The sequence below is a fragment of the Streptomyces sp. NPDC001744 genome (genome assembly GCF_042892575.1).
In the GTDB taxonomy this organism is placed as follows: domain Bacteria; phylum Actinomycetota; class Actinomycetes; order Streptomycetales; family Streptomycetaceae; genus Streptomyces.
Genome location: NZ_JBIAUG010000024.1, coordinates 57,672 through 112,111 on the forward strand (window position 1 = coordinate 57,672; position 54,440 = coordinate 112,111).

A 54,440-nucleotide genomic window follows, 5' to 3' on the forward strand; every position below is an offset into this window, starting at 1 on the left:
CCTGCCGCCCACCCCCTGGCAGCGGGTCCGTGCGAACCTGACCACCTTCAAGCGATCGGCGGTGACCGGATGACCGGCGAGCCCATGGTCAAGGCCGAAGGCGTCCACAAGTCCTACGGCGCCGCCCACATCCTCCGCGGCATCGACCTGGAGGTGCGCAACGGCGAGGTGTTCTGCCTCGTCGGCCCCTCGGGATCCGGCAAGTCGACCTTCCTGCGCTGCATCAACCACCTGGAGCGGATCGACGCCGGGCGGCTCTCGGTCGACGGGCAGCTGGTGGGCTACCGCCAGAAGGGCGACAGGCTCCACGAGCTGAAGGACGGCGAGGTCGCGCTCCAGCGCCGCGACATCGGCATGGTCTTCCAGCGCTTCAACCTCTTCCCGCACATGACGGCCCTGGCCAACGTCATGGAGGCGCCCATCCAGGTGAAGAACGAGTCGAAGGCGGTGGCGCGCGAACGCGCCGAGCGCCTGCTCGACCGGGTCGGCCTGCGGGACAAGACGGGCAACTACCCCTCGCAGCTCTCCGGCGGCCAGCAGCAGCGCGTGGCCATCGCCCGCGCGCTGGCGATGGAGCCGAAGCTGATGCTCTTCGACGAGCCGACCTCGGCGCTCGACCCGGAGCTGGTGGGCGACGTCCTCGACGTCATGCGGGACCTGGCCAATTCGGGCATGACGATGATCGTCGTCACGCACGAGATGGGCTTCGCCCGCGAGGTCGGCGACTCGCTGGTCTTCATGGACGGCGGCGTGGTGGTCGAGTCGGGCGACCCGCGCGAGGTCCTGGGCAACCCGCAGCACGACCGGACGAAGGCGTTCCTGTCCAAGGTGCTGTAGGGCGCGTGGGAAGGGGCGGTACGGGAATCCCGTACCGCCCCTTCCCCGTTCCCGTCCCCGGCTACTTCACGGCGAGGAGCAGGGTGTCGGAGGGCGAGGCCCAGACGGCCCGGGCCTCGCCGAAGCCGGCGGCGCGAAGGGCGTCGGCGTGCCAGCGCGGGGAGGGCGTGTCGCCGTCGGCGTGCTCGCCGTAGATCTCGAAACGGCGGGCGGTGGGCCCGGCCAGGACGGGGTCCTTCGCGGCGAGGGCCCACCAGTCGGCCCAGTCGAGGACCCCGGCGGCCTTCTCGCGGTCCATCCGGGCGTGCCGCCACGCGCGCTCGGCGGCGTTGATCCGGGGCGTGGTCCCGTCGATCATGTGGTCGGCGTTCATGAAGACGCCACCGTCGCGGACGAGACCGGCGATCCGCCCGTAGAGGGCCGCGAGGGGTTCGCTGTGGAGCCAGTGCAGGGCGGTGGCGGTGAGGACCGCGTCGTACGAGTCGTACGGCAGGGCCGCGGCCCACTCCGGGTCCTTGAGATCGGCGGTCACGAAGGTGACGCGCCGGTCGTCCGCGAAGTACCCCTCGGCGATGGCGAGGAGGGCGGGATCGAGATCGACACCCGTGGCGGTCGCCTCCGGGAACCGCCGGAGGAGCCGATCCGTGATACTTCCCGTACCGCACGCGAGGTCGAGGACGCGGGGCTCCGGCCCCACCAGCGCCTCGGTCATGTCGAGCATCACGCGGAACCGCTCCTCGCGGTCCGGCATGTACCACTCCTGCTGACGGTCCCAGCTCTGCTGCCAGGCCGCCCAGTCGGTTCCGGTCATCGCCGTACCCTCCCCTCTTCGTAATACCCTCGAAGGGGAAACAGCCGTTACCCCTTCCGCCCGTGACCCTAGCCCGCCGAAGTAAGGACTACAAGTGGAACTGGCCCATTACTCGGATTTCGCCGTGCGCCTGGTCAACACCGAGGAGCCGACCCGGGGCAAGGACTCCCTCACCTCCGTGGAGGCGGTCCGGGACCTCTTCGGCGCGGCCTCCCAGATGGCCCGCCGGGTCACCGAGGCGGACCTGCCCCGCTTCCGGACGGTACGGTCCCGGCTGCGGGCGGTCTTCACCGCGGCCGACGAGGGCGACCACACGGGCGCCGTCGACCTGCTCAACTCGCTCCTCCTGGAGTTCCCGGTCAGCCCCCAGATCTCGGGCCACGACTTCCTCGACGAGGAGGGCCGCCCCCGGTGGCACATGCACCTCGCCGATCACTCCTCGAACGCGACCACGGGGTACGCGGCCATCTGCGCGATGGGGCTCGCCTTCCACCTGACCGAGTTCGGCGCGGACCGGCTCGGCCTGTGCCAGGCGGCGCCCTGCCGCAACGCGTACCTGGACACCTCCACCAACCGCTCCCGGCGCTACTGTTCGGACCGCTGCGCGACCCGCGCCAACGTGGCCGCCTACCGGGCCCGCAAACGCCGGGAGGCCGAACTCGCGGACCCCACCGGCCTGACCGCCGAGACCAGCCAGGAGAGCACCGTCCCGGCCGAACGCTGACGCCCCGGCGTCACCGGCCGGTACCGCGCCCGCACCCTCCCGAGCACCAGTTCGGGCGGTACGGCTCCGAAGACCCGGCTGTCCCCCTCCGCGTCCGGGTTGTCGCCCAGCACCCACCAGCCGCCGTCGCGTCGCTCGATCAGCCGTTTCACGATGAGCAGATCCTGCTGGAGCGGATGGCGCAGCACGGCGACGCTCCCGGGCCGCAGCCGCCCCCCGTAGTGCACGAGCAGCCGGTCGCCGTGGAGCAGCGTGGGCACCATCGACACCCCCGTCACCTCGGCGACCCCGAACGGAGCCCCGGCTTCGCCCGCCGGTTCCCGCCCCGTTTCCCTCATCACGACACCTCCCGGCCGGACCGCGCGCACCCGCGCGTCCGCTCGTACACTCGCCCACGAGTCCCGCGGCGCCCCCGGACTTTTGACCTAAGCCCCAGGGGCGCCCGCGAAAACGCCCTTCTCACCGAGTAATGTCCCACCTGAGAAGACGATCACGAGGAAGGACGGCTCAATGCTCTCCCGCCTGTTTGCCCCCAAGGTGAAGGTCAGCGCCCACTGCGACCTCCCGTGCGGCGTGTACGACCCGGCCCAGGCCCGCATCGAGGCCGAGTCCGTCAAGGCTGTCCAGGAGAAGTACCAGGCCAACGAGGACCCGCACTTCCGGGCCCGCGCCACGGTCATCAAGGAGCAGCGCGCGGAGCTCGCCAAGCACCACGTCTCGGTGCTCTGGAGCGACTACTTCAAGGCCCCGCACTTCGAGAAGTACCCCGAGCTCAACCAGCTGGTCAACGACACCCTGAAGGCCCTCTCGGCCGCCAAGGCGTCGACGGACCCGAAGACGGGCGAGAAGGCGCTGGAGCTCATCGCCGAGATCGACCGCATCTTCTGGGAGACCAAGAAGGCCTGACCTTCCGTCCCCGCTCCGAAGGGGTGCGACCGCTCGCCGGTCGCACCCCTTCGGGCTTTCTGGGAGGCGGATGGGACGCCGGTGACCCGGTAGACCACCATCCCGTCGTCGGGGCCGGGCTCCGGGGTGACCTCGGCGAGGTGGGCGACGCGCCTGGCGAAGACGACCATGGCGGTGACGGAACCGACGACGCCGACGGCGAGGTTGTGGGTGGCGATCACGCAGGCGACGGTCACGAGCATGACCACGGTCTCGCCGACGGGCACGCGCCTGAGGGTCTTCGGGGCGATGGAGTGCCAGTCTAAGGTCGCGAACGACACCATCCCCATGACGGCGACGAGGGCCTCCATGGGGATGTTCGAGACGACCTGCCCGAAGGCGACGCACAGCACCATCAGGAACGCGCCCGCGAGGAACGTGGACAGCCGGGTGCGGGCGCCGGAGACCTTCACGTTGATCATCGTCCGGCCGATCATGGCGCAGCCGCCCATGCCTCCGAAGAAGCCGGTCACGATGTTGGCGATGCCCTGGCCGACGGATACGCGGGTCTTGTTCGAGCGGGTGTCGGTGATGTCGTCGCCCAGTTTGGCGGTCATCAGCGACTCCATCAGGCCGACCAGCGCCATGGCGAACGCGTACGGGACGACGGTGGTCAGCGTGTCGAGGGTGAACGGCACGTCCGGCAGTGGTCGCGCGCCCCGGCGCCGTACGGACCCCCGGCCCCGCCCGTGAAGACCACCGGGTGTCCCCCTGTCCCCGTCCGCACCCGGTCCGCGGGGCGGTGGGGGCGTCAGCTGTTCGGGGCGGCGAGGAGGTGTCCGGACGAGCCGCCCGCCCCGGCCCCGCTCACACCGCCGTCATGCACGGCCCCACCGACAGCCCCGCCGCCGTCCCCTGCCCCCGCAGCCACTCGCGGTACGGGGCCGCGCGGAGGGCCACCTCGCGGTAGGCGGCGGCGAGTTCCGCGTACAGCGCGTCCAGGGGCGCGCCGGGGCGCCCGTACAGCAGGAGACGGACGGCCAGGGGGTCGCCGCGCAGCGGGCGGACGGCCATGTCCTCGCGCGGGCCCGAGGTGGGCTGGCAGGGGGCGACGGCCTCGCCGAGGACGATGAGCGAGGCGGCCGTGTGGTAGTCGCCGTGCAGCAGCGGAGGGTCGATCCCGGCGGCGTCCAGGACCCGGCGGAGGCCGTCCCATTCGCCGTCGACGGTCGGGTCGACCATCCAGTGGTCGTCCGCGAGGTCGGCGAGGTCCACGACGGACCGGGCGGCGGCCGGGTGGTCGCGGGCCATGGAGACGAACTGCGGTTCGCGGGCGACCAGGACCCGCTCCGTAAGGCCCTCGGGGACCCGTAACGGGCAGCCCTCCACCTCGTGCACGAAGGCCACGTCGAGCCGGCCCGCGGCGACCGTGCGCAGCAGGGCGTTGGCGGAGACGTCCACCCGCAGGCCGACCTCGGTGCCCGGCAGCCGCTGGCGGAGCCGGCGCAGCCAGCCCGGCAGCGCCCGGCTCGCGGTGGAGCCGACGCGGAGCCCGGGGCCTTCGGTGCGGGCGGCGGCGGCCCGGGTCTCGGTGACGAGCGCGGCCATGTCCGCGACGAGGGGGCGGGCCCGGCTGAGGAGGGAACGGCCGAGCGGGGTGGGGCGGCAGCCGGTGCGGCCCCTGGAGAACAGTTCGGCCCCCAGGGAGTTCTCGATCCGGCGCAGCTGGGTGGTCAACGACGGCTGACTCATGCCCAGTTGGCGCGCCGCCTTGTGCAGGCTGCCCGTGTCCGCGATGGCGCAGAGCGCGCGCAGATGTCTCACCTCCAGCTCCATGCCCCGAGGGTAGGGCGGCCCCACGAGACGCACCAGACAGCCGGAACCCTTCGATCTCCTTTCGCTCCGGGGCCGTGGAGGGGGCGGGGAGGTGATGTGACGGGGCTATCGGCGGTTGACATCATCCCCGCGCGGGCCGGTTCCCTCCAGACTCTCCCCGACCCCTACAGGAGGAGCCCCCCATGCGACACTCCAAGGTCCTCACCTCCGCGCTGACCGCCGCCCTCGGCCTCGGCCTCTTCACCTCCCTCGGCGCGGCCCCGGCCGTCGCCGCGCCCGACGACCGGGCCGTGTCCGCCGGCAACGCCGCCGTCGCGTACGCCGGTTCGGCCGAGGAGGCCAAGGCCAACCGGGCCTTCTTCGACGCCGTCCTGAAGTCGGTGGCGAAGAAGCGGGCCGCCGTCCCCGGCGCGGAGGCCGTCACCGTCGTCTACAGCGCCGCCAACGCGCCGAGCTTCCGCACCCAGATCGCCCGCTCGGCCCAGATATGGAACAGCTCGGTGGTGAACGTCCGGCTCGTGGAGGGCAGCAACCCCGACTTCCGCTACTACGAGGGCAACGACTCCCGCGGTTCGTACGCCAGCACCGACGGGCACGGCGGCGGCTACATCTTCCTCGACTACCGGCAGAACCAGCAGTACAACTCGACCCGGGTCACGGCCCACGAGACCGGGCACGTCCTCGGCCTCCCGGACCACTACAGCGGTCCGTGCAGCGAGTTGATGTCGGGCGGCGGTCCCGGCACGTCCTGCCAGAACGCCCAGCCGAACGCGCAGGAGCGGTCCCGCGTCGACCAGCTGTGGCGCTACGGCCTCGCCTCCGCCTTCAAGGGCTGACGGGCGGGGTTACGAGGACGGCGGCGCCCCTCCCCGGGTGCCGCCGTCCCGTGCGCGTTCCCGTCCGGGCCGCGCGGTCGCGGGCCGCGCGCGAGTCGTGAGGTTGTGGGACGTGGGTCGTGGGGTCGCGGAGCGCGAGGACGCCGGCGCCCCGCCCCGGGCCGCGGGCCTCGGTCTACGGGCCCCGGGCCGCCGGCCCCAGGCCTCAGGCCGCCGGGAGGAGCCGCCGGCCGAAGTCCGCGCCGGGCGGAAGCTGGCGGCGGACCCGCTCCAGCGCCCCCTCGAAATCGCCTCCCGCGACGCACGCCTCGAAGGCGGCACCGCCGCAGTGCAGCGTCAGGCTGAGGTCGGGGCGCTCGCCGAGCGTCAGGAGGCAGCTGAGCGTGGCCTGTTGGGTGGCCCCGTCCAGGACGACGGGAAGCGGGAGGTCCCACTCCAGGACGCAGCCGGTGAGGGTCTGCCCGTCGGCCGTGCCGAGCGAGGCGAAGCTCTCGCCCGTGTACTCGGTCCCCCTGACCCGGACGGCGACGCGCCGTCCGTCGGCCGTGATGACGATCGCTTCCGCGCCGCTGCGGTCCCGGTACCAGCCGGTCCAGACTTCCGTCGACTCCGATGACATGCGCGGACTGTAGCGGTACGACCGGCTCCCCCGCGCATCCGGTCACCCCGGGGCCGGACTTCTCCCGGTCTCGCCGTTCTTGCCGGTCACGTGCGGAGTCGCGGCTTCCGCACCCGCGGAATCCCCGTGCTTCCCACTCCCCCCGTGCTCCTCGCGCTCCCCGCGCTCTCCGCGTTCCTCGTGGAGCGGACACTCCGGGTCGCGGCAGGGCTCCACCTCCCATTCCGGCACCCAGGCCCCGAGGACCTTGTGCCGGGTGACCCGCGCGGCGCGCGGACCGCCGCAGGCGGGGCAGGGATGCTCGGCCCGCGGGTCCCGGGTCGTACGGAACGCCTCGTCAGCCATGTCTCCAGCGTAGGACGCCCGGCGCGGAGGCGCTTCCCGTCGCCTCCGCCCGCCCGGACCCGTACGCGCTACCGCTTCCTGGAGTACGTGCGGACGATCACGCCGTTGTCGAAGGCGCGCACGTCGCCCAGCTCGAAGTCCCGGGCTTCGAAACCGGCGCCGAACATCGGCATGCCGGTGCCGTACACCTGCGGATAGGTCTTGATGACCAGCTCGTCGATCTCCTCGATGAGCTCCCCCGCGACGGTGGAGCCGCCGCAGAGCCAGATGTCCAGGGGGCCGTCCTCGGCCTTGAGTTCCCGGACGCGGCCGACGAGGTCGTCGGAGATCAGCTCGACGTCGGGGTGGGGCGCCTCGGCGAGCGAACGGGTGGCGACGAACTCGCGCAGGTGGCCGTAGGGGCTGGTGAGGCCGACGTCCAGGGCGAGCCGGTACGACGCCATCCCCTGCACGACGGTGTCGAAGTGCTTGTGGGGGCCGTCGATGCCGAGGGCCTCCCGGCCGGGCGCGGAGATCGTCTCCGGGTACTCCGCCCCCATCCATTCCAGGTACGAGTCCTCGGCGTACTTGTACATGGAGGTGGCGTCGCCCTCGGGGTCGCCGATGAAACCGTCGATGGTGCAGGCGATGTAGTAGGTGAGCTTGCGCAAGCCGGTCCTCTTCTTCGGGTTCGGATCACGGCCGCTGCCGCAACCACGACAGTTATAGTGCTTCACCTGTAGTGGTTGCGCAAGCCCCATCGCGAAGAGAACACACCCGACACCGAGGGAGCCCCCATGGCGAGAAACCCGGAACGCCGTACGACCCTGCTCGACGCGGCGATCGAGGTACTGGCGGACGAAGGCGCCCGCGGTCTGACGTTCCGCGCGGTCGACGCCCGGGCGGGGGTCCCGACGGGCACGTCGTCCAACTACTTCGACCACCGGGACCAGTTGCTCTCCCAGGTGGGCGACCGGATCTTCGCGCGGCTCACCCCGCCCCCCGGTGCCATCGACACCGCCATGCGGCCCGCGCCCGGCCGGGAGCTGCTGGTGGAACTGATGCGCCGGGCCGCCGGGCGCCTGGCGGCGGAGCGCACCTGCTACCTGGGGCTCTTCGAGCTGCGCCTGGAGGCCGTGCGCCGTCCGGAGCTGCGGACCCAGCTCACCAAGGTGCTCCGCTCCGACCTGGACGAGAACATCCGGCTGCACCTCGATTCCGGCATGCCGGGTGACGCGGACACGGTACGGGTCCTCTACTTCGCCCTCACCGGGCTACTGCTCGACCACTTCACGGTCCCGGAACTCCACGGCGACCGGGACCTGGACTCCCTGATCGAGACCGTGGTCACCCGCATCGCCCCGGCGGACTGAGCGCCCCGGGGCTCCGGGCTCCGGCGGCCTCAGCGCACGCGTCGGGTGACGTACTCCGCGAGGGCGAGCAGGTCCCCCGCGGCCGCCACGTCCGGGACCGCCTGTGCCAGGTGCTCGACGGCACGGCCCATGCGCTCGGCGGCCTGGGCCTGCGCCCAGTCGCGCCCACCGGCCCGCTCCACCGCGTCCGCCGCGGCCCGGACCGCCTCCGCGTCGAGGACGCGGCGGGAGTACAGCTCGGCCAGCTCGTCCCCCGCCGGTGTCCCGGAGGTGAGCGCCGCCACCACGGGCAGCGACTTCTTGCGGGCGACCAGATCGGCCCCGGCCGGCTTGCCCGTACGGTCCGGGTCCCCCCAGATGCCGATGAGGTCGTCGATCAGCTGGAAGGCGAGCCCCGCCTCCCGGCCGAAGGCGTCCATCGCCGCGACCTCCTCCTCGCCCGCGCCGGCGTAGAGCGCGCCGAGGGCGCACGCGCAGCCGAGCAGGGCGCCGGTCTTGGCGGTGGCCATGGCGGTGCACTCGTCGAGGGAGACCTCGTGCGGACCGCGCTGCTCGAAGGCGCAGTCCGCCTGCTGCCCCGCGCAGAGTTCGATGACGCAGGCGGCGAGACGCGCGGAGGCGGCGGCCGAGGAGGGGTGCGGGTCCTCGGCGAGCAGGCGCAGGGCGAGCGCGCACATCGCGTCCCCGGTGATCAGCGCGTCCGGCACGCCGAAGACCGTCCAGGCGGTGGGCCGGTGGCGCCGGGTCGGGTCCCCGTCGACGATGTCGTCGTGGAGCAGGGTGAAGTTGTGCGCGAGCTCCACCGCGGCGGCGGCCTTCACGGCCCGGGTCTCCTCGGCCCCGAGCGCACGGGCCGCGGCGAGGACGAGGGCGGGCCGGATGGCCTTGCCCGCCTGCTCCGCGGCCGGGGAGCCGTCGGCGTGCTCCCAGCCGAGGTGGTACATCGCCACTCGCCGTACGGAACCGGGCAGGGTCTCGACGGTCGAGCGGAGCTGGGGATGGACGGCCGCCCGCGTCCGGTCCAGGAGCGCCACGGCTCCCTGACCGTCGGTGACGGCGTTCGCGCTGGTCATGGTCACGCTTGCTTCCTTCACGTTCTTCGCGGCGACCGTTCGCCGTGACGAGCCGGGAGGGCGCCGGGACGGGAGGGCGCCGGGGCAGGAGTGCCGGCTCTCCCGCCCCGGGCGCCGCCGCCTCAGCTCCAGCGGCCGATCTCGACGTTCTCCAGGACGCCGAGTGCGTCCGGGACGAGGACCGCCGCCGAGTAGTAGGCCGTGACCAGGTAGGAGATGATCGCCTGCTCGTCGATGCCCATGAAGCGGACGGAGAGGCTGGGCTCGATCTCGTCGGGGAGGCCGGTCTGGTGCAGGCCGATCACGCCCTGGTCGGCCTCGCCCGTACGCATGCAGATGATCGAGGTGGTCCGGGCGTCCGAGACCGGGATCTTGTTGCACGGGTAGATCGGCACACCGCGCCAGGTCGGGATGCGGTTGCCGTTGATGTCGATGGTCTCGGGCACCAGACCGCGCTTGTTGAGCTCGCGGCCGAAGGCGGCGATGGCGCGCGGGTGGGCGAGGAACATCTTCGAGCCCCGGCGGCGGGAGAGCAGCTCGTCCATGTCGTCGGGGCTCGGGACGCCGTCGTGGGGCTGGATGCGCTGCCCGTAGTCGCAGTTGGAGAGGAGGCCGAACTCCTTGTTGTTGACGATCTCGTGCTCCTGGCGCTCGCGGAGCGCCTCGACCGTGAGCCGCAACTGCTGCTCGGTCTGGTTCATCGGCTGGTTGTAGAGGTCGGCGACGCGGCTGTGGACCTTCAGCACGGTCTGGGCGACGCTCAGTTCGTACTCGCGGGGCGAGGCGTCGTAGTCGACGTACGTGTGGGGGACCACGGCCTCGCCGACGTGGCCGGCGGAGAGGTCGATGGCGGCCTCGCCGTACTTGTTGGTGCGCTGCTCGGACAGCGTGGCGACGGCCGCGAGGTGCGTGGCGAGCGAGTCGACCCGGTCCGCCAGGTTCCGCACGTCGTCCCGGGTGAGCTCCAGGACCGTACAGGCGGTGGCGGCCCGGGCGGTCCACTCCCAGGTGGCGTCGTCGCGGATCAGGGAGGAGTCGCCGAGGTGGGCGCCGTCGGCGAGGACGCCGAGGACGGCCTCGGCACCGTACGGCCCCTCGCCGATCTGCTCGATCCGGCCGTGGGCGAGGAGGTACACGCGGTCGCTGGGGGCGCCCGCGACGGCGATGACCTCGCCCGCCGCGTACTCCCGCTGGGTGCAGCGGGAGGCGAGTTCGGCCAGCGCGCCCTCGTCCTCGTAGCCCCGCAGGGCGGGGATCTCGCCGAGCTCGGCGGGGATCACCGCGACGTGCTCGCCGGTCTGGACAAAGGTGACGCGGCCGTCTCCCACGGAGTAGCTGAGCCTCCGGTTGACCCGGTACGTACCGCCCTGCACCTGGACCCACGGCAGCGTCCTCAGCAGCCACCGCGAGGTGATCTCCTGCATCTGCGGTGCCGACTTGGTGGTCGTGGCGAGGTTCCGCGCGGCGGCGGTACCGAGACTCTGCTGCGGCGCCTGCTGTTCCGCGCGGATCTCGTCGCCAACCGAACCTACGGACATGGGACTCCCTCTCATATGCCTGAGTTGCGGCATCAGCCTTTCACTACTCAGCGTGTCGGCGCCATTACACGATCGAGTGGGGCTGTTCGACGATTTCCGGGGCATGCCGCCGTTTTCCCCTCCGGACGGCCGAGGTCAGGCGCCCCCGTCCGGCGCACTGTCCGGATCGGCTCGCACACGGCCCGAACGGATGGCGGCGGTTCGGCGGACTCCGGTACTCCGGAAGTTCGTTCCCGTCCTTCGGAAGGAGTCGGTCATGGCTTCACCCATGTCCGCGAACAGGTTCCTCACCGCGCTGCGCGACGAGGGCCTCGCGGTCGTCCAGGTCGGCGACTGGGCCACCCACAACCGCAACCACAAGGGCCCCTGGGGTCCGGTGCACGGCGTGATGATCCACCACACCGTGACCCGGGGCACCGCCGGCACCGTCCGCATCTGCCGCGACGGCTACGCGAGCCTGCCGGGGCCGCTCTGCCACGGCGTGATCGCCAAGGACGGCGGGGTCCACCTCGTCGGCTACGGCCGCGCCAACCACGCCGGGCTCGGCGACGACGAAGTGCTCCGGGCGGTCATCGCCGAGCGGCGTCTGCCGAGGGACGACGAGGCCACCACGGACGGCAACCGGCACTTCTACGGCTTCGAGTGCGAGAACCTCGGGGACGGCAAGGACCCGTGGCCGAAGGTCCAGCTGGAGGCCATCGCGAAGGCGGCCGCCGCCGTGTGCCGGGTGCACGGCTGGACGCACCGGTCGGTCATCGGCCACCTGGAGTGGCAGCCGGGGAAGTCGGACCCGCGCGGCTTCACCATGGGCTCCATGCGGGAGCGGATCGCCGACCTGCTGCGGTAGGCGGTGACCGGCGCCGGGCCCGGTGCCGGACAGGACCCGGTGCCGGACGGACCCGCCCGGCCGCGACGCGGACCGCCGGCCCCGGCGGCGCGGGCCCCGGCGGCGCGGGCCCCGGCCCCGTCCGGGGCGGGCGGTCCTGTCCGCGTCCGGTTCCCGTCCGGCGCGTCCGTCCGCCGCCGGCCGCGTCCCGGGCGGGCGGCACAATGACCCGGTGAACGCGTTCGCCCTCCCGCCGCTGCGCCCCCGGCTGCCCTCTCCCCTGGAGCCGGTGGAGGACGAGCGCTTCGCCCGGCGCGGCCTCGCGCTGTTCCTGAAGCGCGAGGACCTCATCCACCCGGACCTGCCGGGCAACAAGTGGCGCAAGCTCGCGCCCAACCTGCGCGCGGCGGACGGGCGCCCCCTGCTCACCTTCGGCGGGGCGTACTCCAACCACCTGCGGGCGGTGGCCGCCGCCGGCCGGCTGCTCGGTTTCCCCACGGTCGGGGTGGTCCGCGGCGACGAGCTGGCCGGGCGGCCGCTCAACCCCTCCCTCGCGCGGTGCGCGGCGGACGGGATGCGCCTGGAGTTCGTGGACCGGGCCACGTACCGGGCGAAGAACGACCCCGCCGTCCTCGCGGCGCTCCTGGAGCGGACCCGCGCGGACGCGTACGTGGTTCCCGAGGGCGGCAGCAACGCACTCGCCGCGCGCGGCTGCGCGGAGCTGGGCCGGGAGCTGGCCGGGGCGGCGGACACGGTCGCCGTCGCCTGCGGCACGGGCGGCACCCTCGCGGGCCTCGCGGCCGGTCTCGCCCCGGGGCAGCGGGCCCTCGGCGTCCCGGTGCTCAAGGGGGGCTTCCTGGGCGGGGAGGTCCGCGCCCTCCAGGAGGAGGCGTTCGGGGGCCCGCGCGGCGACTGGTCCCTGGACGAGCGTTTCCACGGCGGGGGCTACGCGCGCGTGTCCCCGGTCCTGGAGGAGTTCACACGCGATTTCGAAGAACGGCATGAACTCGCCATCGAGCGACTATATGTGGCCAAAATGCTTCACGCTCTCGTGACGCTGGCGGAGGAGGGCGCCTTCCCCGAGGGCACCCGGATCGCGGCGGTGGTCACCGGCGCTCCGGACGGCGGTCAGCCGTCCGCCTCCTCCCGGTAGGCGGCCGCCTCCTCCAGGTCGAGCCGGCGGAGCAGGGTCCGCATCATCTCGTCGTCGATCCGGCGCGCGTCGCGCAGCTGTACGAAGACCTTCCGTTCGGCGTCGATCATCTCGCGCGCGAGGCGCCGGTAGGTGTCGTCCGCCGTCTCCCCGGTGACCTCGTCGACCGTCCCGAGCCGTTCCCAGACCGCGTTGCGGCGTCGTTCGAGGACGGTGCGCAGCCGGTCGGCGAGGGGCTGCGGCAGGGCGTTGCGCTCGTCCGCGAGGAGCGCGTCGAGACGTTCCTCGGCGGCCCGCGACGCCTCGCTCTGCGCCTGGGCCTCGGCCAGCGTCTCGGCGTGCCGGTCGCGGCCGGGCAGTTTCAGGAGCCGGATGAGGGGCGGGAGGGTGAGGCCCTGCACCACCAGGGTGCCGATCACGGTGGTGAAGGTGAGGAAGAGGACGAGGTTGCGGGCCGGGAACTCCTCGCCGGCGACGGCGACGGGGATGGAGAAGGCGACGGCGAGCGAGACCACCCCGCGCATGCCGGCCCAGCCGACGACGAGCGGCGCCCGCCAGTCCACCCCCGGCTCCCGCTCCCGGACGCGGGCGGAGAGCAGGCGGGGCAGGAAGGTCGACGGGTAGACCCAGACGAAGCGGACGAGGACGACGGCGACGAAGACGCCGGCCGCGTACCCGGCGGCCTCGCCGACCCCGTACGGGCCGAGGCCGCGGACGACGTACGGGAGCTGGAGTCCGATCAGGGCGAAGACGGCGGACTCCAGGACGAAGGACACCATCTTCCACACGGCCTCCTCCTGGAGCCGCGTCGCGAAGTCGACCTGCCAGGCGCGGTGGCCCAGGAAGAGGCCGACCACGACGACGGCGAGGACCCCGGAGGCGCCGACCTCCTCGGCGGCCGCGTAGGCGACGAAGGGGATGAGGAGGGAGAGGGTGTTCTGGAGCAGGGAGTCCCGCAGGTGGAGGCGGAGCCAGTGGAGGGGGACCATGAGGACCAGGCCGACGCCGATGCCGCCGAGGGCCGCGAGCGCGAACTCCCCCAGTCCGCCGGCCCAGCCGACGCCCTCGCCGACGGCCGCCGCGAGGGCGACCTTGTAGGCGGTGATCGCGGTCGCGTCGTTCACCAGGGACTCGCCCTGGAGGATCGTGGTGATCCGGTTCGGCAGGCCCAGCCTGCGGGCGATGGCGGTGGCGGCGACCGCGTCCGGCGGGGCGATCACCGCGCCGAGCACGAGGGCGGCGGTGAGCGGCAGGTCGGGCACGAGGACGTACGCGAGCCAGCCGACGGCCACGGTGGCGAAGAGGACGTACCCGACGGAGAGCAGGGCGACGGGCCGCACGTTGGCCCGCAGGTCGAGGTACGAGGAGTCGACGGCGGCCGTGTGGAGGAGCGGGGGCAGGATCAGCGGCAGGACGACGTGCGGGTCGAGCGTGTAGTCGGGGACGCCCGGCACGTACGAGGCGGCCAGTCCGGCGGCGACCAGGAGCAGCGGGGCGGGCACCGGGGTCCGGCGGGCGGTCCCCGCGATCGCGGCGCTCACCGCCACCAGTGCCACCAGTCGCAGTGCGTCCATGCCCGTCCGTCCGCCCGTCCTCGATCCGTGCCGCGAAGTAACCTGGCCATCATGAGCGAGTGCCCGCACGTTGCCGAACTGCCGCGCCCCGAACCGGTGCCGCTGGCCGACACCTGCCCCCAGTGCCTGGCGGACGGCACGCACCCGGTCCAGTTGCGGCTCTGCCTGGAGTGCGGGCACGTGGGCTGCTGCGACTCCTCGGCGGGACGGCACGCCACGGCCCACTTCTCCTCGACCGGGCACCCGGTGATGCGGTCCTTCGAGCCGGGCGAGCGGTGGCGTTGGTGCTTCGTGGACGGCGCGATCGTCTGACGGCCGGGCCGTCCCGTGGTTCGACCGGCTCGCGCGTGGGTACGTCACCCCTCCGCCGGTCGCTCGTTTCCGTCGTCCACGGCCCCCGCCCACCGCCCGCACCCGGAGACTTACCATGGGTGAGGAGCGGTGGAGGGGGGCGGGGTCCACGGCGACACGACGGGACGGATCGCGATAGCGTCACGGCGGACCGCGCAGCCCCCTGCGTACCGCCCGGTTCGGGGGCCTCTCCCCCGAGCCCCGAATGAGCTTGTGCCACCTTGGAGGTGAGGGTGTCCCAGATCGCAGGCGAGCCCGGGACCCAGGACTTCGTGGAAGTCCGGCTGCCCGCTGCGGGTGCCTATCTGTCCGTGCTGCGTACGGCCACGGCCGGCCTCGCGGCGCGTTTGGACTTCACTCTCGACGAGATCGAGGACTTGCGGATCGCGGTCGACGAGGCATGCGCCATCCTGCTCCAGCAGGCCGTGCCGGGGTCCGTCCTCAGCTGCGTCTTCCGGCTGGTGGACGACTCGCTGGACGTGACGGTCTCCGCCCCCACGACCGACGGCCGCGCTCCCGAGCGGGACACCTTCGCCTGGACGGTGCTGTCGGCGCTGGCCGGAAAGGTCGAGTCGTCGGTGGCCGACGACCGTACGGTCTCGATCAGCCTGTACAAACAGCGCGGCGCGGGGCCAGGCCCGGCGTGAGGAGCGGGGACGCGACGGCCGGCCTCCCCGGGCAGAAGGCGCGGCCGCACGAGGTCGCTACGGAGCGGGCGGACCAGATGAGCGAGCACGAGCAGCACCACGAGGCCGCCGGGGCGCCGGGCGCCCCCGAGACCCCCGAGGGTTCCGCCGGGGTCTCCGGTGCGCGGAAGCCGGAGGATTCCGGAGGGGCCGGGGCCGTCGGAACGGTGGCGGGGGCCGGGAAACACGGAGAGGCCGGAGAGGCCGAAAAAGCCGACGAGGCTCCGGACGTCCCCGCCGTCCCGGCTCCGCACGACCGGAGCGGCGCCCGTGCCCTCTTCGTCGAGCTGCGCGAGCTGCCGGAGGGCTCCTCCGAGAAGGCGGAGCTGCGCAACCGGCTGGTACGGATGCACCTGCCGCTGGTGGAGCACCTGGCCCGGCGCTTCCGCAATCGCGGCGAGCCGCTGGACGACCTGACGCAGGTGGCGACGATCGGCCTGATCAAGTCGGTGGACCGGTTCGATCCGGAGCGCGGGGTCGAGTTCTCCACGTACGCCACCCCCACGGTCGTCGGCGAGATCAAGCGCCACTTCCGGGACAAGGGCTGGGCGGTCCGGGTGCCGCGCCGGCTCCAGGAGCTGCGGCTCTCGCTGACCACGGCGACGGCGGAGCTCTCCCAGCAGCACGGCCGCTCACCGACGGTGCACGAGCTGGCCGAGCGGCTGGGGATCTCGGAGGAGGAGGTCCTGGAGGGGCTGGAGTCGGCGAACGCCTACTCGACGCTCTCCCTGGACGTTCCGGACACCGACGACGAGTCGCCGGCGGTGGCGGACACGCTGGGGGCGGAGGACGAGGCCCTGGAAGGGGTCGAGTACCGCGAGTCGCTGAAGCCGCTCCTGGAGGGCCTGCCGCCCCGGGAGAAGCGCATCCTGCTGCTCCGCTTCTTCGGGAACATGACCCAGTCGCAGATCGCGCAGGAGGTGGGCATCTCGCAGATGCACGTCTCCCGGCTGCTCGCCCGGACGCTCGCCCAGCTCCGGGAGAGGCTCCTGGTGGAGGAGTAGGACCGGTCCCGGTCCTACGGGGTGTCCCGGCCGGGGCGCCGGATGCCGAGCGCCTCGTTCGTGGCCGGGTTCACGAGGAGGACGAGCCCGGAGAGGGCGAGAACGGCGAGGACGGCACCGGCCGGGATCAGCGCGCCGTCCGCCCGGAGCATCTGCCAGGCGACCGGCAGGGCCAGGATCTGGGTGATGACGGCGGGGCCGCGGCTCCAGGAACGGCGCAGCCACAGCCCCCGGGCGGCGGCGAGCGGGATCAGGCCGAGCAGGACGAGCGTCACGGCGCCCGTCAGGGCGCCGGTGAGGTCCCCGGGTGCTCCCGTCAGGGTTCTCACCAGCATGTACACGCCCCCGGCGAGGAGCCCGAGCGCCTCGACGCCGGTCACGGCCGCCGCCGCGGCGAGACGGGTGGGACGGGGGGTCTGTTCCGCACTGCTCATGCAAGGCAGGGTAGCGGGGGCGGCCGGGGCGCGGCCGGGGCGTCCCTCGTGCGCGCCGGGCTGCGGCCCCCTGCGGCGGGCTCTGCCGCGGGCCCGGCTGGGGGCGGTACCGCCGGGTAGGTACGCTGGCGCCCATGCGCGCACTTCTCGTGGTCAACCCGGCAGCCACCACCACCAGTGCCCGCACCCGTGACGTGCTCATCCACGCCCTGGCCAGCGAGACGAAGCTGGAGGCGGTCACCACCGAGTACCGCGGGCACGCGCGTGACCTGGGCCGACGGGCCGCCGAAGCGGGCAACGTCGATCTGGTCGTCTCCCTCGGCGGGGACGGCACGGTCAACGAGGTGGTCAACGGCCTGCTGCACGACGGCCCCGGTCCGGGCCGCCTGCCGGACCTCGCGGTCGTCCCCGGCGGCTCGACCAACGTGTTCGCCCGCGCGCTGGGGCTGCCGAACGACGCGGTCGAGGCGACCGGCGTCCTGCTCGACGCGTTGCGTGAGCGCCGGACACGCACGGTGAGCCTGGGGCTCGCCTCCGGGACGCCGGGCACGGAGGACGAGTCGGTGCCGTCCCGCTGGTTCACCTTCTGCGCGGGTCTGGGTTTCGACGCGAGCGTCATCGGCCGGGTCGAACAGCAGCGGGAGCGCGGGAAGAGATCCACCCACGCCCTCTATCTGCGCCAGGTGCTGCGCCAGTTCCTGAACGAGCCGAACCGCCGGCACGGCACGATCACCCTGGAACGTCCGGACGCGGAGCCGGTCGAGGACCTGGTCCTCTCCATAATCTGCAACACCTCTCCCTGGACCTACCTGGGCAATCGCCCGGTGTACGCGTCGCCGGACGCCTCCTTCGAAACCGCCCTCGACGTACTCGGGCTGAGGCGTCTCTCTACCCCCGCGGTCGCCCGGTATGCCACCCAGCTGCTCATGTCGTCGCCGGAACGCGGGCCTCGCGGCAAGCACGCGACGACTCTGCACGATCTGACCGACTTCACCTTGCATTCGAAGGTCCCCCTCCCCCTGCAGATGGACGGAGACCACCTCGGACTGCGTACGAGCGTGACGTTCACAGGCGTTCGCCGTGCACTGCGTGTGATTGTGTGAGTGGAAGGGGCCAAAGTCCTTTCACTCGAACGTTTAGGCGCGTATCCACCCCTAAGAAGTACGGCTGTGACCTAGCCGACACCGAGGAATCAAAAAAAACTTTCCAGAAGGGGTTGTATCCGCTGCCGAGGTTTGCGAGTCTCTTCTTGGCGATCGGGACGGCCCGCAAGACCGGCCTCCACTGAGAGCCAGAACCCCTCCTCAGTCCAAAGGACCACACCAGTTCATCTGGCAGTCGGCCCTTCCCTTGCGGAGGGATTCGTGAAAGCGTTCACATTCACAAGCAACCTGCACGTAATACCAAGAGAGGTAGCAGCCATGGACTGGCGTCACAACGCCGTTTGTCGTGAGGAAGACCCCGAGCTGTTCTTCCCCATCGGCAACACCGGTCCTGCGCTGCTGCAGATCGAGGAAGCCAAGGCCGTCTGCCGCCGCTGCCCCGTCATGGAGCAGTGCCTGCAGTGGGCGCTCGAGTCCGGCCAGGACTCCGGCGTCTGGGGTGGCCTCAGCGAGGACGAGCGCCGCGCGATGAAGCGCCGTGCCGCTCGCAACCGGGCGCGCAACGCCAGCGCCTGACGCCCCACGACAGCCTCAGGCGAGCGGCGCACACATCGCGTGTGCAGGCACCGCCCTTGAGTCGCAGCGCGCAGTAACAACCCACAGCATTCGAGCCCCGGGCCGATTTCCTTCGGTCCGGGGCTCGCTGCTGTGCGCGCCGCCGGAATTCCGGCGGCGGACGCTACTTCTGCGGCCGTACGGGAATGTCGAGGACCACCTTCGTGCCGCGCCCGGAAGCCGGGAGCATGTCGAAGCCTCCGCCCAACTCCCCTTCCACCAGGGTGCGTACGATCTGGAGTCCGAGATTTCCGGCCCGCTGCGGATCGAAACCCTCGGGAAGGCCGCGGCCGTCGTCCTGGACCGTGATCAGAAGCCGGGGATCGGCGCGGAGTTCGCTCCGGACGGCGGTGACCTCGACCGTGCCCCGCTCCCCCTGCACGAAGGCGTGTTCGAGGGCGTTCTGGAGGATCTCGGTCAGGACCATGGAGAGCGGGGTGGCGACCTCGGCGTCGAGGATGCCGAAGCGGCCGTTGCGCCGGCAGGTGACCTTGCCCGGGGAGATCTCCGCCACCATCGCGATGACGCGGTCGGCGATCTCGTCGAACTGGACGCGCTCGTCCAGGTTCTGAGACAGCGTCTCGTGCACGATGGCGATCGAGCCGACGCGCCGCACGGCCTCTTCGAGGGCTTCGCGGCCCCGGTCCGAGTCCATCCGGCGGGCCTGGAGGCGGAGCAGGGCGGCCACCGTCTGGAGGTTGTTCTTCACCCGGTGGTGGATCTCCCGGATGGTGGCGTCCTTGGTGATCAACTCGCGCTCGCGGCGGCGCAGTTCGGTGACGTCCCGGAGCAGGACGAGGGAACCGATGCGGGTGCCCTTGGGCTTGAGCGGGATCGCCCGCAGCTGGATCACCCCGCTGTTGCCCTCGACCTCGAACTCGCGCGGCGCGTAACCAGAGGCCAGGGTGACCAGGGCCTCGTCCACCGGGCCGCGCGAGGGCGCGAGTTCGGCGGTGATCTGGCCGAGGTGCTGGCCGACGAGGTCGGCGGCGAGGCCGAGCCGGTGGTAGGCGGAGAGCGCGTTGGGCGAGGCGTACTGGACGACGCCCTCGGCGTCCAGCCGGACGAGGCCGTCCCCGGCCCGGGGCGAGGAGTCCATGTCGACCTGCTCGCCGGGGAAGGGAAACGTTCCGGCGGCGATCATCTGCGCGAGGTCGGAGGCCGACTGGAGGTAGGTCAGCTCCAGCCGGGAGGGGGTGCGGACGGTCAGCAGGTTGGTGTTGCGGGCGATGACGCCGAGGACCCGGCCCTCGCGGCGCACGGGGATGGACTCGACCCGCACCGGGACCTCCTCGCGCCACTCCGGGTCGCCCTCGCGGACGATCCGGCCCTCGTCGAGGGCGGCGTCGAGCAGCGGGCGGCGGCCGCGCGGGACCAGGTGGCCGACCATGTCGTCCTGGTAGGAGGTGGGGCCGGTGTTCGGCCGCATCTGGGCGACGGAGACGTACCGCGTGCCGTCGAGGGTGGGGACCCAGAGGACGAGGTCGGCGAAGGAGAGGTCGGAGAGCAGCTGCCACTCCGACACCAGCAGGTGGAGCCATTCGAGGTCGGAGTCGCTCAGGGTGGTGTGCTGGCGTACGAGGTCGTTCATGGAGGGCACGGTGCGAGCGTACCCGCGGAATTGCGGGGTCCGCGCACCTGGATCTCCGGAGCCGCGTACTGGAGGATGGGACGGGAAGGGCCGCGTTCCCGTGGATGGACAGAGAAGAATGGTCTAGTCCACAATGAGCGCGACAGAGCTTCCATCCTCCCCGCACAGGAGGGTGGAACGAGGTACCCGGCGCTCTCTGCCCTGACTGCGCCGAGACCTCCCACACGGCCGAGGGACCGCACACCCCCGGCCGGGCAACTCCGGGCTGCGGTGCCGGGCGGGCTGAGGGTCCCGCCGGGCGCCGCGGCCCGCGGGTGTTTCCGGGGCCGGCGCGTCCGGCCGTCAAAGGCCCGGCCGCCCCTCCCGCGGCGCCCCCACCGCCCCTCCCGCGGCACCCTCCACGCCCCGCACCGCCACCCTTCGCCCCGCCAGGGAGGCCGTCCCCGCCGGGCCGGCCGGCCCGTGGCGCCGCTCTCGCGGAGACCCACCACCGTTCCGCCCCCTCTCCCGCCCTTCCCCGCTCCCCCGCCCCGGAGGCGCCGGGGTTCGAGTGGCTGGGGCCGCGGGGGCGGCCGAGGATGGAGGCGGGGCCGCCCGAGGGGCGGAACGGCATGAGAAGGGACGCCCTCCTCTGCTAGATTTGGACCCAGATTGGTCTATACCACAGGACCCCTTCCCAGCCCCTCACCAGATCGGCAGGCACAGCGTGGAAGTTGTCATCGTCAAGGACGCCGAGGCGGGCGGCGAGCTCATCGCGGACGGCATCGCCGACCTCCTGCGCCGCAAGCCCGACGCGCTGCTCGGCGTGGCCACGGGTTCGACCCCGCTGCCCGTCTACGCCGCCCTGACGGCCCGGGTCGAGGCGGGCTCCGTGGACGTCTCGCGGGCCCGGATCGCCCAGCTGGACGAGTACGTCGGCCTCCCCGCCGGGCACCCGGAGTCGTACCGCTCCACCGTGCTCCGGCAGGTCGTCGAGCCGCTCGGCCTCTCCCCCGACGCCTTCATGGGCCCCGACGGCTCCGCCGAGGACGTCCAGGCGGCCTGCGAGGAGTACGACCGGGCCCTGCGCGACGCCGGCGGCGTGGACCTGCAGATCCTCGGGATCGGCACCGACGGGCACATCGGCTTCAACGAGCCGTGTTCCTCGCTCGCCTCCCGCACCCGGATCAAGACGCTCACCGAGCAGACCCGGGTGGACAACGCGCGCTTCTTCGACGACGACATCGAGCAGGTCCCGCACCACGTCATCACCCAGGGCATCGGCACCATCCTGGAGGCCCGCCACCTGGTGCTGCTCGCCACCGGCGAGGGCAAGGCCGAGGCCGTGGCGCGGACCGTCGAGGGGCCGGTGGCGGCCCTCGTGCCGGCCTCCGCGCTCCAGCTGCACCCGCACGCCACGATCGTCGTGGACGAGGCGGCCGCCTCCCGGCTGAAGCTCGCGGACTACTTCCGGCACACCTTCGCCGGCAAGCCCGCCTGGCAGGGCATCTGATCCGCCCGGACCCCCGGTCGCGGCGCGGTGACGACGCGAGGGGCCCGGCACCTGTTCAGGTGCCGGGCCCCTCGTCGTACGGGTGCCGGAGCGGCGGTCAGGCGCCGGTCCCGACGACGGCCTCCGCGGCCGCGCGGCCGCAGACCCGGGCCGCACCGTGCGTGGCGATGTGCAGGGCCCCCCGGGGCTCCGCCTCGTTGAGGCCCATCTCGATCACGACGGTGTCGGGGCGGGCCGCGAGGAGACCGTCCAGGGCCTCGGTCATCCACGGGTGCCGGTGGGCGTCCCGTACGACCGCCACGACGCGGCGCTCCCCCGCGGCGGCGAGGACGGCGTCCACGGAGGACTCGCCGTACGACCCGGTCTCCGTGCCGGGAAGGAGGCGCTCCAGCTCCGCGGCGACGCCCCAGGGCGTCTCGTCGCCGACCGCGAAGTTCGCGACCGGGGTGAAGGAGGCCACGTAGGGGGCCTCGGTCACCGGCGCGTACGGCCGGTCGCCGCGGGTCACCCGGAGGGCCCGGCGGGCGGCGACCAGTCCGATGTCGGTACCGGGCGCGGTCCCCTCCTGCACTGCCGCGCCCGGCACCGATCCAGCCCCCCTGGCCCGGTGCGACCTGGTCCAGGCCGCCAGGGCGCGCACGCGCGCCGCGGCGTCGGCCAGCCGCTCCTCGGGCAGTTCACCGGTCCGTACCGCGTCGACGAGCGCGTCGCGCAGCCGCAGTACGGTGTCCTCGTCGCACAGCCCGCCGCCGACGCAGATGGCGTCGGCGCCCGCGGCGATGGCGAGGACCGATCCGCGCTCGATGCCGTACGTCGCCGAGACGGCCCGCATCTCCATGCCGTCGGTGACGATCAGCCCCTCGAAGCCCAGCTCCTGGCGCAGCAGACCGGTGAGGATCTGCGGGCTCAGGGTGGCCGGGCGGTGGGGGTCGAGCGCGGACAGAAGGATATGCGCGCTCATGACCGCTTTGGTACCCGCGGCGACGGCCGAGCGGAAAGGTGCCAGCTCACGGGCGTGCAGTGTGGCGAGGTCCACATCGATCCGGGGCAGCGCGTCGTGGGAGTCCACGTTGGTGTCGCCGTGCCCGGGGAAGTGCTTCGTGCAGGCCGCGACCCCGGCGCCCTGGAGGCCCTCCACGTACGCCACGGTGTGCCGGGCCACCAGGTCCGGGTCGGCCCCGAAGGAGCGGACGCCGATGACCGGGTTCTCGGCGTCGGAGTTGACGTCCGCCGAGGGCGCCCAGTTGAGGTCCACCCCGCACAGCGCGAGCCGGCGGCCGAGTTCGCGGGCCACGGCCCGGGTGAGCTCGACGTCGTCGACGCTGCCCAGCGCGTAGTTGCCGGGGAAGGAGGAGCCCTGCCGGACCTCCAGGCGGGTGACGTCGCCCCCCTCCTCGTCGATGGCGACGAGGACGTCGTCCCGCTCGGCCCTGAGCTGCGCGGTGAGCGCGGTGAGCTGCTCGGGGGTGGCGATGTTCCGGCCGAAGAGGCCGACCGACGACAGGCCCTCGCCGATGCGGCGGAGCAGCCAGTCGGGGGCGGTGGTGCCGACGAAGCCGGGCTGGAGGACCGCGAGCGCGTCGCGCGTCAGGGTGTCCGAGCCTTGTACGAGTGTCGTCATGGGGAGCCGTTATCCCTTCACCGCGCCGGCCGTGAGACCCGCGGCCATCTTGCGCTGGACAAGGAGGAAGAGGATCACGATGGGGACGGCCATCATCGTGGAGCCGGCCATCATCGGGGCGTACTCGGTGCCGTTCTTGGTGATGAAGTTGCTCAGCCAGACGGTGGCCGTCTGGTTCGGCTGGCTCATCAGCATCAGGGCGTACAGGTACTCGTTCCACGCCTGGATGAAGCCGTAGACCGAGGTCGCGACCATGCCCGGGGCGAGCAGCGGGAAGACGACCCGGAGGAAGGCGCCGGTGCGGGTGCAGCCGTCGACCTGCGCGGCCTCCTCCAGCTCCTTGGGGATGTTCACGATGAAGCCGCGGAGGGTCCACACCGTGAAGGGGAGGACGAAGGTCAGGTACGTGATGATCAGGCCGGTGAGCCTGTCGTACTGGCCCAGGTCGTTGAGGAGCAGGAAGACCGGGATGATCATGGCGACGAGCGGGATCATCTGGACCGCCAGGATGCCGACGATCACGATCTTGCGGCCGCGGAAGGCGAAGCGGGAGATCGCGAGGGCGGCGAGCAGGCCGACCGCGATGCCGATGACGACCACGACGAGCGAGACGACGAGGCTGCGGCCGACCGGGCCCCAGAAGTCCGCGATGTCGAGGGCGCGCCCGAAGTTGTCGAGCGTGAAGGTCGACGGGAAGAAGTGCGGGTCGGGGTCGATGGCGTCCTTGGCGGGCTTGAACGCCGTGTTGATCATCCAGTAGACCGGGAAGCCGGCCGTGAGGACGACGAGCAGGCCGAGGAGGTTCCAGCCGGCCTTGGACTTGCTGCGGTGGACCACGGGCACCGGGGCCTTGGCGGTCGCGTCCGCGGAGGCGTTGGCGGCGCTCACTCCACATCTCCGATCTTGAGCATCTGGCGCATGTAGACGGCGACGACTCCGAGCAGCAGGAGGACCGTGACCAGCGCGATCGCCGAGCCGGTGCCGTAGTCGTTGACGACGAACGCCCTGTCGAAGGAGTACGTGGTGAGGAGCTGGAACTCGGGCTCGGGGTGGCCGTTGCGCATCACGTAGACCTGCGGGAAGACGCCCATGTCCCAGATCACCGAGAGCGTGGTCAGCATGACGATGATGGGCTTGAGGACGGGCAGGGTGACGAAGCGGAAGACACCCCAGGCGCCCGCGCCGTCGAGCCGGGCGGCCTCTTCGAGTTCCTTGGGCACCTGCGTGAGGCCGGCGCTCAGGGTGATCACCACGAAGGGGACGGCGCCCCAGACGACGAGCAGCATGATCACGGCGAGGCCCTGGGGGCCGCTGGCGAACCAGTTGTGGCCGATCATGTCGACGCCGGGCAGACGGCTGAGGAGCCAGTTCAGGACGCCGTAGTCGGCGTCGAAGAGCCACTTGAAGATGGCGGTCGCGACGATGATGGGCATGCCCCAGCTGGCCACGAGCACGATGTTGATGAGCGCCTTGACCCAGCCGGAGACCCGCTGGAGCAGGAGCGCGATCATCATGCCCAGGACCATGGTGAGGATCACCGCGCCGGCCGCGAAGACGATCGTGCGCAGGACGACGGACCAGAACTCGCCGTCACCGAGGATCCGGGTGAAGTTCTCGAAGCCGGCCGACTCCGCTTCCTGGAAGCCCCAGAGCTGGGGCTGGCCGAACTTCTGGAACGAGAGGGTGACCAGGCGGACCAGGGGGTAGCCCAGCACCAGGAGCAGGACCAGGAGGCATGGCGCGAGAAGCAGCCATGGGACGCCCGCCCCGCCGTTCGACTTCCTGCCGGGCTTTCCCGGGGCTCCGGCCGCTGAGCCGGAGGATGGCGATTGCCGCACCGGCGGCACCTTCGCGGTGGTTGTGTCTGCGGCACTCATCCCGTGCTCCTCAGCGATCCCTCTCGTGGTACGGGCAGCAGGGCCCCGTCGCGCGACGGGGCCCTGCCCACAGGTCACTTGGTGTTGATGACCTTGTCGATCGCGGCGTCGGCGGCCTTGGCGGCCTCCTCGACCGACTTGCCCTTGGCGATGTCGATGAGCATCGTCTTGAGGGTCTGGGCCTTCTCGACCTGGCCCCAGCCGGGAGCGGTCGGGACGAAGTAGCTCGACTCGGCGGCGGTGGCCGGGACGGCGGTGGCCGGGTCGCTCTTCAACGGGGCGAGGTCGGCCTTGTTGTTGGGCAGGTTGCCCTTGGCGACGAGACCCTTCTGGCCCTCGGGGCCGGTGAAGGCGGCGATCCACTCGGCCGCGATGCCCTGCGCCTTGGACTTGACCGGGACGGCCAGGTCGGAGCCGCCGAGGAAGACCGGGATGTTCTTGCCGGACGGGCCGGGCATCACGAAGTTCTCGAGCTTGTCCTTCAGCCCGCCGACCTTGTCGGACTTCGGGTCGGCGGCGGTGGCGCCCTCCCAGCCGGCGGCGAAGATCGTGGCGGAGTTGCCCTGGCCGAAGACGACGGGACGGTCGGACTCGTCCTTCGTCTTGTCGGCGTGCATGTACTTGTCGAGGATGTTCTTGTACTCGGTGAGGCCCTTGAGGGACTCCGGCGAGGAGAGGTTCGCCTTCCAGGTCTCGCCGTCCTGCTTGGCGATGGAGCCGCCCGCGTCGTAGACGAAGGACATCGCGGCGTACCAGTCCGGCGACGGCTGGTACCAGGCGCTGAACTTCGGGCCCTTCTTCGCCTGGATGGCGTCGAGGGCGGCGGTCAGCTCGGCCCAGGTCTTCGGGACGGCCTTCACGCCGGCCTCGGCGGCGACGTCCTTGCGCCAGGTGCCCACGCGGCCACCGGCGTAGTAGGGGACGCCGTAGGTCTTGCCGTTGTAGGTGACCGACTCCTTGAGGGCGTCGAGCCACTTGTCGGAGTTGGCGAACTTCGAGGGGTCGACCTCGGCGAAGGCGCCCTTGGCCATGTAGCTGATCATCTCGGAGTTGCCCATCTCGACAACGTCCGGGGCCTTGTCCGTGGCGAGGACGGCGTCCAGCTTGGTGTTCTTGTCCGGCCAGCCGTAGTACTCGTGCTTGATCGTGATGCCGGGGTGCTTCTTGGTCACCGCGTCGTCCGCGGCCTTGACCAGCTCGGGCCAGTTGTTCTGGGCGTCGACGGTCAGCCAGACGGTGATCTCCTTGGCGTCGCCGCCGGCGCTGCCACCGCCCTTGTTGTCCGAGCCGCCACACGCCGCGATAGAGACCATCATGCCCGCGACACCGATCGCCGCGATGAGCTTGCGCTTCACGCCACCCTCCTCAGGGATGCCTGCAACCCCCCTGCCCACCGCGCGAAGACATACGTCGGGTAATGCTCGTGGGGCCGGGACCTGGTCTTTGAATGGTTTAGACCAGTACCCGGAGCTTGGCCTAGACCTTTTTGGGTGTCAAGGGTGCGCAAGACGGGTATGGGCGTCCGTTACCGGACCGACACCTGGCCCGCGTCCGGTCCCGGCCGCGGAACCGCGCCGGCCGCACCGAACACCCCCCGCGCGCCCGGCGGACCGGAAGGGCCCTCCCTCCCGCCGGGGCGAGCCTTTCACCTCCCGGCCGAATGGCCTAGACCAACGGGGGAGAGTGCGGTGTATAAGAAGCAGGGGACGCCTCCTCCTCGCCGAAGCGGCACGTATCGGCAGGAGAAACCGGGGTGGCACACGAAGCGTGCCACCATGTGAGCCGCGACAGACGGAGGAGCCGGTGACGGCAACAGCACAGGAGTCGGGAAGGCAGGCCATGGCCACGGACGCGGGCAGCACGGAGACAGAGAGCGGGACACCCACCCGCACCGCGCGCGTGCCCAAGTACTACCGGCTGAAGCGGCACTTGCTCGACATGACGGAGACCCTGCCGCCCGGCACGCCGGTCCCGCCGGAACGGACCCTCGCCACCGAGTTCGACACCTCGCGCACCACCGTGCGCCAGGCACTCCAGGAACTGGTCGTCGAGGGACGTCTGGAGCGCATCCAGGGCAAGGGCACCTTCGTGGCCAAGCCCAAGGTCTCCCAGGCCCTCCAACTCACCTCGTACACCGAGGACATGCGCGCCCAGGGCCTGGAGCCCACCTCGCAGCTCCTCGACATCGGCTACGTCACCGCCGACGACACCCTCGCCGGGCTGCTCGACATCACGGCCGGCGGCCGGGTGCTCCGCATCGAGCGCCTGCGGCTCGCCAGCGGGGAGCCGATGGCGATCGAGACCACCCACCTGTCCGCGAAGCGCTTCCCGGCCCTGCGCCGCTCGCTCGTCAAGTACACCTCGCTCTACACCGCGCTCGCCGAGGTCTACGACGTGCACCTCGCCGAGGCCGAGGAGACCATCGAGACCTCCCTCGCCACCCCGCGCGAGGCGGGGCTGCTCGGCACGGACGTGGGCCTGCCGATGCTGATGCTCTCCCGCCACTCCCTGGACGCGCGGGGCGAGCCGGTCGAGTGGGTCCGGTCCGTCTACCGCGGCGACCGGTACAAGTTCGTGGCCCGCCTCCGGCGCCCCCACGACTGAACGCACCCACGACACCGGACGGCCGCGCCCCCGGGCGCGGCCGTCCGGCGTTTCCGGAAGCCGCGCCGGAGGCCGCCGGGGTCGCGCCGGCGCCCGGCGCCTTCCGCCCGGGGAGGGCCGGCTCCGGCACCCGCCGCGTCCGTCCTCACCACACCTCCACCGACGCGTCGCATCCGTTATGCGGACAGGGGTTCCATGCCACGGACGCGTCCCCTAGATTTCCCCACCACCACCGAGGTGATCAGCGAGGGGACGGAATCGCCATGCCAGAAGCGGCACGCGGGAAAACGCCACACGAGGAAGCGGCACCGGTACGGCAACCGGTCGTCACCCCCCTGCGGGCGGTGATCGCGCTCTGCCTCGTCGCCCCGTTCGTGGCGATGCTGTGGGTGGGTTCCTACGCGAAGGTGGAGCCGCTCTTCGCCGGCATCCCCTTCTTCTACTGGTACCAGATGCTCTGGGTGCTGGTCTCCACCGTGCTCACCATGATCGCGTACAAGCTGTGGCAGCGGGACCAGCGGTCCCGCAGGGGAGGTGACGCGCGATGAAGGACGGCGTGAACGGCGTGGCGCTCGGCGTCTTCGTCTTCTTCTTCCTGGCCGTCACGGTCATGGGCTTCCTGGCGGCCAAGTGGCGCAAGGCCGAGAACGAGCACAGCCTCGACGAATGGGGCCTCGGCGGCCGGTCGTTCGGCACCTGGGTGACGTGGTTCCTGCTCGGCGGCGACCTCTACACGGCGTACACCTTCGTCGCCGTCCCCGCCGCCATCTACGCGGCGGGCGCGGCCGGCTTCTTCGCCGTCCCGTACACGATCCTGGTGTACCCGCTGATCTTCACCTTCCTGCCCCGCCTGTGGTCGGTGTCGCACAAGCACGGGTACGTGACCACCTCCGACTTCGTCCGGGGCCGCTTCGGCTCCAAGGGCCTGTCGCTCGCGGTGGCGGTCACCGGCATCCTCGCCACCATGCCGTACATCGCGCTCCAGCTCGTCGGCATCCAGGCCGTCCTGGACGTGATGGGCGTCGGCGGCGGCGAGACCACGCACTGGTTCGTCAAGGACCTGCCGCTGCTCCTCGCCTTCGGCGTCCTCGCGGCGTACACGTACTCCTCGGGCCTGCGCGCCCCCGCGCTCATCGCCTTCGTCAAGGACACCCTGATCTACCTCGTCATCGCGGTGGCGATCATCTACATCCCGATCAAGCTGGGCGGCTTCGACGAGATCTTCGCCAAGGCGGGCGAGGCGTTCGCGCAGACCAATCCGGCGACCGGCAAGCCGCGCGGCGCGCTCGTCCCCGGCGAGGCGGGCCAGTGGACGTACGCGACGCTCGCGCTCGGCTCCGCGCTCGCGCTCTTCATGTACCCGCACTCCATCACGGCGACCCTGTCGTCCCGGAGCCGCGAGGTCATCCGCCGCAACACCACGATCCTGCCGCTGTACTCGCTGATGCTGGGCCTGCTCGCGCTGCTCGGCTTCATGGCGATCGCCGCCGGGATCAAGGTGAAGAACGGCCAGCTCGCCATCCCGCAGCTCTTCGAGACCATGTTCCCGGACTGGTTCGCGGGCGTCGCGTTCGCCGCGATCGGCATCGGCGCGCTCGTCCCGGCCGCGATCATGTCGATCGCCGCGGCCAACCTCTTCACCCGCAACATCTACAAGGACTTCATCAAGCCGGACGCGACCCCGGCCCAGGAGACCAAGGTCTCCAAGCTGGTCTCCCTCCTGGTGAAGGTCGGCGCGCTCGTCTTCGTCCTCACCATGGACAAGACGGTCGCGATCAACTTCCAGCTCCTCGGCGGCATCTGGATCCTGCAGACCTTCCCGGCCCTGGTCGGCGGCCTGTTCACCCGCTGGTTCCACCGCTGGGCGCTGCTCGCGGGCTGGGCGGTCGGCATGGTCTACGGCACGGTCGCCGCGTACGGCGTCGCCAGCCCGACCCAGAAGCACTTCGGCGGCTCCTCCGCCGAGATCCCGGGCATCGGCGAGATCGGCTACATCGGTCTCACCGCCTTCGTCCTCAACGTCCTGGTCACCGTGGTCCTCACCTTCGTCCTCAAGGCCGTCAAGGCCCCCGAGGGCGTGGACGAGACCTCGCCGTCCGACTACACGGCGGACGCCGGCGACCCGGGCGTGAAGGTCGAGATGGAGAAGACCACCGCGCCGACGCACTGACCTCGCGCGCGTACGACGGGCCCGGGGGCCTCCGCAGGGAGACCCCCGGGCCCCGTCGCGTCCCCGGCGGGCACACTGCACCCATGGACTTCACGATCAGGGCGGTACGGCCCGAGGAGTACGAGGCGCTCGGCGAGCTGACCGGGCGCACCTATCTGGACGACGGACTGCTGGCGCACGGGGCCGAGGACTCCTACCTGGCGGTGCTGCGGGACACCGCGCGGCGGGCCCGCGAGAGCGAGGTCCTCGTCGCGGAGGACACCGGGACCGCGGCGGGCCGGATCGTCGGCGGGGTGACCTTCGCCCGGGGCGGCACGCCGTGGGCCGACATCGCCGTGGAGGGCGAGGCCGAGTTCCGGATGCTCGTGGTCGCCCGGGAGGCCCGCGGCCGGGGCATCGGGGAGGCGCTCGTACGGGCCTGTACCGACCGGGCGCGGGCCCTCCCGGGGTGCGCCCGGATCGTGCTCTCCACGGACGCCGTGATGGTCTCCGCGCACCGGATCTACGAGCGCCTGGGCTTCGTCCGCACCCCGCACCGGGACTGGGAGCCGATCCCCGATCACCCGCTGCGCACCTACTCCTTGGAGTTCTGAGCCTCCCCTCCACCCCCGGGGTGACACAACATGTGGGGGGTGCCACGAGCAGCGCCCCCCACATGTATGCTCGTCCTCGCTGTCGACGCAGGGGAATCCGGCGCGAATCCGGAACTGTCCCGCAACGGTGTGCTTCGTGCTGTTTCGTCCGGAGCGAGTCCGAGCACCTGCCGTCAGCGCGCCCGGTCCGTCCGGCCCGGGTGCCACAGACGTCCGGGCCTCGCGGAGTGGGCCGGCGGACGCGGCGCGTCGTGCCTGGACGCCCGCCTGCCCGCCTTCCCTCCCCGCGGCCCCGAGCCGAGCGAGGGAGAGCCCCCACGTGACCATCGCGCCCGCCGATCCGGCTTCGGCCGAGGCTTCCGCGGTCGAGAGCGACGGACCCGGGACCGTGCTGCTGCGGACCCTGACCGACCTCACCGCCGATCTCCCCGACACCGACCCCGGCAAGGTCGCCGCCGCCGCGCTGCGCGGCCGCAGCGCCGCGTCGGACGAGGCGGAGCTGCGCGAGCTGGCCACCGAGGCGGCCGCCGGCCTGATCGCCGAGGACCCCGCGTACTCCCGGCTCGCCGCCCGCCTCCTCACCCTCACCATCGCGGACGAGGCCGCCTCCCAGGGCTCCGTCGCCTTCTCCGCCTCCGTGGCCGTGGGCCACCGCGAGGGCCTGATCGCGGACCGGACCGCCGGGTTCGTCGCGCTGCACGCCGACCGTCTCGACGCGGCGATCGACCCGGCCGGCGACGACCGCTTCGGCTACTTCGGCCTGCGCACCCTCTACTCGCGCTACCTGCTGCGCCACCCGATCACCCGCAAGGTGATCGAGACCCCCCAGCACTTCATGCTGCGCGTCGCCTGCGGCCTGGCCGAGGACGAGAGCGTCCGCGCGCTCGACGAGGTCACCGCGCTGTACGGCCTGATGAGCCGCCTGGACTACCTGCCGTCCTCGCCGACGCTCTTCAACTCCGGCACCCGCCACCCGCAGATGTCCTCCTGCTACCTCCTGGACTCCCCCCAGGACGAGCTGGACTCCATCTACGACCGCTACCACCAGGTCGCGCGCCTCTCGAAGCACGCGGGCGGCATCGGCCTCTCGTACTCCCGGATCCGCGCCCGCGGTTCCCTGATCCGCGGCACCAACGGGCACTCCAACGGCATCGTGCCGTTCCTGAAGACCCTGGACGCCTCCGTCGCGGCCGTGAACCAGGGCGGCCGGCGCAAGGGCGCCGCCGCCGTCTACCTGGAGACCTGGCACGCGGACATCGAGGAGTTCCTGGAACTCCGCGACAACACGGGCGAGGACCAGCGCCGCACGCACAACCTCAACCTGGCGCACTGGGTCCCGGACGAGTTCATGCGCCGCGTGAACGCCGACGCCGAGTGGTCGCTGTTCTCCCCGTCGGACGTGCCCGAGCTGGTCGACCTGTGGGGCGACGAGTTCGACGCCGCCTACCGCGCGGCCGAGGCGGCCGGGCTCGCCCGCAAGACGATGCCGGCCCGCGACCTGTACGGCCGGATGATGCGGACCCTGGCCCAGACCGGCAACGGCTGGATGACCTTCAAGGACGCCTCGAACCGGACGGCCAACCAGACCGCCGAGCCCGGCCACACCGTCCACTCCTCCAACCTCTGCACGGAGATCCTGGAGGTCACCGACGACGGCGAGACCGCGGTCTGCAACCTGGGCTCGGTCAACCTCGGCGCGTTCGTGCGGAACGGCGACATCGACTGGGAACGCCTGGACGCCACCGTCCGCACGGCCGTCACCTTCCTCGACCGGGTCGTGGACATCAACTTCTACCCGACCGAGCAGGCGGGCCGCTCCAACTCCCGCTGGCGCCCGGTCGGCCTGGGCGCCATGGGCCTCCAGGACGTCTTCTTCCAGTTGCGGCTGCCCTTCGACTCCCCGGAGGCGCGGGCGCTCTCCACCCGGATCGCCGAGCGGATCATGCTCGCCGCGTACGAGGCGTCCGCCGACCTGGCCGAGCGCAACGGCCCGCTCCCCGCCTGGGAGAAGACCCGCGCCGCCCGCGGCGTGCTGCACCCCGACCACTACGACGTGGAGCTGAACTGGCCGGAGCGCTGGGCCGCGCTGCGCGAGCGGATCGCCGCCGTCGGCATGCGCAACTCGCTGCTCCTCGCCATCGCGCCGACCGCGACGATCGCCTCGATCGCCGGCGTGTACGAGTGCATCGAGCCGCAGGTGTCCAACCTGTTCAAGCGCGAGACGCTGTCGGGCGAGTTCCTCCAGGTCAACTCGTACCTGGTGGCCGAGCTGAAGGAGCTCGGCGTGTGGGACGCGCAGACCCGCGAGGCGCTGCGCGACGCCAACGGCTCGGTGCAGGGCTTCACCTGGGTCCCGGCCGAGGTGCGCGAGCTGTACCGCACGGCCTGGGAGATCCCGCAGCGCGGCCTGATCGACATGGCCGCCGCCCGCACCCCGTTCCTGGACCAGTCGCAGTCGCTGAACCTGTTCCTGGAGACGCCCACCATCGGCAAGCTGTCGTCGATGTACGCGTACGCCTGGAAGCAGGGCCTGAAGACGACGTACTACCTGCGCTCCCGCCCGGCCACCCGGATCGCCCGCGCCGCCCGGGCCGCGACGACCGCCGCCCCGATCCCCGTCCAGCAGGCGGCCCCCGACGCGGACGCGATCGCCTGCTCCCTTGAGAACCCCGAGTCCTGCGAGGCCTGCCAGTAATGAGCTCCACCGAGAAGAAGAACCTCCTGGACCCGGGCTTCGAGCTCACGCTCCGCCCCATGCGCTACCCGGACTTCTACGAGCGCTACCGGGACGCCATCAAGAACACCTGGACCGTGGAGGAGGTCGACCTCCACTCGGACGTCGCCGACCTCGCCAAGCTCACCCCCGGTGAGCAGCACATGATCGGACGCCTGGTCGCGTTCTTCGCGACCGGCGACTCGATCGTGGCGAACAACCTGGTGCTGACGCTGTACAAGCACATCAACTCCCCGGAGGCGCGGCTGTACCTGAGCCGTCAGCTCTTCGAGGAGGCCGTGCACGTCCAGTTCTACCTGACGCTGCTCGACACCTACCTGCCCGACCCGGACGACCGCGCGGCGGCCTTCGACGCGGTGGAGAACATCCCCTCGATCCGCGAGAAGGCGCAGTTCTGCTTCAAGTGGATGGACTCGGTCGAGAAGATCGAGAAGCTGGAGACGGCGTCCGACCGCCGCCGCTTCCTGCTGAACCTGATCTGCTTCGCCGCGTGCATCGAGGGCCTGTTCTTCTACGGCGCCTTCGCCTACGTGTACTGGTTCCGGTCCCGGGGCCTGCTGCACGGCCTGGCGACCGGCACCAACTGGGTCTTCCGCGACGAGACGATGCACATGAACTTCGCCTTCGAGGTCGTGGACACCGTCCGCAAGGAGGAGCCGGACCTCTTCGACGACGCACTCCGGCAGCAGGTCACCGACATGCTGCAGGAGGCCGTGGAGGCGGAGCTCCAGTTCGGCCGCGACCTGTGCGGCGACGGGCTGCCGGGCATGAACACCGAGTCGATGCGCGAGTACCTCCAGTGCGTCGCCGACCAGCGCCTCCAGCGCCTCGGCTTCGCCCCGGTGTACGGCTCGGAGAACCCGTTCTCCTTCATGGAGCTCCAGGGCGTCCAGGAGCTGACCAACTTCTTCGAGCGCCGCCCGTCCGCCTACCAGGTGGCGGTCGAGGGCTCGGTGGACCTGGACGAGGACTTCTAGGCGGTACGTGAGAGGGCCCCGCACTCCGAGGAGTGCGGGGCCCTTCCGCGTGCGCGCGTACCGGCGTCAGTCGTTCGGGACCGTCTCGTAGCGCGGGGTGCCCTCCGCCATCTGGCGCAGGGCGTCCTTGCGGTCCCGCTTGGAGAGGCGGTCGATGTAGAGGCGGCCGTACAGGTGGTCCGTCTCGTGCTGGAGGCAGCGGGCGAAGTAGCCGGTGCCGCGCACCTTGATCGGGTTGCCCCGGGCGTCCTGGCCGTGGACCTCGGCGTAGTCCGGGCGGGCCAGCTCGGCGTAGGCGGTCGGCACGGAGAGGCAGCCCTCGTTGGACTCGTCCAGGACGCGGCGGTCGGCCGGCAGCTCCTGGAGGACCGGGTTGACCACGACGCCGGTGTGCCGGACGCCCTCGTCGTCCGGGCAGTCGTAGACGAAGACCTTGAGGTCCACACCGATCTGGTTCGCGGCCAGGCCCACGCCCTCGGCGGCCTTCTGGCTGGCGAACATGTCGTCGATCAGCGCCGCGAGTTCGTCGCCGAACTCGGTGACGTCCTTGCACTCCCGGTGGAGCACGGGGTTGCCGACGACCGTGATCGGGCGGGCGGTGCCGCGCTCGCGGTGGGCGAGCTCGCGCGCCTCGCAGTCCTCCGTGTCCACGACGAAGCCGTCGTTGATCTGCGTCTGCTCGTCCGTCTCCTGCTGCGCCATGTCCGGCCGCGCCTTCCTGAAAACCCGATTCCGTCGGAGGACAGCCTACGGGCACGGGGTGGGGCGCTCAGCAGACCTCTTCGAGATCCCGCCACTCGCGGCTGTCCGGGCTGTCCGCCACCCAGCCGTCGAGGAGCCCGCGCACCAGGGCCGCCGGGGCCGCGATGCCGCACTCCCGCTCCGGCACCCACAGCTCGCCGGGCGAGCGGTGGCCGAGCGGTCCGGGGTGCCCCGGCTCGCTGTGGTCGTGCGGGTCGGAGTGCTCCCCCTCGCCCTCGGCGCTCGGCATGGTCGACTCGGAGCAGGCGCGGCAGAGCAGGCGCACGGAGGACGACCAGTCCTCGGCGGCGAAGCCCGCCTCGGCGGCCAGCTGCTCCAGGGCGTCCCGGTCGGCCTCGGTGGCGGCCTCCAGGAGGACCACCCAGGTGGGGACGGGCGAGGGCGCCCACAGCTCGATCTCGTCGAAGACCGGGTAGGAGGGGCCCGCGGTGGTGGTCCGCTCGCCGTTCGGCACGCCGTCGTGGAGGACGACCTCGCCCCAGCGGCGCCCGGAGGACGGCAGCGGGATGGAGAGGACCTCCAGCCGGGCCGGGTCGAGCCGGCGGCCCCACACGACCTCGGCCTCGCCCTCGGGCGAGAGCCGGACGGCGGCGCTGCCCAGCTCCATGCCGGCGGGCTCGCCCGTGTCGGCGGCGGCCCCGGGCACCTTCAGCCCGTACGCCTGCCAGGCGCGGCGGGCCAGCGGCCAGTCCTGGAGGGCGGTGGCGGCGATGCCGACGTTCCACCAGTCGGGGGCGCCGGTCTCCTTGTCGAGCAGCGCGACCGCGCGGAGCCCGGCGGCCCTGGCCTGCTCCCAGTCGTGCCGGAACTTGTGCAGCAGCGCCAGGTTGAACCAGGACTCCGAGAGCCAGGGCTCCAGATCCGCCGCGCGCGTGAGGAGCGCGCCCGCGTCCTCGTACCGGCCGTCGCCGATCAGCGTGAACGCGCGGTCGGTGGCCTGCCGCCACGAGGCGGAGGGCCGATGCCGTACCTTCCCGAAGATCTTCACGATTCCCGCCTGCCGGTCGCTTCACCCTCTTGTTCGCATCCAACCATGCCCGGTCGGACGCGCGCTCATTACCCATGGGTTACCCCGGCAGGGCCCCGGTCACCCCAGCGGTTCCGCTCCGGGCCAGGACCCGGGCCAGTCCCTCGACGACGTCCGGGTGGTAGTCGCGGGCGGTGCCGAGCCTGAGCCGCTCCAGGGCGTCGAGGGCGGCGCCCGCGCCGTCGCCGGCCAGGTCGTCGTAGGCGTTCACGGCCCGGACGATCCGGGCGGGGAGCGGCTGGTCGCGGTAGGGGTCGGCCTGCCGTTCCACGATCACGGCGACGGCCGGGGGGACCCCGGTCCTGCGGACGACCTCCCCGCCCAGGAGGGCGATCCGGCGCTGCTCCTCGGCCGGGAGGAGGGCGGTGGCGCCGCCCTCGACGGGATCGACCAGGGAGAGCTGGCCGATGTCGTGCATGAGCGCCGCGTGTTCGAGGACGGTCAGCTCGGTCCCGGAGAGGCCCAGTTCGCGCCCGACGGCCGTGCTGAGGGCGGCGACCCGGTGGGCGTGGCCGGGCGGGGTGCAGCCGGCGACCTCGGTCGCACGGGCCAGGGAGGCGATGGTCTGCCGGCTGACGGCGCGGACGGCCGCGTAGCGGCGGTGGGAGACCTGGGTGAGCAGGAGCGGGACGGCCAGTACGGGCAGCGCCCACAGTCCGGCGGCGGCGACGCCGAGCGCCATGACGGTGCCGGTGGCGCAGACGGCGGAGCCGATGCCGGGGAGGGCGCGCAGTTCGTCGCGGAGGAGGGAGCCGTACGGGAACCCGGTGCGGGCGCGGAGCAGGAGGGCGGCGAGCACGGCGTCGCACAGGGCGGTGAGGACGAGCAGGAACCCGAGGAGGAGGGCGTACGACGGGCCCTCGCCGAGGTGTCCGGTGCCGGAGCCGTGGAGGGGCTGGAAGCAGAGCGCGGCGAAGGCGACGGCGAGGACGCGGCGGGCGAGGTGGTCGCGGCCGGGGCCCCGGCCCCGGGCGAGGTGGGGGCCGATCCCGGCGAGCCCGGCGGCCGTGACGACGGCGACGGTCTGGAGGACGCCGTGGGTGGCGGGGCTCCCGCCGCTCTCCCCGAGCAGGGCGTACGCGAGGGCTCCGGCGGCGGCGAGCGGCGCGGGCTCCCTCTCGTCGGGGTCGGCGCCCCAGCGGGCGAGTTCGCCGAGGGCGACGAGGGCGCCGAAGGCGAGGGCGTCGCCGGGCCGGTCGACGCCGTGCCGGAGGGCGGAGCCGAGGGCGGCGAGGCCGAGGAGCAGGGCGGCCGCGTGGACGGCGCCGACGGTGACGGCGCCGGGCCTCACCCGCGCTCCTTCGAGGGGGCGGGGGCGTCCGCTCCGCGGGGCGGGGGCACGTTCCCGTCGGGCGGGGTCTCGTCGGCGGTGACGGAGGGCCGCCAGCCGTGCCGGTCCAGGGCCCGGACGAAGGCGTCGACCATCCGGGGGTCGAAGTGGGTGCCCGCGCACCGTTCCAGTTCGGCGACGGCGACCGGCACGGGGCGGGCGCGGCTGTAGGAGCGGTGGGAGGTCATGGCGTCGAAGGCGTCGGCGACGGCGACCATCCGGGCGAACTCGGGGATCTGCTCGCCGCGCAGCCCGTACGGGTAGCCGCTGCCGTCCATGCGCTCGTGGTGGTGGAGGATCGCGGTCCGCGCCTCGCCGAGGAAGCCGATCCCCCGGACGATCTCGTGGCCGTACTCCGGGTGCAGTTCGATGACCCGGCGTTCCTCGGGGGTGAGGGGCCCGTCCTTGCGGAGCACCCGGGTGGGCACGCCCAGCTTCCCCACGTCGTGCAGGATGCCGGCGAAGCGGACGACGTCGAGCCGGTCCTCGGGCATGCCGAGTTCGCGGGCGATGAGGACGGAGGCGTGACCGACGCGCTCGCTGTGGCCCCGGGTGTAGCGGTCCTTGATGTCGACGGCCTGGACGAGGGCGCGGATGGTGGCCTGGTGGGCGGCGCGTTCGCGGTGGTACTGGCCGAAGACCCAGCAGGAGATGTACATGGGCAGGAGCACGAAGAGCGCGGCGACCGGCCCGTACGCGCTGCGCCAGAGGACGGCCATCATCAGCCCGGCGAGCCCGTGCACGACGTGCGGGGCGAGCGCCGGACCGAGGAGGCCGCGCCGGGCGGCCCGGGAGGACGGCCCGTCGGCGACGGCGCGGACGCCGCCGTCGAGGGCGGTGAGAACCAGGCAGAAGACGAGGGCGGCGGCGCCGGCGGGCAGCAGCGCGTACGGGAGGACGGGGGCGTCCGCGCCGTGTACGAGGGCGGCCGGACCGCCCAGGGCGCCGGAGGCGTGGGCGGCGGCCCAGACGGAGAGGGCGGCGGCAGCGGCCCGCCAGGCGCGGCGCGGGCCGGCCGGGGATTCCTCGACGCGGGCGAGGAGGCTGCCGGGCAGCGCGGCGAGCGCGGCGGCGGCGGGCGGCAGGAGGAGCGCGGCGGCGAGGAGCACGGGGTAGGAGGAGCCGGTGCCCACGGGGGCGGAGCCGCCGAGCGCGCGGCGCACGAGGGGGCAGCGGGCGGGCAGTTCGCAGAGCGCGTACAGGGCGGCGAGGAGCGCGGTCGTGCCCCAGGGGGTGCCGGGGCGCAGCGCGGGGAGGACGCACGCGCCGGCGGCGAGCAGGGCACAGCCGATGTACACGCGGGCCGCCGGGGGAATGACCTTCACGCCCATCATCCCCGCCACGCTAGCGAGTCGGGCGGGCCGGGGCGGGGCGGTGGGGCCGATTCGCACCTTCGGGTGACGTGCGCATCCGGCCGGCGCGGGACGGGGTAGCGGGGGCCGGCGCGGGGCCGGACGCGGCAGAGGCCGGCGCGAGCGCGTCGCGGCGGCCTCCGCTCCCGGTGCGGGGGCGCTACTCCTGCGGGGCGGGTGCCGCCGGGGCGCCGGTCGTGACGTCCTGTTCGGGCACCTCGTGGCCGCCCCGGATCAGCTCGATCCGGCCCATGACCTTGGCCCGCAGGTCGGCGGGGACGTCGTCACTGCCGCAGCAGCGCTTGACGAGCTTCTTCACGGCCTGTTCCAGGCCGTACTTCTCCAGGCACGGGGAGCACTCCTCGAAGTGCACCTCGAACTTGGTGCAGTCGCTGTCCGGCATCTCGTTGTCGAGGAACTCGTAGAGATGGTCCAGGACCTCCGAGCAGTCCGTCTCGTGCGGCTCTCCGCAGCTCATGAGCCCGAGCCTTTCAGATCGTTCGACGTCTCACCGGCGCCCGCGGGGACCAGTCCGCGGTCGCGGGCGTAGTCCTCGAGCATGCCGCGCAGCTGGCGGCGGCCCCGGTGCAGGCGGGACATCACCGTGCCGATGGGTGTCCCCATGATGTCCGCGATCTCCTTGTAGGCGAAGCCCTCGACATCGGCGAGATAGACCGCGATGCGGAACTCCTCGGGGATCGCCTGCAGCGCTTCCTTCACGTCGGAGTCGGGAAGGTGGTCGAGCGCCTGGGACTCGGCGGAGCGCAGCCCGGTCGACATGTGCGACTCGGCGCGGGCGAGCTGCCAGTCCTCGATCTCCTCGGCGGCACTGCGCTGGGGTTCGCGCTGCTTCTTGCGGTACGAGTTGATGAAGGTGTTGGTGAGGATGCGGTACATCCACGCCTTGAGGTTCGTGCCCTCGCGGAACTGGTGGAAGGAGCCGTACGCCTTGGCGTAGGTCTCCTGCACCAGGTCCTCCGCGTCGGCGGGGTTCCGCGTCATGCGCAGCGCGGCGGAGTACATCTGGTCGAGGTAGCCGAGGGCGTCCCGCTCGAAGCGCGCGTTGCGCTCCCCGGTCGTCTCCTCGGGGCCTTCGTCGGTCCCTGTGTCGGTCCCAGTGACCGGACCCACCTCCTCCAGCGCGTCGGCGAGCCCGGGAGTGGACCCGCTCGTTTCGGAGGATAGACGAGGAACCGCCCCGCCCGCCGCCCGGATGGGGGCCCCCTTGGGCGAGGGCAGCACCGTCCAGTCGAGGTCAGCGCCCCGTGCGCGCTCCGGGCAGATGGTCGAACCCATGCGGCGGACTCCCTCTCCTTGCTCTTCCTGCTGTCGTCCTGCTGTCGTACGACGTACTGGACAACAGAGACGCCCCGCCCGGCATTCCCGGCCCCGGGGCGCGGGCGGACAGGGCGTCAGCGCAGCGCGTCGAGCCACTCCGCGACGCCGTCCACGAGGAGGGCGAGGGCCTCGTCCTGACCGAGGGGCGCGCGCCGGGGAAGGGCGAGGCCGTGGTCCCCGTACGGGACGACGACGAGGCGGTGGGGGCCGTCCGGGTACTCCTCGGGGCGGCCGAACGGGTCGTTGCCGCCCTGGACGACGAGGGTGGGCAGACCGGTGCCGAGGAGTTCGGCGGCGCGGGACCTCTCCGGCCTGCCCGGGGGGTGCAGCGGGAAGCTCAGGGCGAGGACGGCGAGGGCGCCCAGGTCGCGTCCGGTGCGGCAGGCCACGCGGGCGCCGGCGCTGCGGCCGCCCGCGACGACGGGGAGGCCCGGTTTCGCGAGGGCGGGCCAGAGGCCGCGCCAGGCGGTGTCCAGGGTCTTGGGCGCGGGCGCGACCTTCCTGCCCGCGACCCGCCAGGGCTGCTCGACGAGGGCGACGGTCACGCCCCGCGCGGGCAGCGCCCCGGCGAGCGCCCGGAGGTCGCGGGCCTCCACACCGCCCCCGGCGCCGTGGCCGAGGGCGAGGACGGCCCACGGGTCCGTCCCCTCCGGCCCCTCGTACCAGACGATCCGGGCCTCGCCGGCGTCGGTGGGGACCGTCTCGTACCGCGTCGCTTCTCCCGTCACGTCCCCCATCCTGCCGTCCCGGGCCGCCGGGGCGGCCGTTCAGAAGAGCGTGTCCTCCTCCGGGCCGTCCAGCTCCGTCAGGAGTTCGGGGCCGTTGTTGCGGACGTTGCTGACGGCGGTCGGCACCGGGTGGGCCCGCATCAGGCCCTCCGGCGGCGGGGCGAGCAGTGCGCGCAGCTCCTCCACGTCCTTGTTCGCCGGGTCGAGCCAGGCGTCCCAGCGGTCCTCCGTCAGCATCAGCGGCATCCGGGGGTGGATCTCGGCGAGCGATCCGGGGCCCCCGGCCGGGGCCACGCCCAGCGGTCCGGTCTCCGCCTCCGTGGTGATCACCGCGCAGGTGACCCACCAGGCGGAGGGGTGGTCGTCGGGAAGGGTCCGGTCGCGCCAGAACTCGTAGAGCCCGGCCATCGCGAAGACCGAGCCGTCCGCCGGGGTGACGAAGTACGGCTGTTTGCGGGGCCGCTTCTTCTTCCCCTCGACCTCCAGGTCGCGTTCGGCCGACCCGGTCACCCATTCGTAGTAGCCGTCGGCGGGAATGACGCAGCGGCGGGAGGCGAACGCCCGCTTGAAGGAGGGCTTCTCGTGCAGGGTCTCGGCACGCGCGTTGATCATCCGGGCGGCGCCGTCCGGCGACTTCGCCCAGGAGGGGACGAGTCCCCACCGCAGGACGCGGAGCTGGCGAACCGGTTCGTCGGTTCCGGCGTCCTTCACAGGACGTTCCAGTACGGCCCAGACCCGTTTGGTGGGGGCCACGTTCCAGTCCGGGGCCAGCGTCTCCTCCGGGTCCCACTGCTCCACCCCGAAGGTCTCCACCAGATCCTCGGGCCGTCGACTCGATGCAAACCGTCCGCACATGCGTGCCACACTGCCACGATCCCGCCCGATACCGAGGAGCAGCCCGCCGAATGAACGAGATCCTCGGCACCCAGCCCGCTCCGGACCAGTGGCTGGTCTGGGCCACCGGCGGCTGCGCGCTGGTCCTGGTCGCGCTCCGCCGGCTCTGGCTGCCGGCCCGCAACGCGATCACCATCGCGCACGAGGGCGGCCACGGCCTCGTCGCCGTCGCCACCGGCCGCCGCCTGGAGGCGATCCGGCTGCACTCGGACACCAGCGGCCTGACCGTGTCCCGGGGCCGCCCGACCGGCCTCGGGACGATCCTCACCCTGGCCGCCGGCTACCCCGCCGCCCCGCTGCTCGGCCTCGGCGGCGCGGCCCTGCTCGGCACCCACCGGACCACGCTGCTGCTGTGGGCCGCGACCGCGCTGCTGCTCGCGATGCTGGTGATGGTCCGCAACGCGTACGGCGTCCTCACCGTCCTGGTGACGGGCGCCGCGTTCCTCCTCGTCTCCTGGCTGACCGGGCCGGACGTGCAGGGGCTCTTCGCCTACGGGGTGGTCTGGTTCCTGCTCCTGGGCGGGGTCCGGCCCGCCTTCGAGCTCCAGGCGAAGCGGCGCCGCGGCGGTGCCCCCGACTCGGACGCGGACCAGCTCGCGCGGCTCACCCACGTCCCCGCCGGGGTGTGGCTGCTCTTCTTCCACACGGTCTCGATCTGCTGCCTGATCGGCGGCTGCCGCTGGCTCCTGCGGTTCTGACGCCCCCGTACAGTGAGGGACATGACCGCAGCTGCTTCCGCGCACACCGATCCGTCCACCGACCCCTGGCCCGCCCCGTACGCGCGCGGTGCCGTCGACGCGACCGTCACCGTGCCCGGTTCGAAGTCGGTCACCAACCGCGCCCTGGTCCTCGCCTCCCTGGCCGCCGAGCCCGGCTGGCTGCGCCGTCCGCTGCGCTCCCGCGACACCCTCCTGATGGCCGAGGCGCTGCGTGCCCTCGGCGTGAGGATCGACGAGGGCGTGGGGCCCGACGGCTCCGGCGAGGCGTGGCGGATCGTCCCCGCGCCGCTGCGCGGCCCCGCGACCGTGGACGTCGGCAACGCGGGCACGGTCATGCGCTTCCTGCCGCCGGTCGCGGCGCTCGCCGACGGGCCGGTGCGCTTCGACGGCGACCCCCGTTCGCACGAGCGTCCGCTGCACGGCGTGATCGACGCGCTGCGCGCGCTCGGCGCCCGGGTCGAGGACGACGGGCGCGGCGCGCTGCCGATGACCGTGCGGGGCACCGGGGGCCTGGACGGCGGCACGGTCGAGATCGACGCCTCCTCGTCCTCCCAGTTCATCAGCGCCCTGCTGCTCTCCGCGCCCCGGTTCAACCAGGGCGTCGAGGTGCGGCACGTGGGCGGGCGGCTGCCCTCGATGCCGCACATCCGGATGACGGTCGACATGCTGCGCACGGTCGGCGCCCAGGTGGACGAGCCGGAGCACGGCGGCGAGCCGGACGTGTGGCGGGTGACGTCGTCCGCGCTGCGCGGCCGTGACCTGGTGGTCGAGCCGGACCTGTCGAACGCGCAGCCGTTCCTGGCGGCCGCGCTGGTGACCGGTGGCCGGGTGACGGTCCCGGACTGGCCCGCGCGGACCACCCAGCCCGGTGACGCGCTGCGGGAGATCTTCACCGGAATGGGTGGTTCCTGCGAGCTGACCGACGCGGGTCTGACCTTCACCGGCACGGGCCGGATCCACGGCATCGACGTGGACCTCGGCGAGGTCGGCGAGCTGACTCCGGGCATCGCGGCGGTCGCGGCCCTGGCCGACTCCCCGTCCACCCTGCGCGGGGTCGCGCACCTGCGGCTGCACGAGACGGACCGGCTGGCGGCGCTCACCAAGGAGATCAACGGACTGGGCGGCGACGTGACGGAGACCGAGGACGGTCTGCACATCCGTCCGCGCCCGCTGCACGGCGGTGTCTTCCGCACGTACCACGACCACCGCATGGCGACGGCGGGCGCGGTGATCGGCCTCGCGGTCGAGGGCGTGGAGATCGAGGACGTGGCGACGACGGCCAAGACCTTGCCCGGCTTCCCGGCGATGTGGACCGAAATGCTCGGAGCCTGAACCATGCGGCGCTACGGCAAGCACACCGACGAGGACGACATCCGCCAGCGGCCCAACCGCAAGGGCACCCGGCCCCGGACCAGCATCCGGCCGAAGCACGAGGACGCCGTCGAGGGCATGGTCCTCACCGTCGACCGGGGCCGGCTGACCTGCCTGGTGGGCGACCGGCCCGTGATGGCGATGAAGGCGCGCGAGCTGGGCCGCAAGGCCGCCGTGGTCGGCGACCGGGTCTCGATCGTCGGCGACCTCTCCGGCGAGAAGGACACCCTGGCCCGGATCGTGCGGATCGGGGAGCGGAGTTCGGTGCTGCGGCGCACGGCCGACGACGACGACCCGTACGAGCGGGTGGTCGTCGCCAACGCCGACCAGCTGGCGATCGTCACCGCCCTCGCCGACCCGGAGCCGCGCCCCCGGCTCATCGACCGCTGTCTGGTCGCCGCGTACGACGGCGGCCTCTCCCCCCTGCTGGTGCTGACCAAGTCGGACCTGGCACCGCCGGACGCGCTCCTGGAGATGTACGGGGCGCTCGGCGTGCCGTACGTGGTGACCACCCGGGACGAGTTCGTCGACGGGGTCGCGGCCGAGCGGGTCCACGAGCACCTCAAGGGCCGGACCACCGCGTTCGTGGGCCACTCCGGCGTCGGCAAGACGACCCTGGTCAACGCCCTGGTCCCGCCGGACCGGCGGCGCACCACCGGGGTCGTCAACGCGGTCACGGGCCGCGGCCGGCACACCACCACCTCGGCCCTCGCGCTGCCCCTGGACGACGCGGAGGGCGGCTGGGTCATCGACACCCCGGGCGTGCGCTCCTTCGGCCTGAACCACGTGGACCCGTCCCGGGTGATCCTCGCCTTCCCGGACCTCGTGCCGGGCACGGAGAACTGCCCGCGCGCGTGCGGCCACGACGAGCCGGACTGCGCCCTCGACGCGTACGTGGCGGAGGGGCACGCCGATCCGGCCCGGCTCGTCTCGCTGCGGCGGCTGCTCTCGACCCGGGAGCGGCGCGAGGGCGACTGAGCCGTCCCCTCCACGCCCGGTCGGGTCGAATCCCGCCCGTCCGGATCCGAGAAGTGCATAATCACACCAAGTGCGACGAAGCAGTCACCGACGGCGTGGGAGGCACTGACGATGGCGTGGCTGCTGGTGGTGATCGCCGGGTTTCTGGAGACGGGTTTCGCGGTCTGCCTGAAGCTCTCGCACGGATTCACCCGTCTGTGGCCCACGATCGCCTTCGCGTGCTTCTCCCTGGGCAGCTTCGGCCTTCTCACGCTGTCGCTGCGGAAGCTGGACGTGGGGCCGGCGTACGCGGTGTGGACGGGGATCGGCGCGGCCGGGACGGCGATCTACGGCATGGTCTTCCTGGGGGACGTGGTCTCCACGCTCAAGATCGTCTCGATCGCCCTGGTCATCGCGGGGGTCATCGGTCTCCAGTTCTCCGGCTCCGCGCACTGAGCGCCCGGAGCCGCGTCGCAGGGCACCGGGGGCGCGACGACGTGGCCGAGGGCGAGCCGGACGGCGAGTTCGCAGCCGGCCGCCCACCGCTCGTCCGCGCAGGCCACGATCGCCGCCACCAGCTCTCCCGGCGCGGGCGGCCCGGCGTCGGCGCGGCGCTGGGCGGGGACGGCCGCGGGCCGGGCGCCCGGCCGGGCGGGCCGGGGAGCGGGCAGCCGCGCGTCCCAGGCGCCGGTGAGCAGGGCCCGCAGGACCGGCCGGACGGCGGCGGCGGTCACGATCCACTCGGCGAGGGCGACGAGGTTCCGCGCGGGCGGGCCCGGCGCGGCGAGCAGCCGCCGGGCCTCCTGGAGGCAGGCGTCGGCCTCGCCGCGCACCAGGGCGCGGGCGAGCCCCTCCTTGCTGCCGAACTCGTTGTAGAGGGTCTGCCGGGAGACCCGGGCGGCGGCGGCGAGGTCGGCCATCCGCACGGCGGACCACGGCCGGTGGACGAGCGCGGCGAGCGCCGCGTCGAGCAGGGCCTCGCGGGCAGTCGGCATCGGCGCCTCCCGGACCGTACGTGTCGGTGCAGGGCCCCGTGCGCCCCCGTGCGCGGCCCTGCGCTCAGCGTCGGCAGGCGTCCGCGCGCTGTCAAGGACGTCGGCGGGTACCGGCGGCGGAGTCCTCCCCAGGGCCGCCGGGGCCCCTGGACGGTTCTCCGGCCGGGGACCGCCCGGGGATAGAGTGCCGCCCATGGCCGATTACCACGATGACCTGCGTCTCGCCCACGTTCTCGCGGATGCCGCCGACGCGGCCACCATGGACCGCTTCCAGGCGCTCGACCTCGAGGTCGAGACGAAGCCGGACATGACTCCGGTGAGCGAGGCCGACAAGGCGGCGGAGGAGCTGATCCGCGGTCAGCTCCAGCGCGCCAGGCCCCGCGACGCGATCCTGGGCGAGGAGTACGGCGTGGAGGGCTCGGGTCCGCGCCGCTGGGTGATCGACCCGATCGACGGGACGAAGAACTACGTGCGCGGGGTGCCGGTCTGGGCGACCCTGATCGCGCTGATGGAGGCCGGGGAGACCGGTTTCCAGCCGGTGGTGGGCGTGGTGTCGGCCCCGGCCCTCGGCCGCCGCTGGTGGGCGGCGAAGGGTTCCGGCGCGTACACGGGCCGCAGCCTGGCCTCGGCGACCCGGCTCGGGGTCTCGAAGGTCGCCACCCTGGCGGACGCCTCGTTCGCGTACTCCTCGCTGGGCGGCTGGGAGGAGCAGGGCCGCCTCCCCGGCTTCCTGGACCTCACGCGCGCGTGCTGGAGGACCCGGGCGTACGGCGACTTCTGGCCGTACATGATGGTCGCGGAGGGCTCCGTGGACATCTGCGCGGAACCGGAGCTGTCGCTGTGGGACATGGCGGCGGTGTCGATCGTGGTGCAGGAGGCGGGCGGCACGTACACGGGCCTGGACGGGCGGCACGGGCCGCACAGCGGGAACGCGGCGGCCTCCAACGGCCTCCTCCACGGCGAACTGCTCTCGTACCTGAACCAGCGGACGCCCGAGGGGAACTGACCGCCCCTCCGGAACCGGCGGCGCGCAGGGGGGTACGGCCGTCCCTCGCGGGTCCGGGGGGGCGACCGCCCCTCGTGCCCGGAGAGCCGGCCGTCCCGCGCGGGCCGAGGGGGCGCGTCCGGAGACGTCCGGCCGTCCCCCGCGCCCCCGGAAGGGCCTCGCACGCCCTCTTGTCGGCCCCCTCCCCCGGTGCCACTCTGAGACTCCCCCTACTTGTGAACTTGTGAAAAAGTTCTCGAACCGGAGGTGGTCCCTTCCATGCTCGTCCGCGACGCCATGAGCACCGTGGTCCTCACCATCGGCCCCGTCCACACCCTCCGCCAGGCGGCGAGGCTGATGTCGGCGCGCCGCGTCGGCGCCGCCATCGTCCAGGACGGTGATTCCGGCGGCGTCGGCATCCTCACCGAACGCGACATCCTCGACGCCCTCGGCGCCGGCCGCGACCCCGACCACGAGACCGCCGGCGCCCACACCACCCGGGACGTCGTCTTCGCCGCGCCCACCTGGACCCTGGTGGAGGCGGCCGAGGCCATGACCCGAGGCGGCTTCCGCCACCTGATCGTCCTCGACGGCCACGGCCCGGTCGGCGTCGTCTCCGTGCGCGACATCATCCGCTGCTGGATCCCGGCGCACAGCACCGCCGCCTGAGCACGCGCGAGGGGCCGGCCCTCCCGTACGGATACGGGCGGGCCGGCCCCTTCCTCCCCCGGCGGGCCGCCGTCAGCCGCGCAGGGCCCGGACCGCGGCCTCCAGCCGCTTGCCGAAGTCGTCGTCCGCGCTGCGGAAGTTGCCGATCGCGCGCTCGGCGATGTCGTCCCGCGAGACCTTGGCGATGAAGCCCGCCAGGTTCCCGACCAGGCGCTCCTTCTCGTCCTCGGACATCAGGCGGTAGAGGTTGCCCGCCTGGACGAAGTCATTGTCCTCGGCGTGGAGCGGCGCCGGGCGGTCGCCGGTGCGGCCGTCGACCGGAACGGGCTGCCACAGCGGACGGCCCGTCTGCTGCGGGCCGCCGAAGCTGTTCGGCTCGTAGTTCTTCGCGCCCTTGTGGCGGCCGTCGTAGAGGAAGCCGTCGCGCGCGTGCGTACGCGCCTCGGTGGCGTGCGGACGGTTCACCGGCAGGTGGTCGGCGTTGATGCCCACGCGGTAGCGGTGGGCGTCGCCGTAGGCGAAGAGGCGGCCCTGGAGCATCTTGTCGGGGGACGGCCCGATGCCCGGCACGAAGTGCGCGGGGCTGAAGATCGACTGCTCGACCTCGGCGAAGACGTTCTCCGGGTTGCGGTTGAGCTCCAGCCTGCCGATCTCGATCGGCGGGTAGTCCGCGTGCGGCCACACCTTGGTGAGGTCGAACGGGTTGAAGCGGTAGGTCGCCGCCTCGGCCGCCGGCATGATCTGGACCTGCACGGTCCAGCTCGGGAAGTCGCCGCGCTCGATGGACTTGCGCAGGTCGCGCTGGTGCGAGTCCGGGTCCTCGCCCGCGAGGCGGTCGGCCTCCTCCTGGGTGAGGTTCTTGATGCCCTGGTCGGTCTTGAAGTGGTACTTGACCCAGAAGACCTCGCCGGCCTCGTTGTTCCACTGGTAGGTGTGCGAGCCGAAGCCGTCCATGTGGCGGTACGAGGCGGGGATGCCGCGGTCCCCGAAGAGCCAGGTGACCTGGTGGGTCGACTCCGGGGAGAGACCCCAGAAGTCCCAGACGTTGTCCGCCTCCTGCGAGCCGGTGTACGGGTCGCGCTTCTGGGTGTGGATGAAGTCGGGGAACTTGATGGCGTCCCGGATGAAGAAGACCGGGGTGTTGTTGCCGACGAGGTCGTAGTTGCCCTCCTCGGTGTAGAACTTCAGCGCCCAGCCGCGCGGGTCGCGGACCGCGTCGGCCGAGCCGAGGCTGCCCGCGACGGTGGAGAAGCGCAGGAAGGTCTCGGTCTCCTTGCCGACCTCGGAGAGGAACGCGGCGCGGGTCCACCGCGAGACGTCCCGGGTGACCGTGAAGGTGCCGTAGGCGCCCGCCCCGCGCGCGTGGACCACGCGCTCCGGGATGCGCTCGCGGTTGAAGTGGGCGAGCTTCTCCAGGAGGAGCTGGTCCTGGACGAGGACCGGACCGCCGGCGCCCGCGGTCTCGCTGTTCTGGTTGTCGGCTACCGGAGCCCCGGCCTCCGTGGTGAGCGGTCCCTGCGTCACGTGCGCCTCCTGCGTCATCCCTGCGTGTCCTGTCCTCCGGCCGGCCCCTTGGGCTCCGGCCAGAGCCGAGAACGATCCTACATTGGACATTGTCCAAGTCAAGCGAGCTTCCAAAGTCACACCTGTTCAGGATCTTGCCCTCCGGCTGTTAGGCTGAGTCCCATGAGTGACCTGCTGGAACGACTGCGCGGACGCGGCTGGCGCATGACCGCGCAGCGACGCGTCGTGGCCGAAGTCCTCGACGGGGAGCACGTGCACCTGACCGCCGACGAGGTCCACGCGCGCGCCGTGACACGGCTGCCCGAGATCTCGCGCGCGACCGTCTACAACACGCTGGGCGAGATGGTCACCCTCGGCGAGGTCGTCGAGGTGGCCACCGACGGGCGCGCCAAGCGGTACGACCCGAACGCCCACCGTCCGCACCAGCACCTGGTCTGCGGCCGGTGCGGCGCGATCCGCGACGTGCACCCGGTCGGCGACCCGCTGGCGGACCTCCCGGACACGGAACGCTTCGGCTTCACCGTCTCCGAGGTCGAGGTCACCTACCGGGGCCTCTGCCCGAGCTGCGCGACGACCGCCTGACACCCGTACGCCGAAGGGGCCCCGCCACGAGCGGGGGCCCCTTCGCTCTTCCCGGATGCACATCCGGATACGACGAAGGCCCGCATCCGAGGTGATCGGATGCGGGCCTTGCGTCTGCTACTGAGTAGCGGGGACAGGATTTGAACCTGCGACCTCTGGGTTATGAGCCCAGCGAGCTACCGAGCTGCTCCACCCCGCGTCGGTGAACACCACCTTACGGGTACTCCGTCGCCGGCGCAAATCCGTTGGCCCCGGCGATCTCGGGCCGGGCTGTCACGCCGTGAGCTCCTGGTGCAGGGCCTCGCTCAGCCGCGCCGCCCGCTCGGCGACCTCGGCCGGGCCCAGCTCCACCGCGCGGGCGCACCAGCGGCGCCCCTCGGTCAGCTCGCCCCGGCGCGCCGCGAGCAGCGCGAGCCGGAGGGCGGCACGGCCGTGGCCGGCCCGGGCGGCCCGGGTCCACCAGAGGGCGGCCTCCCGCTCGTTGCCCTCGCGGGCGAGGAGCAGTCCCAGGTTGAAGGCGCCGTTGCGGCTGCCGGCCTCGGCGGCCTCCCGGTACCAGCGGTCGGCCTCCGCCAGGTCGCCGCGCGCGGCGGCCAGCATCCCGACCCGCACCTGGGCGCGCCGGTGGCCCTGCTGGGCGGCCCGCTCGTACCACTCCTCGCACTCGCTCTTCTCCTCGCGGGAGGCGCCGAGCACGGCGGGGCCCGGATCGGGGCGACGCGCGTCGAGCACCGAGGCGAGCCGGAAGGCGGCCTCGGCGCTCCCGCCCCCGGCGGCGCACCGCAGGTGCCGCTCGGCGGTCCGCTCGTCCCCGTCGCGCAGGGCGGCGATGCCGACCTGGAGGGCGGCCTCGGTGTGTCCGGCGGCGGCGGCCCGCTCGTACCAGACGAGGGCCGTGCGGTCGTCGTCGCGGCCCGCGTGGAGGATGCCCAGGTTGAAGGCGGCGTCCACGCTGCCGGCCTCGGCGGCCTTGGAGAACCAGGGCTCGGCCCCGTTGGCGTCGCCGGCCTGGAGGAGCAGGACGGCGAGCGCGTTGGCGGCCTCGCGGTGGCCGGCGTAGGCGGCCCGCCGGTACCACTGCTCGGCCTGCGGGATGCGGTCCTGGGCGGCGCAGAGCAGCCCGAGGTTGTAGGCGCCGTTGACGTCCCCGGCGTCCATGGCGGCCCGGTACCAGCGCTCGGCGGTCTGCTGCTCGCCGCGGGCCGCGTGGAGGGCGCCCAGGGCGTTGGCGGCGTTGCCGTCGCCGTCCTGGGCGGCCCGCAGCCACCACACGGCGGCGTTCTCCTCGTCGCCCGCGTCGCGGAGGAGGAAGCCGAGCGCGCAGGCGGCCCTGGCCTCGCCCTCCTTCGCGGAGCTGAGGTACCAGCGGCCCGCCTCCTTGAGTTCGCCGCGCTGCTCCAGGATGGCGCCGAGGTGGAGCGCGGCCCTGCGGTGGCCGCGCGCGGCGGCCTGGCGGAACCACTGCTCGGCCTCGGCGAGCACGCCCGGGGAGTCGCCGGCCGTTCCGGCGGGGGCGGCCCCGGGCACGGGGAGCCGGGAGCCGGTGTCGTGGGGGCCGCGGGTCGTCCCGGTGGCACGCCGCTCCAGGGCCGTGGCCAGGCGGTAGGCGGCCTCGCGGTGGCCCTGCTCGGCGGCGGCGCGCAGCCACCGCTCGGCGCCGATGTCGCCGCGGTGCTCCAGGAGGTCGGCGAGGGCGTACGCGCCGAGGGCGTGGCCCTGCTCGGCGGCCTGGCGCAGCCAGTACTCGGCCGCGGGTTCGTCGCCGCGCTCGCGGTGGTGACGGCCGAGCGCGTGGGCGGCGGGGGCGGAGCCGGCGACGGCGGCGACCCGCCACCAGCCCGCGGCCTCGTCGGCGTATCCGCGCTGGTGCAGCAGGACGCCCAGGTTGTTGGCGGCGGCCCGGTCCCCCTCGGCGGTGGCGGCGCGCAGGTAGGGTTCGGCGGCGTCGAGGTCACCGCGGCGCAGCAGCATCGCACCGAGGGCGCTCACCGAGGCGAGGTCGCCGAGTTCGGCGGCACGGCGGTGCCTGGCCTCGGTCTCGGTCTCGTTCTCGGCGTCGGCATCGCTCTCGACGGTGCCCACGGCGGCACCGGCGGCCCCCACCGCCTCTATGATCTCGTCCGCGGCGTTCCTGGCGTGCCGCTGCACAAACCGCCCTGTCTCCAACAGAGTTGCCCTGTCCCCCATAAATACCATCGTCGCATCACCCGCCACCCGAGCACATCTGGTAAACCGCAGCCAGTGAGGTCACTCGGCGTTTTGTCGACATGCCCACAGAGAGACAAGTCAAACACGACTCACGCCAACCCGCCCCTTCCCTACCGCTCTTCGGTACCCCCTGACACGCCGACACACGACGAGGGCCCGAATCCTTATGGATTCGGGCCCTCGTTCTCACTGAGTAGCGGGGACAGGATTTGAACCTGCGACCTCTGGGTTATGAGCCCAGCGAGCTACCGAGCTGCTCCACCCCGCGTCGATGACGTAACAGTATCACGACGCGGGGTGGAGAAACCTCAGGTCAGCCGCCCGCCGGTGGCTTGACCCTCGCTCCGGCGTCCGCGACCCGCTGGAGGGCCGCCCGGAGGTCGGCCTGGGCCTTGCCGTACGCGGTCCAGTCGCCCTTGCGCAGGGCGGCCTCGCCCTCGTCGTACGCCTTCTGCGCCTCGGCGATCGCCTGCTTCAGCGCGTCGCCGTCCGAAGCCGGCGGCGGCGTGGTGCCCGGCGGCTGCGGCGTCGGCTGCGACGGCGCCTCCACCCCGAAGACCGCGTTGAGCCCCTTGGTGAGGTTGTCCTCGAACACCGTGGTGTCCTTGGTCGTGTCGCCCTCCGGCTGGTCCGCGTCCACGTACGAGACCGCGACCTTCTTCAGGAGCGGGTAGAGCGCGTTCCGCCCCTGGGCGTACACCGGCTCCACGTACAGGAACCCGCCGTCCAGCGGAACGGTCAGCAGGTTGCCGTACTGGATGTCCGAGTCGGCGCCCTTCATGTCCCGGACGAACTGGGCCACGGACGGCAGACCGTTGAGCTTGCTCTGCACCTGGGCGGGACCGGGCACGTCCTGGGTGACCCGGAGCAGTCTCAGCCGGCCGTACTCCTTGCTGGTGGCGTCGGCGTCGACCGCCATGAAGCCGCCCAGGTTGGGCCGGCCGTTCGGCGTGAACGTCGTCGTCAGCGAGAAGCGCTGCGCCTCGTCCCCGGGCATCCTCATGCTCAGGTAGTACGGCGGGACCGCGTTGCCGTTCCTGGTGGTCGGGTCGTCCGGCACCTGCCAGGCGTCCGAGCCGCTGTAGAACTGCGCGGGATCGGTGACGTGGTAGCGGGTCAGCAGCTCGCGCTGGACCTTGAACATGTCCTGCGGGTAGCGCAGGTGCTCCAGGAGGTCGCCCTTGATCTCGGACTTCGGCTTCACCGTGCCCGGGAACGCCTTCATCCAGGTCTTCAGGACCGGGTCCCGGGTGTCCCACTCGTAGAGGGTCACCGTGCCGTCGTAGGCGTCGACGGTGGCCTTCACCGAGTTGCGGATGTAGTTGACCTGGTTCTGCTGGGCGACGACCGCGCGCTGCCGGTTGCCGACGGTCAGGGAGTCCGCCGTGGTGTCGCCGAGCGTGGTGCGCGAGGCGTACGGGTAGCCGTTGGTCGTCGTGTACGCGTCGACGATCCACTGGATCCGGCCGCCGACGACCGCCGGGTAGGCGTCGCCGTCGATGGTCAGCCAGGGCGCGACCGCCTCGACGCGCTGCTTGGGCGTGCGGTTGTAGAGGACGCGCGAGCCGTCGCCGATGGCCCCGGAGTAGAGGATCTGCGGCTCGCTGAAGGCCACCGCGTACGCCGCGCGGTTGAAGGTGCTGGAGAGGCTGACGCCGCTCTTCTCCTTGTAGCTGGTGGTCTTCTCGCCGTTCTCCTCGTAGTCCAGCTCCTTCTGGGGGCCGCCCACGATCGAGTACTGGTCGGTCTTCTCGCCGTAGTAGATCCGCTGCTCGTACTTCGGCAGCGTGCCGGTGGTCGGCAGGCCGGACTCGGTGAAGACCGGGGAGCCGTTGGCGTCCGTCTGGGTGCCCGTGGCCATGATCGCGCCGTAGCCGTGGGTGTAGGTGAAGTGGTCGTTGATCCAGTTCCGCTTCGGGATGCCCTTGATGTTGAGCTCGCGGAGACCGATGACGGTGTCCTTGCCCTGGTAGCGGTCCACGTCCAGGGTGGTCGGGAACTGGTAGTACTTCCGCTTCTGCTCCAGCTGCTGGAACGTGGGCGAGACGATGTTCGGGTCGAGGAGCCGGTAGCTGGCCGCCGAATCGGCGTCCGTCCGCAGCCGGTCCTTGGCCTTGACCGTCGACTTGCCCGAGTAGTTCTCGGGCTTCGTCCCGTCGATCGCGTACGCCTTGCGGGTCGCGTCGATGTTCTTCTGGATGTACTCGGCTTCCTTGGCCTGCTCGTTCGGCTGGACCTGGAACTTCTGCACGATGGCCGGGTACAGGCCGCCGATCAGGACCGCCGACAGCACCATCAGGCCGAAGCCGATGACCGGGAGCTGCCAGGTGCGGCGCCAGAGCGTCGCGAAGAACAGCACGGCGCAGATCGCGGCGATGCAGAAGAGGATGGTCTTCGCCGGCAGGTACGCGTTGGCGTCGACGTACCGCAGGCCCGTCCAGTTGCCGGTGGCCTTGAAGTCGCTGGACTTCACGGCCAGGCCGTACCGGTCGAGCCAGTACGCCACGGCCTTCAGCGACACGAAGACGCCGAGCAGCACCGAGAGGTGGCCCGTGGCGGCGGCCGTGGCGCGGGCACCCGGACTGGTGACCCGCAGTCCGCCGTACAGGTAGTGCGTGAGCGCGGCGGCGATCAGCGACAGGACCGCGGCGGCGAAGCCGAACGCGAGGAGGAAGCGGTACCAGGGCAGGTCGAAGGCGTAGAACGAGACGTCGAGACCGAACTGGGGGTCCTTCTGG

Annotated in this window: 53 protein-coding genes, 2 tRNA genes, 1 pseudogene and 1 riboswitch (2 of these 57 cut by a window edge); of the genes and pseudogenes, 27 read left to right on the top strand and 29 right to left on the bottom strand. The window is 72.5% G+C overall.

Annotated features, from left to right (window positions below; all coding sequences use genetic code 11):
• A protein-coding gene (locus ACFYZY_RS25205; protein WP_388698179.1) for an amino acid ABC transporter permease crosses the window boundary here: on the top strand, window positions 1–73 show its final stretch. The gene continues 875 nt to the left of window position 1, outside the view; only the last 73 of its 948 coding nucleotides appear in the window; the start codon falls outside the window, past its left edge; its stop codon occupies window positions 71–73.
• Window positions 70–837: an amino acid ABC transporter ATP-binding protein gene (locus ACFYZY_RS25210; RefSeq protein WP_388698182.1), complete on the top strand. Its 768-nt coding sequence runs from the start codon at window positions 70–72 to the stop codon at window positions 835–837. Before ACFYZY_RS25205 ends, ACFYZY_RS25210 begins: the two co-directional genes overlap by 4 nt.
• A gap of 61 nt (window positions 838–898) precedes the next feature.
• Here ACFYZY_RS25210 and ACFYZY_RS25215 read toward each other — a convergent pair whose 3' ends face one another.
• A complete protein-coding gene (locus ACFYZY_RS25215; protein ID WP_388698185.1) occupies window positions 899–1,648 on the bottom strand; it encodes a class I SAM-dependent methyltransferase in 750 nt (249 codons plus the stop codon).
• Between the two features lie 94 nt (window positions 1,649–1,742).
• On the opposite strand from ACFYZY_RS25215, the gene ACFYZY_RS25220 reads away from it, so the two are divergent.
• A complete protein-coding gene (locus ACFYZY_RS25220; RefSeq protein WP_388698187.1) occupies window positions 1,743–2,372 on the top strand; it encodes a CGNR zinc finger domain-containing protein in 630 nt (209 codons plus the stop codon).
• On the opposite strand, the gene sodX is transcribed toward ACFYZY_RS25220, so the two are convergent.
• The gene (gene sodX / locus ACFYZY_RS25225; RefSeq protein WP_388698190.1) at window positions 2,276–2,710 is read right to left on the bottom strand and encodes a nickel-type superoxide dismutase maturation protease; all 435 of its coding nucleotides are present in this window, start codon (window positions 2,708–2,710) and stop codon (window positions 2,276–2,278) included. The two genes, ACFYZY_RS25220 and sodX, sit on opposite strands and share 97 nt — an antisense overlap.
• Before the next feature lie 172 nt (window positions 2,711–2,882).
• Here sodX and sodN point away from each other — a divergent pair, with 172 nt between their 5' ends.
• Window positions 2,883–3,278: a superoxide dismutase, Ni gene (sodN, locus tag ACFYZY_RS25230; protein WP_030207400.1), complete on the top strand. Its 396-nt coding sequence runs from the start codon at window positions 2,883–2,885 to the stop codon at window positions 3,276–3,278.
• Window positions 3,279–3,355: 77 nt separating this feature from the next.
• Here sodN and ACFYZY_RS25235 read toward each other — a convergent pair.
• Both ACFYZY_RS25235 and ACFYZY_RS25240 read right to left on the bottom strand, forming a co-directional pair.
• Window positions 3,356–3,964 (bottom strand): annotated as a pseudogene (locus ACFYZY_RS25235) (SulP family inorganic anion transporter); the annotation flags it as partial.
• A gap of 160 nt (window positions 3,965–4,124) precedes the next feature.
• Entirely contained in the window at window positions 4,125–5,093 is a 969-nt protein-coding gene (locus ACFYZY_RS25240) for a LysR family transcriptional regulator (RefSeq protein ID WP_388698193.1), read from the bottom strand.
• A gap of 182 nt (window positions 5,094–5,275) precedes the next feature.
• On the opposite strand from ACFYZY_RS25240, the gene snpA reads away from it, so the two are divergent.
• Window positions 5,276–5,929 (top strand): snapalysin, encoded by a 654-nt coding sequence (gene snpA, locus ACFYZY_RS25245; RefSeq protein WP_388698195.1) that lies wholly within the window; start codon window positions 5,276–5,278, stop codon window positions 5,927–5,929.
• A 205-nt stretch (window positions 5,930–6,134) separates the two neighbouring features.
• On the opposite strand, the gene ACFYZY_RS25250 is transcribed toward snpA, so the two are convergent.
• Together ACFYZY_RS25250 and ACFYZY_RS25255 are read right to left on the bottom strand one after the other, a co-directional pair.
• The gene (locus ACFYZY_RS25250; RefSeq protein WP_388698197.1) at window positions 6,135–6,548 is read right to left on the bottom strand and encodes a DUF6304 family protein; all 414 of its coding nucleotides are present in this window, start codon (window positions 6,546–6,548) and stop codon (window positions 6,135–6,137) included.
• 413 nt (window positions 6,549–6,961) lie between these two features.
• The gene (locus ACFYZY_RS25255; protein ID WP_388698200.1) at window positions 6,962–7,543 is read right to left on the bottom strand and encodes a dihydrofolate reductase family protein; all 582 of its coding nucleotides are present in this window, start codon (window positions 7,541–7,543) and stop codon (window positions 6,962–6,964) included.
• A gap of 126 nt (window positions 7,544–7,669) precedes the next feature.
• On the opposite strand from ACFYZY_RS25255, the gene ACFYZY_RS25260 reads away from it, so the two are divergent.
• On the top strand, window positions 7,670–8,245 hold the full coding sequence (locus tag ACFYZY_RS25260) for a TetR/AcrR family transcriptional regulator (protein ID WP_388698203.1): 576 nt from the start codon (window positions 7,670–7,672) through the stop codon (window positions 8,243–8,245).
• 29 nt (window positions 8,246–8,274) lie between these two features.
• Here ACFYZY_RS25260 and ACFYZY_RS25265 read toward each other — a convergent pair whose 3' ends face one another.
• Window positions 8,275–9,318, bottom strand: coding sequence for a family 2 encapsulin nanocompartment cargo protein polyprenyl transferase (locus ACFYZY_RS25265; RefSeq protein ID WP_388698309.1), 1,044 nt, complete (start codon window positions 9,316–9,318; stop codon window positions 8,275–8,277).
• A 122-nt stretch (window positions 9,319–9,440) separates the two neighbouring features.
• Entirely contained in the window at window positions 9,441–10,856 is a 1,416-nt protein-coding gene (locus tag ACFYZY_RS25270; protein ID WP_388698205.1) for a family 2B encapsulin nanocompartment shell protein, read from the bottom strand.
• A 256-nt stretch (window positions 10,857–11,112) separates the two neighbouring features.
• Between ACFYZY_RS25270 and ACFYZY_RS25275 the strand changes: the two genes are divergently transcribed.
• On the top strand, window positions 11,113–11,703 hold the full coding sequence (locus ACFYZY_RS25275; RefSeq protein WP_388698207.1) for an N-acetylmuramoyl-L-alanine amidase: 591 nt from the start codon (window positions 11,113–11,115) through the stop codon (window positions 11,701–11,703).
• A gap of 211 nt (window positions 11,704–11,914) precedes the next feature.
• A complete protein-coding gene (locus ACFYZY_RS25280; protein WP_388698210.1) occupies window positions 11,915–12,835 on the top strand; it encodes a 1-aminocyclopropane-1-carboxylate deaminase/D-cysteine desulfhydrase in 921 nt (306 codons plus the stop codon).
• On the opposite strand, the gene ACFYZY_RS25285 is transcribed toward ACFYZY_RS25280, so the two are convergent.
• Window positions 12,811–14,409, bottom strand: coding sequence for a Na+/H+ antiporter (locus tag ACFYZY_RS25285; protein WP_388698213.1), 1,599 nt, complete (start codon window positions 14,407–14,409; stop codon window positions 12,811–12,813). The two genes, ACFYZY_RS25280 and ACFYZY_RS25285, sit on opposite strands and share 25 nt — an antisense overlap.
• Before the next feature lie 51 nt (window positions 14,410–14,460).
• On the opposite strand from ACFYZY_RS25285, the gene ACFYZY_RS25290 reads away from it, so the two are divergent.
• The 3 genes from ACFYZY_RS25290 to ACFYZY_RS25300 all read left to right on the top strand — a co-directional run bounded on the left by ACFYZY_RS25290 (window position 14,461) and on the right by ACFYZY_RS25300 (window position 16,450).
• Entirely contained in the window at window positions 14,461–14,721 is a 261-nt protein-coding gene (locus ACFYZY_RS25290; RefSeq protein WP_388698215.1) for a UBP-type zinc finger domain-containing protein, read from the top strand.
• Between the two features lie 272 nt (window positions 14,722–14,993).
• Window positions 14,994–15,407, top strand: coding sequence for an anti-sigma regulatory factor (locus ACFYZY_RS25295; protein ID WP_019889334.1), 414 nt, complete (start codon window positions 14,994–14,996; stop codon window positions 15,405–15,407).
• Entirely contained in the window at window positions 15,404–16,450 is a 1,047-nt protein-coding gene (locus tag ACFYZY_RS25300; RefSeq protein ID WP_388698218.1) for an RNA polymerase sigma factor SigF, read from the top strand. Before ACFYZY_RS25295 ends, ACFYZY_RS25300 begins: the two co-directional genes overlap by 4 nt.
• A 14-nt stretch (window positions 16,451–16,464) precedes the next feature.
• Here the strand turns inward: ACFYZY_RS25300 and ACFYZY_RS25305 are convergent, their stop codons facing one another.
• Window positions 16,465–16,884, bottom strand: coding sequence for a hypothetical protein (locus tag ACFYZY_RS25305; protein WP_388698221.1), 420 nt, complete (start codon window positions 16,882–16,884; stop codon window positions 16,465–16,467).
• A gap of 134 nt (window positions 16,885–17,018) precedes the next feature.
• On the opposite strand from ACFYZY_RS25305, the gene ACFYZY_RS25310 reads away from it, so the two are divergent.
• Together ACFYZY_RS25310 and ACFYZY_RS25315 are read left to right on the top strand one after the other, a co-directional pair.
• Window positions 17,019–17,987: a diacylglycerol/lipid kinase family protein gene (locus ACFYZY_RS25310; RefSeq protein WP_388698223.1), complete on the top strand. Its 969-nt coding sequence runs from the start codon at window positions 17,019–17,021 to the stop codon at window positions 17,985–17,987.
• 318 nt (window positions 17,988–18,305) lie between these two features.
• Window positions 18,306–18,563 carry a WhiB family transcriptional regulator gene (locus ACFYZY_RS25315; protein ID WP_003953983.1) on the top strand — a complete coding sequence of 86 codons (258 nt, stop codon included), beginning with the start codon at window positions 18,306–18,308 and terminating at the stop codon, window positions 18,561–18,563.
• Window positions 18,564–18,726: 163 nt separating this feature from the next.
• Here ACFYZY_RS25315 and ACFYZY_RS25320 read toward each other — a convergent pair whose 3' ends face one another.
• On the bottom strand, window positions 18,727–20,193 hold the full coding sequence (locus ACFYZY_RS25320) for a sensor histidine kinase (protein ID WP_388698312.1): 1,467 nt from the start codon (window positions 20,191–20,193) through the stop codon (window positions 18,727–18,729).
• Window positions 20,194–20,899: 706 nt separating this feature from the next.
• Here ACFYZY_RS25320 and nagB point away from each other — a divergent pair.
• Window positions 20,900–21,685: a glucosamine-6-phosphate deaminase gene (gene nagB / locus ACFYZY_RS25325; protein WP_388698226.1), complete on the top strand. Its 786-nt coding sequence runs from the start codon at window positions 20,900–20,902 to the stop codon at window positions 21,683–21,685.
• Window positions 21,686–21,782: 97 nt separating this feature from the next.
• Here nagB and ACFYZY_RS25330 read toward each other — a convergent pair whose 3' ends face one another.
• The 4 genes from ACFYZY_RS25330 to ACFYZY_RS25345 form a co-directional block, all read right to left on the bottom strand.
• Window positions 21,783–23,306 carry a glycoside hydrolase family 3 protein gene (locus tag ACFYZY_RS25330; RefSeq protein WP_388698228.1) on the bottom strand — a complete coding sequence of 508 codons (1,524 nt, stop codon included), beginning with the start codon at window positions 23,304–23,306 and terminating at the stop codon, window positions 21,783–21,785.
• Window positions 23,307–23,315: 9 nt separating this feature from the next.
• A complete protein-coding gene (locus ACFYZY_RS25335) occupies window positions 23,316–24,149 on the bottom strand; it encodes a carbohydrate ABC transporter permease (RefSeq protein WP_388698314.1) in 834 nt (277 codons plus the stop codon).
• A 41-nt stretch (window positions 24,150–24,190) separates the two neighbouring features.
• Window positions 24,191–25,183 carry a carbohydrate ABC transporter permease gene (locus tag ACFYZY_RS25340; protein ID WP_388698231.1) on the bottom strand — a complete coding sequence of 331 codons (993 nt, stop codon included), beginning with the start codon at window positions 25,181–25,183 and terminating at the stop codon, window positions 24,191–24,193.
• Window positions 25,184–25,257: 74 nt separating this feature from the next.
• A complete protein-coding gene (locus ACFYZY_RS25345) occupies window positions 25,258–26,538 on the bottom strand; it encodes an extracellular solute-binding protein (RefSeq protein ID WP_388698233.1) in 1,281 nt (426 codons plus the stop codon).
• Window positions 26,539–27,022: 484 nt separating this feature from the next.
• Here ACFYZY_RS25345 and ACFYZY_RS25350 point away from each other — a divergent pair, with 484 nt between their 5' ends.
• The 6 genes from ACFYZY_RS25350 (at window position 27,023) to ACFYZY_RS25375 (ending at window position 34,261) form a co-directional block, all read left to right on the top strand.
• Window positions 27,023–27,787, top strand: a complete 765-nt coding sequence (locus ACFYZY_RS25350) for a GntR family transcriptional regulator (protein ID WP_388698317.1) — start codon at window positions 27,023–27,025, stop codon at window positions 27,785–27,787.
• A 263-nt stretch (window positions 27,788–28,050) separates the two neighbouring features.
• Window positions 28,051–28,335, top strand: coding sequence for a DUF3311 domain-containing protein (locus tag ACFYZY_RS25355; protein ID WP_388698236.1), 285 nt, complete (start codon window positions 28,051–28,053; stop codon window positions 28,333–28,335).
• A complete protein-coding gene (gene mctP / locus ACFYZY_RS25360) occupies window positions 28,332–29,957 on the top strand; it encodes a monocarboxylate uptake permease MctP (protein ID WP_388698239.1) in 1,626 nt (541 codons plus the stop codon). Before ACFYZY_RS25355 ends, mctP begins: the two co-directional genes overlap by 4 nt.
• Window positions 29,958–30,040: 83 nt before the next feature.
• Window positions 30,041–30,550 (top strand): GNAT family N-acetyltransferase, encoded by a 510-nt coding sequence (locus ACFYZY_RS25365; RefSeq protein WP_388698241.1) that lies wholly within the window; start codon window positions 30,041–30,043, stop codon window positions 30,548–30,550.
• Between the two features lie 91 nt (window positions 30,551–30,641).
• Window positions 30,642–30,718: riboswitch (cobalamin riboswitch) on the top strand.
• A gap of 151 nt (window positions 30,719–30,869) precedes the next feature.
• Window positions 30,870–33,245, top strand: a complete 2,376-nt coding sequence (locus ACFYZY_RS25370) for a ribonucleoside-diphosphate reductase subunit alpha (RefSeq protein WP_388698244.1) — start codon at window positions 30,870–30,872, stop codon at window positions 33,243–33,245.
• Complete coding sequence (locus tag ACFYZY_RS25375; protein ID WP_388698246.1) at window positions 33,245–34,261, top strand: ribonucleotide-diphosphate reductase subunit beta; 1,017 nt, start codon at window positions 33,245–33,247, stop codon at window positions 34,259–34,261. Before ACFYZY_RS25370 ends, ACFYZY_RS25375 begins: the two co-directional genes overlap by 1 nt.
• Window positions 34,262–34,327: 66 nt before the next feature.
• On the opposite strand, the gene def is transcribed toward ACFYZY_RS25375, so the two are convergent.
• The 8 genes from def to ACFYZY_RS25415 all read right to left on the bottom strand — a co-directional run bounded on the left by def (window position 34,328) and on the right by ACFYZY_RS25415 (window position 41,653).
• Window positions 34,328–34,963, bottom strand: coding sequence for a peptide deformylase (def, locus tag ACFYZY_RS25380; protein ID WP_388698249.1), 636 nt, complete (start codon window positions 34,961–34,963; stop codon window positions 34,328–34,330).
• 67 nt (window positions 34,964–35,030) lie between these two features.
• Window positions 35,031–36,011 carry a tetratricopeptide repeat protein gene (locus tag ACFYZY_RS25385; protein WP_388698252.1) on the bottom strand — a complete coding sequence of 327 codons (981 nt, stop codon included), beginning with the start codon at window positions 36,009–36,011 and terminating at the stop codon, window positions 35,031–35,033.
• A 79-nt stretch (window positions 36,012–36,090) separates the two neighbouring features.
• Window positions 36,091–37,341: an HD-GYP domain-containing protein gene (locus ACFYZY_RS25390; protein WP_388698254.1), complete on the bottom strand. Its 1,251-nt coding sequence runs from the start codon at window positions 37,339–37,341 to the stop codon at window positions 36,091–36,093.
• A complete protein-coding gene (locus ACFYZY_RS25395; protein WP_388698257.1) occupies window positions 37,338–38,705 on the bottom strand; it encodes an HD-GYP domain-containing protein in 1,368 nt (455 codons plus the stop codon). The genes ACFYZY_RS25390 and ACFYZY_RS25395 overlap by 4 nt, the downstream gene beginning before the upstream one ends.
• 187 nt (window positions 38,706–38,892) lie before the next feature.
• Window positions 38,893–39,210, bottom strand: coding sequence for a mycothiol system anti-sigma-R factor (gene rsrA, locus ACFYZY_RS25400; RefSeq protein WP_388698259.1), 318 nt, complete (start codon window positions 39,208–39,210; stop codon window positions 38,893–38,895).
• Complete coding sequence (locus ACFYZY_RS25405; RefSeq protein ID WP_388698319.1) at window positions 39,207–39,863, bottom strand: sigma-70 family RNA polymerase sigma factor; 657 nt, start codon at window positions 39,861–39,863, stop codon at window positions 39,207–39,209. Before ACFYZY_RS25405 ends, rsrA begins: the two co-directional genes overlap by 4 nt.
• 281 nt (window positions 39,864–40,144) lie before the next feature.
• A complete protein-coding gene (locus tag ACFYZY_RS25410; protein ID WP_388698262.1) occupies window positions 40,145–40,807 on the bottom strand; it encodes an alpha/beta family hydrolase in 663 nt (220 codons plus the stop codon).
• 30 nt (window positions 40,808–40,837) lie between these two features.
• Window positions 40,838–41,653: an SOS response-associated peptidase gene (locus ACFYZY_RS25415; RefSeq protein ID WP_388698264.1), complete on the bottom strand. Its 816-nt coding sequence runs from the start codon at window positions 41,651–41,653 to the stop codon at window positions 40,838–40,840.
• A gap of 50 nt (window positions 41,654–41,703) precedes the next feature.
• On the opposite strand from ACFYZY_RS25415, the gene ACFYZY_RS25420 reads away from it, so the two are divergent.
• From ACFYZY_RS25420 to ACFYZY_RS25435, 4 genes are all read left to right on the top strand, one after another.
• Complete coding sequence (locus tag ACFYZY_RS25420; RefSeq protein ID WP_388698267.1) at window positions 41,704–42,390, top strand: M50 family metallopeptidase; 687 nt, start codon at window positions 41,704–41,706, stop codon at window positions 42,388–42,390.
• 21 nt (window positions 42,391–42,411) lie between these two features.
• A complete protein-coding gene (gene aroA, locus ACFYZY_RS25425) occupies window positions 42,412–43,743 on the top strand; it encodes a 3-phosphoshikimate 1-carboxyvinyltransferase (protein WP_388698270.1) in 1,332 nt (443 codons plus the stop codon).
• Between the two features lie 3 nt (window positions 43,744–43,746).
• Window positions 43,747–44,760: a ribosome small subunit-dependent GTPase A gene (gene rsgA / locus ACFYZY_RS25430; protein WP_388698273.1), complete on the top strand. Its 1,014-nt coding sequence runs from the start codon at window positions 43,747–43,749 to the stop codon at window positions 44,758–44,760.
• A 111-nt stretch (window positions 44,761–44,871) separates the two neighbouring features.
• A complete protein-coding gene (locus ACFYZY_RS25435; RefSeq protein ID WP_388698275.1) occupies window positions 44,872–45,195 on the top strand; it encodes a DMT family transporter in 324 nt (107 codons plus the stop codon).
• Here the strand turns inward: ACFYZY_RS25435 and ACFYZY_RS25440 are convergent.
• The gene (locus tag ACFYZY_RS25440; protein ID WP_388698278.1) at window positions 45,087–45,734 is read right to left on the bottom strand and encodes a TetR/AcrR family transcriptional regulator; all 648 of its coding nucleotides are present in this window, start codon (window positions 45,732–45,734) and stop codon (window positions 45,087–45,089) included. The two genes, ACFYZY_RS25435 and ACFYZY_RS25440, sit on opposite strands and share 109 nt — an antisense overlap.
• A 193-nt stretch (window positions 45,735–45,927) precedes the next feature.
• Between ACFYZY_RS25440 and hisN the strand changes: the two genes are divergently transcribed.
• Window positions 45,928–46,740 (top strand): histidinol-phosphatase, encoded by an 813-nt coding sequence (gene hisN / locus ACFYZY_RS25445; RefSeq protein WP_388698280.1) that lies wholly within the window; start codon window positions 45,928–45,930, stop codon window positions 46,738–46,740.
• Between the two features lie 258 nt (window positions 46,741–46,998).
• Window positions 46,999–47,388: a cyclic nucleotide-binding/CBS domain-containing protein gene (locus ACFYZY_RS25450; protein ID WP_388698283.1), complete on the top strand. Its 390-nt coding sequence runs from the start codon at window positions 46,999–47,001 to the stop codon at window positions 47,386–47,388.
• 72 nt (window positions 47,389–47,460) lie between these two features.
• Here ACFYZY_RS25450 and ACFYZY_RS25455 read toward each other — a convergent pair whose 3' ends face one another.
• The gene (locus ACFYZY_RS25455; protein WP_388698286.1) at window positions 47,461–48,912 is read right to left on the bottom strand and encodes a catalase; all 1,452 of its coding nucleotides are present in this window, start codon (window positions 48,910–48,912) and stop codon (window positions 47,461–47,463) included.
• Window positions 48,913–49,074: 162 nt separating this feature from the next.
• Here ACFYZY_RS25455 and ACFYZY_RS25460 point away from each other — a divergent pair, with 162 nt between their 5' ends.
• Window positions 49,075–49,494, top strand: a complete 420-nt coding sequence (locus ACFYZY_RS25460; RefSeq protein WP_388698288.1) for a Fur family transcriptional regulator — start codon at window positions 49,075–49,077, stop codon at window positions 49,492–49,494.
• Between the two features lie 125 nt (window positions 49,495–49,619).
• Here ACFYZY_RS25460 and ACFYZY_RS25465 read toward each other — a convergent pair.
• From ACFYZY_RS25465 to ACFYZY_RS25480, 4 genes are all read right to left on the bottom strand, one after another.
• Window positions 49,620–49,693: transfer RNA gene (locus ACFYZY_RS25465), tRNA-Met, on the bottom strand.
• A gap of 74 nt (window positions 49,694–49,767) precedes the next feature.
• Window positions 49,768–51,690 carry a sel1 repeat family protein gene (locus ACFYZY_RS25470; protein ID WP_388698290.1) on the bottom strand — a complete coding sequence of 641 codons (1,923 nt, stop codon included), beginning with the start codon at window positions 51,688–51,690 and terminating at the stop codon, window positions 49,768–49,770.
• A gap of 206 nt (window positions 51,691–51,896) precedes the next feature.
• Window positions 51,897–51,970, bottom strand: a tRNA-Met gene (locus tag ACFYZY_RS25475).
• 45 nt (window positions 51,971–52,015) lie between these two features.
• Window positions 52,016–54,440, bottom strand: partial view of a UPF0182 family protein gene (locus ACFYZY_RS25480; protein ID WP_388698322.1) — the 3' portion only. 461 nt of this gene lie beyond the right edge of the window; 2,425 of the gene's 2,886 nt are visible here — the last part of the coding sequence; its start codon lies off the right edge, out of view — the gene reads right to left on this strand; its stop codon occupies window positions 52,016–52,018.

Coding starts and splice junctions, on each gene's coding strand:
- ACFYZY_RS25210 (WP_388698182.1), top strand. CDS start 70: ATGACCGGCGAGCCCATGGTCAAGGCCGAAGGCGTCCACAAGTCCTAC.
- ACFYZY_RS25215 (WP_388698185.1), bottom strand. CDS start 1,648: ATGACCGGAACCGACTGGGCGGCCTGGCAGCAGAGCTGGGACCGTCAG.
- sodX (WP_388698190.1), bottom strand. CDS start 2,710: ATGAGGGAAACGGGGCGGGAACCGGCGGGCGAAGCCGGGGCTCCGTTC.
- sodN (WP_030207400.1), top strand. CDS start 2,883: ATGCTCTCCCGCCTGTTTGCCCCCAAGGTGAAGGTCAGCGCCCACTGC.
- ACFYZY_RS25240 (WP_388698193.1), bottom strand. CDS start 5,093: ATGGAGCTGGAGGTGAGACATCTGCGCGCGCTCTGCGCCATCGCGGAC.
- snpA (WP_388698195.1), top strand. CDS start 5,276: ATGCGACACTCCAAGGTCCTCACCTCCGCGCTGACCGCCGCCCTCGGC.
- ACFYZY_RS25250 (WP_388698197.1), bottom strand. CDS start 6,548: ATGTCATCGGAGTCGACGGAAGTCTGGACCGGCTGGTACCGGGACCGC.
- ACFYZY_RS25260 (WP_388698203.1), top strand. CDS start 7,670: ATGGCGAGAAACCCGGAACGCCGTACGACCCTGCTCGACGCGGCGATC.
- ACFYZY_RS25265 (WP_388698309.1), bottom strand. CDS start 9,318: ATGACCAGCGCGAACGCCGTCACCGACGGTCAGGGAGCCGTGGCGCTC.
- ACFYZY_RS25270 (WP_388698205.1), bottom strand. CDS start 10,856: ATGTCCGTAGGTTCGGTTGGCGACGAGATCCGCGCGGAACAGCAGGCG.
- ACFYZY_RS25275 (WP_388698207.1), top strand. CDS start 11,113: ATGGCTTCACCCATGTCCGCGAACAGGTTCCTCACCGCGCTGCGCGAC.
- ACFYZY_RS25285 (WP_388698213.1), bottom strand. CDS start 14,409: ATGGACGCACTGCGACTGGTGGCACTGGTGGCGGTGAGCGCCGCGATC.
- ACFYZY_RS25290 (WP_388698215.1), top strand. CDS start 14,461: ATGAGCGAGTGCCCGCACGTTGCCGAACTGCCGCGCCCCGAACCGGTG.
- ACFYZY_RS25305 (WP_388698221.1), bottom strand. CDS start 16,884: ATGAGCAGTGCGGAACAGACCCCCCGTCCCACCCGTCTCGCCGCGGCG.
- ACFYZY_RS25310 (WP_388698223.1), top strand. CDS start 17,019: ATGCGCGCACTTCTCGTGGTCAACCCGGCAGCCACCACCACCAGTGCC.
- ACFYZY_RS25315 (WP_003953983.1), top strand. CDS start 18,306: ATGGACTGGCGTCACAACGCCGTTTGTCGTGAGGAAGACCCCGAGCTG.
- ACFYZY_RS25320 (WP_388698312.1), bottom strand. CDS start 20,193: ATGAACGACCTCGTACGCCAGCACACCACCCTGAGCGACTCCGACCTC.
- ACFYZY_RS25330 (WP_388698228.1), bottom strand. CDS start 23,306: ATGACGACACTCGTACAAGGCTCGGACACCCTGACGCGCGACGCGCTC.
- ACFYZY_RS25340 (WP_388698231.1), bottom strand. CDS start 25,183: ATGAGTGCCGCAGACACAACCACCGCGAAGGTGCCGCCGGTGCGGCAA.
- ACFYZY_RS25350 (WP_388698317.1), top strand. CDS start 27,023: ATGGCCACGGACGCGGGCAGCACGGAGACAGAGAGCGGGACACCCACC.
- ACFYZY_RS25355 (WP_388698236.1), top strand. CDS start 28,051: ATGCCAGAAGCGGCACGCGGGAAAACGCCACACGAGGAAGCGGCACCG.
- mctP (WP_388698239.1), top strand. CDS start 28,332: ATGAAGGACGGCGTGAACGGCGTGGCGCTCGGCGTCTTCGTCTTCTTC.
- ACFYZY_RS25365 (WP_388698241.1), top strand. CDS start 30,041: ATGGACTTCACGATCAGGGCGGTACGGCCCGAGGAGTACGAGGCGCTC.
- ACFYZY_RS25375 (WP_388698246.1), top strand. CDS start 33,245: ATGAGCTCCACCGAGAAGAAGAACCTCCTGGACCCGGGCTTCGAGCTC.
- def (WP_388698249.1), bottom strand. CDS start 34,963: ATGGCGCAGCAGGAGACGGACGAGCAGACGCAGATCAACGACGGCTTC.
- rsrA (WP_388698259.1), bottom strand. CDS start 39,210: ATGAGCTGCGGAGAGCCGCACGAGACGGACTGCTCGGAGGTCCTGGAC.
- ACFYZY_RS25410 (WP_388698262.1), bottom strand. CDS start 40,807: ATGGGGGACGTGACGGGAGAAGCGACGCGGTACGAGACGGTCCCCACC.
- ACFYZY_RS25415 (WP_388698264.1), bottom strand. CDS start 41,653: ATGTGCGGACGGTTTGCATCGAGTCGACGGCCCGAGGATCTGGTGGAG.
- ACFYZY_RS25420 (WP_388698267.1), top strand. CDS start 41,704: ATGAACGAGATCCTCGGCACCCAGCCCGCTCCGGACCAGTGGCTGGTC.
- aroA (WP_388698270.1), top strand. CDS start 42,412: ATGACCGCAGCTGCTTCCGCGCACACCGATCCGTCCACCGACCCCTGG.
- rsgA (WP_388698273.1), top strand. CDS start 43,747: ATGCGGCGCTACGGCAAGCACACCGACGAGGACGACATCCGCCAGCGG.
- ACFYZY_RS25435 (WP_388698275.1), top strand. CDS start 44,872: ATGGCGTGGCTGCTGGTGGTGATCGCCGGGTTTCTGGAGACGGGTTTC.
- ACFYZY_RS25440 (WP_388698278.1), bottom strand. CDS start 45,734: ATGCCGACTGCCCGCGAGGCCCTGCTCGACGCGGCGCTCGCCGCGCTC.
- hisN (WP_388698280.1), top strand. CDS start 45,928: ATGGCCGATTACCACGATGACCTGCGTCTCGCCCACGTTCTCGCGGAT.
- ACFYZY_RS25450 (WP_388698283.1), top strand. CDS start 46,999: ATGCTCGTCCGCGACGCCATGAGCACCGTGGTCCTCACCATCGGCCCC.
- ACFYZY_RS25460 (WP_388698288.1), top strand. CDS start 49,075: ATGAGTGACCTGCTGGAACGACTGCGCGGACGCGGCTGGCGCATGACC.
- ACFYZY_RS25470 (WP_388698290.1), bottom strand. CDS start 51,690: ATGGTATTTATGGGGGACAGGGCAACTCTGTTGGAGACAGGGCGGTTT.